Origin of the sequence: Kitasatospora sp. NPDC127060 (genome assembly GCF_042724935.1) — a bacterium.
GTDB lineage: Bacteria > Actinomycetota > Actinomycetes > Streptomycetales > Streptomycetaceae > Kitasatospora.
The window spans coordinates 18,338-60,983 of the sequence record NZ_JBHXEG010000056.1 but is presented as its reverse complement, the minus strand read 5'-3'; the positions used below and the strand labels follow the sequence as shown (position 1 = coordinate 60,983).

Below are 42,646 nucleotides of genomic sequence, written 5' to 3'. Positions count from 1 at the left end.
CCGCAACACTCTTTTTGCACCGGTTTGGTGGCTGTTTTTTTTTTATAAGACCCCGCCGGGCGGGGGGCGACGTCCACCGCGCCCACCGCCTGGCCCCCCCGGGCGCGCGGGCCCCCCCCCCCGGGCGCGCCGTTCACCGAGCGCTCCAGGAGCTCCAGCCCCGGCGCCCGCTCGGCGATGGCCAGCAGGTACCGGGCGATCCGCGCGCCGCCCTCGACCGGGTGCAGCACCGCACTCGCCAGGCCGCCGCCGTCGGCGGTCATCACGGCGGCCGGGTCCAGCACGGTGACCAGGGCCTCGATGTCCTTGCGCTGCCAGGCCTGTCTGACCCGCCGTACGGTGTCGGCCCGGTCGGCGGTCCGCGCGGGGGTGGTGGCGGTGCCGACCCGGCGGCGGGCGGAGGAGGCCAGCTGCTTGCAGGCCGCCGGGGTGCGGCCGAGGACGGCGGCGATCTCGGCGAAGGGGTAGCGGAAGACGTCGTGCAGGACGAAGGCCACCCGCTCGGCGGGAGTCATCGACTCCAGGACGACCAGGAAGGCCATCGCCACCGACTCGTCCAGCACCACCTGGTCGGCGAGATCCTCGGCACCGGATCCGTCCGGCAGCGGTTCGGGCAGCCAGGCCCCGACGTACCGCTCCCGCCGGGCCCGGGCCGAACCGAGCTGGTCCAGGCAGATCCGGCCGGTGACGGTCGTCAGCCAGGCGCCGGGGGCCAGGATCTCCCGCCGCTTGCCCGGCGGGAGGGCGTACCAGCGGGCGTAGGCCTCCTGCACGGCGTCCTCGGACTCGGTCAGCGAGCCGAGCAGGCGGTAGGCGACGTTGATCAGTTGGCGCCGCTCGCCGGCCATGCCGTCGGCGCCCACCCCCGCTGCCCCCATGCCTTCGCCTTACCTTTCGTGGGCCCGTGTCGTCGGGCTGGTGAGACCCTACCGATCCACTGCCCCCGGGCGGAAAAGAGGACCGTGACCATGGCCACCACCCAGGCGACGACGGCGCCGCGCACCTTCCCGTACCTGCGGGCCGCGATCGCCCTGCAGACTCTGACCATCCTCCTCCAGGCCGTCTCCGCCGGACTGCTGCTGGCCGCCTCCTACGGGGAGACGCTGCACGGCGTCGGCGCCCGGGTGATGTACGGGGCGTCGATGCTGTACCTGCTGGCGGCGGTGCTGGCGTGGAAGCCGGGCGGCGGGCCGGTGCGGCCGGTGTGGGAGTCGTCCGGCTTCCTGGCCCTCGCCTCGGCGCAGGTCGTGCTCGGCATCGCGCACGTGCCGGCCGTCCACCTCCCGCTGGGGGTGCTGATGTTCGGCCTGAGCCTGCTGGCGCTGGCCCGGCGCTGAGGGCCGCTCCGGAGGGCTTCCGGGGCCGCCCTCGCGGCCCGGAGCCCCGGGGTCACCTGGGTAGGCGGGACCAGTCGCCGGGCTGGCCCGGGTCGAGTTGGCGCAGGCTGTTGAGGACCTTCGGGTCCTGGGCGTCCAGCCAGTCGGCGACCTGGCGGAATGACACGCAGCGGACGCCGTCGCGGTGGCATACGTCCTTCACCACGTCCGCGACGGCGTCCATGTAGATGCCGCCGTTCCAGTCCTCGAAGTGGTTCCCGATGAACAGCGGGGCGCGGCTGCCGTTGTAGACCCGGTTGAAGCCGGCGAGATAGCTGTCCCGGGCCTCCTTCTCCCACTCGTCGTACTTCTTCGGATCGCCCTTGGTGGAATTGCCGGACTGGCCCGCGAGGAAGTTGAAGTCCATCGACAGGCCCTGGGTCGACTTGGCCGGGAAGGGCAGCATCTGGAGCGGAAAGTTCCAGATGCCGTCCTTCTTCGTCGGCCAGACCTGGAACTCCCCCGGGGAGCTGGCGTCGTAGCGGAACCCGGCCGCCTTCTCCGCCTGGAGGAGGTTCTTCTGCCCCTCCAGACACGGCGCCCGCCCGCCGACCAGCTCCTTGGTGTAGTCGAAGGGCAGCGGCGGGAGGTTCTGGTAGCCGGTGTTGGTCTTCCAGTTGGTGACGAAGGAGACCGACTGGTCCAGCTCGCTCTTCCACTCCTCGGTGCTCCACTCACCGCCGCCCTTCGCCCCGCAGAAGTGGCCGTTGAAGTGGGTGCCGATCTCGTTGCCGTCCAGCCAGGCCAGCCGCAACTGCTCCAGGGTGTCCTTGATGTGGGCGTCGGTCGCGTAGTCGATGGACGCGGCGCCCGGGTCGTGCTGGGGCGGGTGGTAGAGGCTCCGCTTCGACTTGGGGAGGGTGTAGAGGCCGGTCAGGAAGTACGTCATCCGGGCGTTGTTGTCCGCGCCCAGCTTGCGGAACCGGGAGAACAGGTGGTCGTCGCCCTCCAGGGCGCCGTCCCAGGAGAAGACCACGAACTGCGGTGGCTGCTCACCCGGTTTGAGCTTCTCCGGCTCGGGCTGCTTGGGCTGCGGGCCGGTGTAGGAGGTCGAACCGTCACCGATCACCTTGACCTGGCCGTCCCAGGTCGGCGTCGCGCTCGGCTCGGGCACGGGGGCTGCGGCGGCGGGTTCGGGCTCCGGTGTCGTCGGGTCGGGGGCGGCGGCGTTCGGTCTGCCCTCCGAGAACGAGTCCCCCGTGGTCAGCGTGAGGGACGCGACGACCCCCATGGCCAACAGGACGGCTGCGCCTCGAGCAGTCCGCACGTAATCCCCTTCGCTCAGCCGACGGTTCGATCATTCGATCAACAGGGCACTCATGTGATCGATGACGTGAAGGGTGGGAAAGGTTGCTCGGATCGCCGAAGAGATTTTCGAGCGGAGCGGCCCCGGTTCCGCGGACAGATCGAGTCTCCCGTGAATCGGGGGCCGGTGTCGCCGCTACCGCCGGGACGGCCGACCTACCGCCCGACGCCCGTGATCACGCGAACCCGTGCCCGTACTGCTTCCTCCCCCACCCCTCGGACGCCTGCCCGTCGGTCCAAGCTGCTTTGCGCTCGGCGCAGGACCTCTGCGGGGTCGACTTCCTGCGCGTGCGCTTGTCCCTCGTCAGGACGGGTAGATGATCGAGCCGAGCGGCGGGCAGGGGATCAGCATGGTGCCGATGCCCGGGCGTTCGACGAAGGCCCGGGCATCGGCGGCCTGTTCGCGCCGGGTGTCCAGATCGTCGGCGTGCCAGGCGTCGTGCCTGGCACGGGTGTAGTCCCACGACTCGTCGATGAGGCTGAGGCTGACGTTGCCGGCGCTGCGCTGGAAGTCCGACTTCACGGCGGCCCGTCGCAGTGCGGTCTGTGTGGCGGCGAGGTCGAGGCGGGTGATCAGCACGCCGGGGGTGTTCGGCTCGCGGGTCGGCATCGGGGCCTGCGGGAGCAGTGAGACCCCGGTGTCGAGGCGGCCGATGTTGTCGACGGTCGCCTGCTGGGCCTCCCTCCCGATGATCTGTATCTCCCGGTGCAGCCAGAGGAACTCGTCGAGGTCCGCCGGGGTGACCCGCATCCGCTGGTACAGGGCCCGGAACCGGGGGTCGTGGTGCAGCGGGCGCACGAGCGGCATGTGGAACGCCACGCAGTCGTTGAACCCGTTCGCCACGGCGGCGTCGAAGTGGAGGAGGCCCTGATCCACCTGCCCCTGTGCGATGGCCAGACCGCCGAGGCCCGAGTGCCCCGACGCGACGAGCCACCTGCCGTCGGGGCCGAGCGCCGAGGCGCGCACGACGATGTCGTGGAGGCCGGCGACGACGTCGACGCCCCGCGGGGTGAGGCCATGGGTCATGACCTCTACCTGAAGATCGTGCACGCGGGCGGTCAGTGACGTGACGGTGTCGGCCATGGATCTCCTCGGTGGTGGTGAGGGTGGCGGCTGCTCAGGCTCGGGTCAGCCAGCCTTCTTCAAGGCCGTCAAGGACGAACCCGTTGTCGAAGCGCACCCGGTAGGTCGTCCGAGCGCCCGCTCCGGCGTTGACCGCTCCCACCCGGGCGACGTTCTGGCGGAGGTCATCGACCAGGCTCGCCGCGAACGCGTCGAACCGGTGGCCGAGAATTTTCTGATCGAAGCTCGCGAGGTAGTCCTGGCCCGCGCGGCCGGCTTCCGTGGTCGACCCCATGACCGTTCCCGCCAGACCCTCGGCGAGGAACAGCGGACCGGGGACGCCGCCCCTGGTGGCGGTGTCACCTGCGGTGACCTGCGCATCCCTGGTCAACGTGACCCTCGTGCCGGCCTCGTACGGCATGGATGCCCCCTGTCCTTCGATCTTGGACTCGCAAGCGTAGTCGAATTGCCTTGGGGAGAAACGGTGTTCGACGAAGCTCGGGAGCTTCACCATCGCCGGCACGTGAACCTGCTGGGCCGCCACTCCTTCCAGCTGCCCGAGATACCTGGGGGCCTACGGCCGCTGCGCGACCCGGAACGCGTGGAGCTCGCTTGGCGACGCCGGGCCAAGCGCACGGTGGCGCTTTGTGCCCGACATGGTGCTCAGCGTGCGCCGGTGGCGGAGGCGCTCGTGGCGGTGCCGGGGCTGGTCGGCCCGCTTTGGGGGCCGAACGGCTCAGGCGCGGCAGCGGTCCGCGGCGGATCGTGGAAAGCGGTGAGACGGGCGGGGGGACCGCGGCGGGGTCCGCGGGGCCCGGCGCGACCCGGGCATTCCCCAGCGAAAGGGCGCTCGCGCCGGACGCACCCTCAGAGGATCAAGGAACGGAGCGGACTGATGGGCCAGGCAGCGATCGCCGTCTCCGGGCTGAGCAAGCGCTACGGTTCGCTGCTCGCGCTGGACGACGTCGATTTCGAAGTCCCCCAGGCCACGGTGTTCGGGCTGCTCGGGCCGAACGGCGCGGGCAAGACCACCGTGATCCGCATCCTGACCACGATCCTCCACCCGACCGCGGGGCGGGCCGAGGTACTGGGGCACGACGTGGGGCGCGAGGCACGGATGGTCCGCCGCCTGATCGGGCTGGCCGGACAGTACGCCGCCGTCGACCCCAACCTCACTGGCATCGAGAACCTGCGCCTGATCGCACGCCTGACCCACCTGCCCAGGCCCCTGGGCCGCCGCCGGGCCGACGACCTGCTGGAACGCTTCGACCTCGCCGACGCGGCCGACCGGCCGGTGCGCACCTACTCCGGCGGCATGCGCCGTCGCCTGGACGTGGCCGCCGCCCTCGTCGCCCGCCCGCCGGTGCTGTTCCTGGACGAACCCACCACCGGACTCGACCCCGGCAGCCGCAACGCCCTGTGGGACCTGATCAGGGAACTCGTCGCCGACGGCACCACCGTCCTGCTCACCACCCAGTACCTGGAGGAGGCCGACCGCCTGGCGTCCCGCGTCGCCGTCATCAGCGAGGGACGCGTCATCGCCGACGACACCCCCGCCGCCCTCAAGGAAAGCCTCGGCGACACCGTCGTCGAACTCGGCATGGGCGACCCTGCCCGCGCGGAACGCGCCGCAGACCTTCTCGCGCCGAGGCTGACCCGGCCACCCGAACGCGAGGGCTCCCTGCTGCGCCTGACCTCCCGCGACGGCTCGGACCTCGTGCTGGGCACCCTGCACAGCCTGGACGCGGTGAACCTCACCCCGCGCACGCTCTCGGTGCGCGAGCCCAGCCTGGACGACGTCTTCCTCTCCCTGACCGGACACCGGACACCGGACGGCGAGACCCCCGAGTCCCGCGAAACCCCTGGAGGCACCCCGTGACCGCCACCGCGCGTCCGCTGCGGTTCCCGACAGTGCGCGACAGCGTGATCGATCGCCTGTCCGAACCGGTCCAGGACGCACTCGCGGTTGCCGGACGGAACCTGATCGCCCTGCGCCGTGTGCCGCGGCTGCTGGTGTTCTCCACGATCCAGCCGCTGGTCTTCGTCCTGATGTTCCGCTACGTGTTCGGCGGGGTGATCGGAAGCAGCCTCGGCAACGTGCCCTACGTCGACTTCCTCATGCCTGGCATCTTCGTGCAGACCGCCGTGTTCGGGGCCATGAACACTGCTATCGGCCTGGCCACCGACATGCGCACCGGGCTGATGGAGCGGTTCCGCTCGCTGCCGATGGCCCGGTCCGCGGTGCTGTCCGGCCGCACGCTGGCAGACCTCATCCGGAACGTGTTCGTGGTGGCGATGATGACGGCGGTCGGCTTCGCCGTCGGATTCCGCATTCACACCAACGTGCCGGCGTTCCTGGCCGGGACGCTGCTGGTCCTGGCTTTCGGCTTCGCGATGTCCTGGATCTTCGCCGTCGTCGGGCTGGCCGTCGGCGATCCGGAGACCGCCCAGGCCGCGGCCTTCCCCGTGCTCGCGCCGCTGGTCTTCGCCTCCGCCGTGTTCGTCCCGGTGCACACCATGCCGGGCTGGCTGCAGGCTTTCGCGGCCAACCAGCCGGTGTCGCTGAACGCTGAGGCCGTCCGCGCGCTCGTCCTGGGCGGACCCACCGCCTCGTACGTGTTCCAGGCCCTGGCCTGGGACGCCGGCATCGTGGCCGTCTTCGCCCCCCTGGGCGTATGGCTCTACCGGCGGGCGGTCTGATCCGCAGAGCCGGCGGGGGAGGCCCTCCGCCGGTCCGGCGGAGGTGCCGCGCCGAGCGGTTCGCCGGGCCGGGCGCGGGACCTGCGGCGGTTGGGCCGCCTCCTGCGGAGCGGCCGAGGAGCGGCCGAGGAGCGGCCGGGCGCGAGGGTGCCGCAGGCGTGGCGAAGCCCCGCCGGAGCCCAAGGGCGCCCGGCGGGGCTTCATGCCGCGTGGGGGCGGCGGGTTTCGGGGCCGTCGGGCGCCGGTGGGGCGCCGGTCGGGCGTCAGGCCCGGGTATCGGGCCCGGGGCGGGTCAGGAGCGGGCGGCGTCGATCTTGCCCTGGAGGGCGGTGAGCAGGTCCTTGAGGATGCCGATGGTGCCCTCGTCGGTCAGCGTGCCCTCCTCGTCGAAGCGCTCGTGCGAGCGGAAGGCGACGAGCTCGGGCTTGACCACGACGTCGCTGTCGGTCCAGACGAAGACCTGGCGCAGCGCCAGCTGGGCGCGGACGGAGCCGAAGTTGGTGGGCGCGGCGCCCATGATCGCGGTGGGCTTGCGGTGCAGCGGCAGGCCCTCGGTCTTGCTCCAGTCGGTGCTCAGCCAGTCCAGGGCGTTCTTGAGCACGCCGGGGATCGAGTAGTTGAACTCCGGGGTGGCGATCAGCAGGCCGTCCGCCTCCAGCACCTTGCGGCGCAGCTCCTCGACGACGGCGGGGCGCACGCCCGGGTGGTCGAGGTCGTAGTCGTAGGGCGGGATCCCGCGCAGGCCGTCGTAGATCTCGATCTCCATGCCGGCCGGGTCGAGCGTCCGGGCGGCGCGCAGCAGCGCGGTGTTGTGCGAGTCGGCGCGCAGCGAGCCGGAGATGGCGAAGACCTTGGACGCGCTCATGACGGTGCTCCTTGCGGTGTGGGTGTGGGTGTGGTGTGGGTGTGGGTGTGGCCGGTCGGCGCGCCCGGTGCGGTGCCGGGTGCCGGGCCGGCGGTCGTTCCGACGCCGAGAAATCTAAACCGTTCAGTTCAATGCGTCAACCAGACGGTTTAGTCTTGACTCTGAACTGATTCGTGTAGTTCAGTTCTCGGCATGACGCCGACTCAGCTCGCCGCGGCCCAGGCCGCCCCCGTCCGCCCGACCGCTCCCGTCCGATCGACCGCCACCGTCATCGATCCCGTGCACACCTTCGAGGGCGCCGGCTTCCCCGTCCGCCGCCCGTTCCCGGTGGCCGAGCTCCCGATGCTCGACCCGTTCCTGATGGTCGACCAGACCGGCCCGCTGCTGCTCGCCCCCGGCGAGGCCAAGGGCGCCCCCGCCCACCCGCACCGCGGGTTCGAGGCGGTCTCCTACCTCATCGAGGGCTCGATGGACTGGGCCGACTCGACCGGCCGGCGCGGCACCAGCGTCGCCGGCGAGGTCGAGTGGCTCACCGCCGGCGCCGGCATCGTCCACTCCAACGAGCCGACCGCCGAACTGCTCGGCCACGGTGGCCGCCAGCACATGCTCCAGATCTGGGTGAACCTGCCGGCCCGGCTGAAGGACCTCCCGGCCCGCAGCCAGAACCAGGGCCCCGACACCATCCCGGTGGTGCACACCGAGGACGGCAGCCGGATCAAGGTGATCGCGGGCCGCAGCCACGGCGTCGCCGGACCCTTCGAGACGCACCTGCCGGTCCTGCTCGCGCACGCCGTCCTGCCCGTCGGCGGGCGGGCCGAGTTCACCGTGCCGGCCGGTCACAACGCCGCCGTCTACGTGCTCTCCGGCGCCGTCGAACTGCCCGACGCGCCGCTGGCGGACGGCCAACTCGCGGTGCTGGCGCACGACGGCGAGCGGATCGCCGTCGCCGCGCCGGACGGTCCGGCCGAGGTGCTGATCCTGGCCGGCGAGCCGATCGGCGAGCCGGTGGCCCGCGGCGGCCCGTTCGTGATGAACACCGAGGCCGAGCTCCGGCAGGCCCAACTCGACTTCTCGAACGGAAAGTTCGGGAGCATCCCGGCATGAGCTCGGGAGTGCTGGACACGGCGGCGGGGGCGGGTGCGTTCCCGCCGGAGCCGGCGGAGGGCGGCACCGGCCGGGGCGTACAGGGGTCGCTCCGGACCGGTCTGCTCCTCGCCTCGGTCGCCGCCCCGGGGGCGGCCGGACTCTCCAGCCCGAGCCTCGTCCTGCCACTCATGGCGCGGGAGCTGCACACCGGCCCCGGCCCCGCCGCCTGGCTGATGAGCGGCTACGGGCTCGGCATGATGCTCGGTACCCCGCTACTCACCGCCACGGCCGGGCGGCGCGGCCCCCGGGCGCTGCTGCTCGCCTCCGCGGGGGCGCTGCTGCTCGGGGTACTGGTCACGCTCGCCGCCGGAGCGGACCTCGGCCCGCTGATCGCCGGGCGCGCTCTGCAGGCGGTCGGTGCGGCCGGGTTCAACGTGGCCGCCTTCCAGCTGGCCGCGCGCCAACCGGACGGACGCGCCTCCGGGGTCGTCGCGATCGGCAGCGCGGCGGGCGGCACCGCCGGGCTGTTCATCGGCGCGGCGGTGGCGGCCGGGCTGGGCTGGCGGGCCTGCCTGGTGCTGCCGGTGCTGACCCTGGCGGTACTGCCGGCCGTACTGCGGGGGTGCGCCGGACCGGGCACGGTCCCGGTCGTGGGCCCGGCGGCCGGGGCCGGACCGGAGCCGGCACGGGGCGTGCGGGCGGCGAGCCGCTCCTTCCTCGGCCTGGACGCCCTGGCGGTGACGCGCTTCCGGGCCGTCGCGGCGGTGATGCTGGTCCTGGCGACCGTCAACTTCGGCCTGGTCTACGGCGCACCGCGACGGGCCGCCGCGCTGACCGGCTGGAGCGCCGTCCAGACCGGCGCCGTCGGCTCGCTCGCCGCCCTGACCGGTGCGCTGCTCTCCTGGTCGCTGGTGCGCGCCGCGCCCCGGCTGGGCCTGCGGCGGACCACCGGCCTGCTGCTCGGCGTCTCGTTCGCCGGACTCGCGCTCGCCGCGTTCGGCCCCTGGGCGCCGGTGGTGCTCCTGGGCACCGGAGCCAGCGCCTGTGTCACCGCGGGCGGCCAAGGCGTCCTGACCGGTGCCGCCGCCGAGGCCGTGGCGCCGCAGCGGCGGCCGGAGGCGATCGGGCTGTTCAACCTGGTCTTCCTGCTCGGTGCTGCACTGGGCCCGCAACTGGCGGCATCCGGCGAGCGGATCGCCGCGGCGGGTCCGTACCTCGCCTCGCTGGTGCACTGACCGGGCGCCGGACGCGCCGATCGGGCCCGGCACCGGGCCTGTCACCGGGCCTGTCACCGCGCGCTCCACCGTACGCCGCACGCACAACCGAACCGTTCAGTTTCCTATACTGGCCCGTATCGTCTCCCCCCGAGCACCCGAGGAGAACCCCGATGGCCGCCGACAGCCCCCAGCCGACCGACGAGTTCGGCATCCCGATCATCCCGGGGCCCACCGACGCCGCCCAGCGACGCCGGCAGGCGATCATCGACGCCGCACTCGCCGAGTTCCTCAAGGAGGGCTACTCGGCCGCCTCGATGGACGCCATCACCGCCCGCTCCGGCGTCTCCAAGGCGACCATCTACAAGCACTTCGGCAGCAAGGAACGGCTCTTCCTCGCGGTGATCGGCGGCATACTGCCCACCACCTACGAGGACCTCAAGCCGTGGAACTCCACCATCGCCGAGGCCGACGACCTGCGCTCCGCGCTCATCACCCTCACCCTCGACTGGACCCGCATCCTGCTGCGCCCCGACATCATGTCGCTGCGCCGCCTGGTGATCGGCGAGATCGACCGCTTCCCCCAGCTGGGCCAGCTCTGGTACCGGGTCAGCTACGACATGAACAACGGCCCGCTGATCGCGGCCTTCGCCGAACTGGACCGCCGCGGCGTGCTCGCCGTGGACGACCCGGCGCTGGCCGTGCAGCAGCTGGTCGCCTGCACGGTGGGCGTGCCGCAGCTGGTGCGGACGTTCAGCCCGGAGGCCGAACTCGACGAGGCCGGGATGCACCGGATGATCAGTTCCGGGGTCGACCTGTTCCTGGCGCGGTACGCACGCGAGCGGTGACCACGGCGGCGGACCCGGCGTCCGGGTCCGCCGTCACGGCCGGCCCCACGGCCGCCGGGACGCCGGCCACCGGTTCCACGGCTGCCGCATCGCCCGCCGTCGGTGCCCCGCCCGGCCCGCGCCGGAGCCGCCGCACCCCGGCTACCAGCAGCAGCACCGCCGTCCACGCGCCGGTGCAGAGCACCTGGCTGCGGCTGCCCGGGTCCACCAGCATGAACACCAGCACCCCGGCCACCGCCGCCAGCGCCAGGTACCCCAGGTACGGGAAGCCGCGCATCGGGGCCGTCCTCGGCCCTCCGCGCCCGCGCCCGTGCCCGTGCAGTCGCAGGTGGGACGCGGCGATCAGGATCCAGACCACCAGGATCGCCGTCCCGATCGAGTTCAGCAGGAACGGGAAGACGGTCTGCGGCCACAGCAGGCTGAGCACCACCGACGCGAAGCCGAACGCGGCCGAGGCGAGCACGGCGCGGCCGGTCCCGACGGCGTCCTGCCCGCCCCGGCGCCGGGTCAGCAGGCGTGGTGCGTCGCCGCGGGCGGCGAGGGCGTGCAGCATCCGCGAGGAGCCGTAGATGTTGGCGTTCATCGCCGACAGCAGAGCCACCAGCACGACCGCGTCCATCAGCTGCGCCGCGCCCGGTACCCCGATCCGGCCGATCGCCGCCGCGTACGGGCCGTCGGCGACCGCCGGGTCGTCCCACGGCACCACGGTGACGATCACCGCCATCGAGCCGATGTAGAACAGTGCCACCCGCCAGAGCACCGTGCGCACCGCCCGGCGCACTGCGGCCACCGGGTCCTCGCACTCGGCTGCGGCGATGGTCACCGTCTCCAGCCCGCCGTACGCGAACACCGCCGCGAGGGTGCCCACCGCGACCCCGTGCCAGCCGTGCGGCAGCAGCCCGCCGTGCCCGGCCAGGTTCTCCACCGCCGGAGTCCGGCCGGTGAACACGGCAGCTGCGCCCAGTAGGACGAACACGCAGATCGAGGCCGCCTTCACCCCGGCGAACCAGAACTCCAGCTCACCGAAGTGCCGCACGCCCGCCAGGTTCGTCCCGGTGAACAGCGCCATGAACACCGCCACCCACGCCCAGGCCGGCACCTGCGGCAGCCATCCCGCCATGATCCGCGACGCCCCGATCGCCTCCGCGGCCACGCTCACCACCAGCAGCGCCCAGTACATCCAGCCGGCCAGCAGTCCGGCCCACGGCCCCCAGGCACGGGCTGCGTGCGCGGAGAACGACCCGGAGCCGGGACGGGCGGCCGACATCTCGCCGAGCATCCGCATGACCAGCACGGTCAGCGCCCCGGCCACCACGTACGACACCACGATGCCGGGCCCCGCCGCGGCGATCCCGACACCGGAGCCGACGAACAGCCCGGCCCCGATCGCACCACCCAGCGCGATCATGGCGATATGGCGCTGTCTCAGCCCACGACCGACCGACCGGTCCTCGGACATCATGACTCCCCCCGTTGTGATCCAACCGGAGGAGATCCTGGCCCCGACCCCCCGTCGTGATCAAGCCCCCCGGCCGACCCGTTGTGGTGCGGTGGCGATGACGGTGCGGCGGATGTCGACGGTGCGGGCGGGGTCGGCGGCCGGAGCGGGCGTCCCGTCGCCGGTCTCCGTACCCAAGAGAGCCCGAAGCCGGTTCGGCGCCGCCAGGTACGGGTGACGGTGGCGGTCTCGCGGTGCACGAGTGCGCCGGCCGCGACAGGGCACGCCGCCGAACGGAGCACATCGCTCGATCGTGGACGATCCATTTGCTTCCATGCCAGGGCTCGCGCTCCGACAATCCCCGGGAGAAGAACATGCTGCCATCCGCACGACGCCTGCTCGTGGCGGGGACCTTCCTGCTCGCGATCGGCACACCAACCACCGCCATCGCCGCCCCGTCTCCCGCCCACCGCGGTGCGGACCACCGGCTCCGTCCACAGACCCTCACCGACCTGCAGACCTCCATGCGTGGCGAAGCTTTCGCGCACGCCTCCTACACCTTCTACGCCGACCAGGCGGACCGGGAGCACCTGCCCGGCGCCGCGGACCTCTACCGCCGGACCGCCGAGGTGGAACTGAACGAGCACTTCCGCGAGGAGGCGCTGCTCGCCGGTGCGATCGGCGACGAGGCCGCGAACCTCACGATCTCCGCCGCCGGAGAGGCCAACGAGGCGACCTCGATGTACCCACGGTTCGCCCAGGAAGCCGAGCAGGACGGCGACCACAACGCGGCCGTCCTCTTCGCGGAGATCGCCAACGACGAGGCCGCCCACGGTGAGGCGTTCAACGCCGCGCTCCACGTCGTGCGGACGGGGCAGGGGCAGATCCCGCCCCCGCCCCAGGTCGACCCGGTGTCGGTGCCCGCCGGTCCGGCGCAGGTGCGCTCGGCCCGCACCCTGGCCAACCTCGACACCGCGATGCACGGCGAGGCGTTGGCCTTCGCCCGGTACACGATGTTCGCCGAGCAGGCCGCGCAGTCCGGCGACGAGCAGATCGCCGACCTGTTCCGGGGCACCGCCGCAGTCGAGTTGCACGAGCACTTCGCGGGTGAGGCCGTCCTGGTCGGCCTGATCAACGGCACTCGGGCCAACCTGACCAAGAGCATCGCCGGCGAGAGTTACGAGGCGACCGTCATGTACCCGACCTTCGCCGACCGCGCCGAGAGCGCGGGAGACACCGAAGCGGCGGAACTCTTCTGCGACGACGCGCGCGACGAAGCCGGCCATGCCCGGGCGTTCCAGCGGGCTCTCGACCGACTCGGCTGACCGCAACCTGCAGGCGGCACGTGGTGCTGAGTCCGGCGTCCGCGCCGGTACTTCGTCGGCAGCAGGGCCGGTGCCGTCCGGGCCGCTTCGATGTGATCGGCGGCGCTATTGCTGCCCGCGTTCCCCGGCCGCGGCAGCGTGGCGGCCCCTGCCCCCACGGCGGTTGCGCTCCAACCCCCGCGTCATCGAACGCACGGTGTCCAACCGGGCAGCCAAACGCACCGAGCACCTCAACCCGCCCCGATCCGACCTCCCCACCGTCTCCCTGGTCGGGCCGACCAAAACCGGCCCGACCAGGTGAAACAGCACCTGAATCACCGGTATTGCGACTAGGGGAGTCGCTCCAGTTCGCGCTTCACCCGGCAGCGCCTGTTGGCGATGCCGTAGGGAACGATGAGCTCGACCTTCCCTCCCGGTTCGCCTGACTGCAGGACCATGTTCCGGTCGGCGAGGGACTTCATGAGGTCCTGGTCCTGGTCGAAGCCGAGCAGTGCTTTCACCAGGCGCGCCGATGCCAACGGCGAGGCGAACCCGAGCGCGTGGTAGTCGATGCCGGTCAGGTCGTACGCGCGCATGTCGGGTGTGGCTATCTCCAGCAGCACGCCTCCCTTGTTCAGGTAGCCGCGAGCATGGTCTTGTGACGTCGCCAGGTACATCCCCCTCCAGCCGTCCTCCGCGCGGGGGTCGCCGATCGAGAAGTCCTGTGCCGCTCCTTCGCCCCATCCCTCCCAGCGGGAGACGAGGACCGACTTGTAGTGGACCGCGGCCACGGGGACGGTCGCCGGGGTGCCGATCTGTTCGAGGAGCGCGTCGGTGATCTCGGTCTGGATCTCGTAGTCGGCGGACGTCGGCTTGGATATCGGCTGTCCGGTCGCCTTGTGGACCAGGATTCCTTCCGGCGTGCACAGCACGTCGGTCGTGGTGAGCACGCTTCCCTTGTGCCACAGCGCGAAACTCGAGCCGGACGCGTCGTAGTACTCCAGGTCGCCACTGAACACCGCGAGGCTGGCGCCGTCGGCCGTTTTGACTTCGGTCCCCGCGGCCGAGGTCGTGAAGACGTCCCCGTCGGCGTTGACGAAGGGCTCCAGGTTTCCTTCTCCCTCGGCGCGCTGCACAAAGGATCCGGTTCCTCCCGTGGCCTCCGAGGTCCGCTCCGCGTCGGTGGCCGGGTGCGGCCGCACCAGCGGCGCTCGCATGACCGCGGTCGCGTTGGCCTCCGCGGCGCGCTCGAAGCTGTCGGACGGGTCGGACACCTTCAGTCCGGATCCGTTGTCGGTGCCTGGGACAGGTCCTTGACGCTGCTGGATGACGTGGGTGAGTTCATGGGCGAGGGTGTGCTTGTCCGCACCACCGGCACCGATGACGACGTGGTTGCCCGAGGTGTACGCGCGAGCGCCGATCTCGGCGGCGGACGCCTTGGCGGCGCCGTCGTTGTGGATGCGGACGTCGGAGAAGTCGGCCCCGAGGCGCGTCTCCATCTCGGTACGCGTCGACTGGTCCATGGGCTTGCCGCTGGTACGCAGGATGTCGGGGACGGTGGCCCGCTGCACCGTGGGCCGCCCGGCCTGCTGGTGCCCACGGTCGGAGCCGTGCCGGTGCTGTCCCTGGGCCCCGGAGTCTCCGGCCCTGCGGAGCATCTGGACCACGGCCGCGTTACCGGCGGTGCTCTGCAGGGCAAGGACGCCCCGGGGCGGCGTCCCCCCGGTCGGCGCGGGCTTGCGCGTCGGGGGGCGCCGGGCCTCCGCGGCGGATGTCTTCGCTTGGTCGTGGCTGTGCACGAACTCTCCTCCTGCGCGTGACAGTTTTCTCCTCTGTATACGTGTACGTGGCAGCCCGGGCCAGGTACGCGAGGGCAGAGGCGAGGGAAACCGAAGGCAGCCGGACGGGCGGATCGCCGGGTACAGGTCAGGCGTTTCGGGGAGGGGCCGGTGGCGGGGTGCCCGTGGTGGCGGCCCGGTAGAGGGTGCGGACGGCGGAGGTGAAGGGGGCGCTGTAGGAGACCTGCGGGGTGTTGCCGCCGGTGTGGTAGCCGCCGATGAGGCCGATCACGGCCCAGCCGCCGAACCACGGGACGAGCATCGGGCCGCCGGAGGTGCCGCCGGTGAAGCCGTCACAGGCGATGCGTTCGAAGGTGCCCGGGTCGGCGGGGTCGTCGCTGGGCCAAGTGGTCGTCCAGCTGAGGCACTCCACCGGCTTCTGGGCGCCGCCCGGGTAGCCGATCATCCGGACCGGGGCGTGGACGTACCCCGTGTCGGTGAGGAGCCGGACGGCGCCGACGGCGTCTTCGAGGCGTTGGCCGTCCTGGTTGGGCTCGGTCACGGCGAAGCCGAAGTCGTAGGCGGCGCCCGCGTGTTCGCCCCGGTCGTAGTACTCCTGGGCGAGGTAGACGCCGTTCTCCTCGACCGGGAAGACGCCGAACGGCTTGAGCCCGTCGTGGTACTGGGGAACGAAGCCCAGGTGCCGCTCGGGGGAGGTGCCGGCGTAGCCCTTGAGGCAGTGGCCCGCGCTCAGCACCAGGTCGTGGTCAGGACTGTGGACGACGGAGGCGCTGCAGGTGCGCCCGGTGCCGGTGGCGTCGGTCCAGAAGAAGGCGCCGGCCTGGGGGATCCCGTCGAAGCTCCGGCTCGGGGGGATGTACTCGTCGGGGCGCGGGCCGTCGGCCGTGGGTTGGGCGGCCTTGGTGTCCAGGGGGACGGCGGCGGCCATGCGGGCGGGGGTCCAGAAGGCGCTGAGCTGTGCGGCGGTGGCCGAATGGTCGGTGGTGGCGGAGGCGGCCGGGGCGAGTCCGGCGGCGGAGAGGAGGACGGCGGCGGTGGCCGTGGCGAACCTGGACGCCATGGGTGGTCCCTTCCGGTCGGGTGAGACGGTCGTCGATGTGGGCCCCGCACAGTGTGGAGTGCCCACCTCGGAGCCCGGCTCACCCTGGGGGCCGGTCAGCTGATGGCGCGTCGGAAGGCTTCGGCGTCCTCGGGGCTGAAGAAGCGCCGGATGCGGGCGGAGGAGCCGGGAGCGCGGAGGTACTCGTGCCGGTCGAGGTTCCAGAGGCCCCAGGAGTCGAGCTGGAGGAAGTGGGGGCTGGAGGCGTCGATCAGGCGAACCTCGAACGGGGACGGGGAGTTGGTGCGGACCCAGGCCTGCGCCTGGGCGTACGAGTAGAAGCGGAGCGGCTCGTCGGCCGGGGGGAGGGCCTTGACGAGATCGGTGGTCTCGCGGTCGCGGACGACCCAGGCCTGGTAGTAGGTGCCGCGCGGGGCGTCGGCCGGGACGATGGCGTAGCGGTCGGTCATCGGCGGGTCGCCACCTGGATGAAGCCGGCGGCCTTCTCGACGCGCTCGGCGAACTCGTTGAACTCGCCCTCGATGGGGGAGATGGTCGCCTTGCTGGGGACGAGGATCGCGCCGGCCTGACGGTCGAGGATCTGGCGCAGCGCGGCCTGGAGCATCGGGCGGTGCTCGGGCCCCCGGACGTCGACCTCGTCGTCCACGACGATGAGGGAGATGTCCCAGTTGAAGGTGCGGGCGTAGGCCTCGCACTGGCCCAACTCGCGCTCGGGGAAGGCGGAATCGGGCTTGGCCAGGTAGATGACCACCTGGAGGCGGTGCAAGGTCTGGGGAGCGGTGGGGCAGCTCAAGGTTCGTTCCTCTCTGTAGCGGGACGGCTACCAAGTGTGCCCACTCTCCGCTAAGCTTGGGATTCGTTCAACTTGTCTGCGCCTCAGGTGGAATTGGACGTGAGCCGTGAATCGCAAGGAACTTGACCCGACGGCATCCCCGCGCCAGTCCTTCGGCGCGCTGCTCCGCAGTTCGCGCGAGGCGCTGGGGCGGACCCAGCAGGATCTGGCCGAAGCGATGGGGTACTCGGACAGCTACATCTCGGCCGTGGAAACAGGCCGCAAATCCACCAGCCGAGACTTCGTCAGGGCGGCTGACATGGCCCTGGGGGCGGGCCAGACACTTGAGTTGATGTGGGTTGGGATGCGGCGGAAGGGCTTCCTGGAGGGCTTCCCCGAGCATGCTGCGCAGGAGGCTCGTGCATCCGAGGTGAGGGTCTACGAACCGAACCTCATCCCTGGACTCTTTCAAACCAAGGCCTATGCTTCAGCGATCGAAGCGGCAGCAGTGCAGCGCGGCAGCAGTACGCCGGACCAGGCTGATGAACGAGTGAAGTTCCTCTTGGCCCGTCAGCGGTTGCACCGTCGGGCGGATCCGCCGGTCATCCATGCGGTGATAGACGAGAGCGGTATCCGCCGCCCGGTGGGTGGCGTCGAGACGATGCGCGCGCAGCTCGATCACTTGGTGGACCTCGCGTCCAGGTCGCATGTGATCTTCCAGGTCGCGCCGTTCAGCTTGGCTGAACATGCTCCGTTCGTTTCGTTCGTCACGTTGTTGACCTTTGCCGACCGTTCTGTGATCGGCTATACGGAAGCTGCGGATCACGGCTACGTAGTGCGGGAAGAGAGCACGGTCAGGGCATGGGAAAGGGCCTACGATCGGTTGCAGGTGGAAGCGCTGACCAGAGCCGCGACCCTCGACCTGATTCGCAAGGCCCGAAAGGAACTTTGACTCATGACCCGCCCAGACCTGTCTCGCGCTTCCTGGTTCAAGTCGTCGTACTCCGGTAACGGCGGCTCCTGCGTGGAAGTCTCGCCTGACATCGTCGGCGTTGTCCCCGTCCGTGACTCCAAGGATCCCGAGGGGCCCGTGCTCGTCTTCCGGGGCGCGGCTTGGGCGTCCTTCATTGCCGCGACCGTCTCGGGCGAGTTCGGCGACGTCTGACCTCCTCATTCCCCCTCCCGCGAGCCCCCGGACCGGCCGGTCCAGGGGCTCGCGGCATTGACAGGGCCCCTCCTCCGTTGAATGCTAAGCAAGCGCTTAGTCAATGATCCGCTTTCCCCGAGGAGCCGCTCGATGGCCGAGACCCCCGCTGACCCGCCCGGACTGGATCTGGCCCGGCTCCGCTCCCACCTGGACGCGGAGCTCCCCGGCCTCCTCCACGGGCCGCTGCGGGCCGACCTCATCGAGGGGGGCCGCTCGAACCTCACGTACGTCCTCTCGGACGGCCGCTCCCGCTGGGTCCTCCGCCGCCCGCCGCTCGGGCACGTCCTGGCCACCGCGCACGACATGGGCCGCGAGCACCGGGTCATGTCGGCCCTCCGGAACACCGAGGTCCCCGTCCCCGACATGCTCCTCATCGACCACGGCACCGACGTCCTCGGCGCCCCCTGGTACCTCATGGAGCACGTCGACGGCGTCGCCCACCGCTCCCGCAAGGCCCTCGTCGCCCTCGGCGAGGACCGGGTCACCGCCCTCGGCCGCCAGCTCGTCGAGACCCTCGCCGCCCTCCACAAGATCGACCCCGCCACCGTCGGCCTGGCCGACTTCGGCCGCCCCGACGGCTACCTGGAGCGCCAGCTGCGCCGCTGGTCCACCCAGTTGGAGAACTCCCGCAGCCGCGATCTCCCGGACCTCGACCGGCTGCACGCCCTGCTCGCCGAGCGCCTCCCCATCTCGCCCGCCCCCGCCCTCGTCCACGGCGACTACCGGCTCGACAACGTCCTCGTCGATGGCACCGACGCCATCACCGCCGTCCTCGACTGGGAGATGTCCACCCTCGGTGACCCGCTCACCGACATCGGCCTCCTCGTGATGTACACCGAACTCGCCGGTGTGGGCGGCGGCATCATCCCGTCCGCGATGGCCGCCCCCGGCTTCCCCAAGGCCGACGAGATCGTCTCGTACTACGCCCAACTGACCGGCCGCCAGGCCGCCGACCTGGACTGGTACGTGGCCTTCGCCTCGTTCAAGCTGGCCGCCGTCGCCGAGGGCATCCACTTCCGCTTCCAGCAGGGCCGCACCCTGGGCGCCGGTTTCGAGCGCGCCGGTGAGATGGCCCCGATCCTCGCCCGGCACGGCCTGAGCACCCTCAAGGAGGGCTAAGAACCATGGACTTCGCGTACGACGCCCGGACGAACGAGCTCCGCGAGCAGCTGCTCGCCTTCATGGCCGAGCACGTCCACCCCGCCGAGACCACCCTCGCCCAGCAGCTCGCCGACCCGGCCCGCGAGCCGTGGAGCGTCCCGCCGGTGGTCGCCGACCTCCAGGCGGAGGCCCGCAAGCAGGGCCTCTGGAATCTGTTCATTCCCGGGGAGCACGGCGCCGGCCTCACCAACCTCCAGTACGCCCCGCTCGCCGAGATCACCGGCCGCAGCATCCAGTTGGCCCCGCCCGCCCTGAACTGCGCCGCCCCCGACACCGGGAACATGGAACTCCTCGCCCAGTTCGGCAGCGCCGAGCAGAAGGAGCGCTGGCTGCGCCCCCTGCTCGACGCCGAGATCCGCTCGGCGTTCGCGATGACCGAGCCCGAGGTGGCCTCCTCGGACGCGACCAACATCGCCACCCGGATCGAGCGGGACGGCGACCAGTACCTGATCAACGGCCGCAAGTGGTACATCACCGGGGCGATGAACCCGGACTGCAAGCTGTTCATCGTGATGGGCAAGACCGACCCGGACGCCGCCCCGCACCGCCAGCAGAGCATGGTGATCGTGCCGCGCGACACCCCGGGCGTCACCGTCAAGCGCGGTATGACGGTCTTCGGCTACGACGACGCCGACCACGGCGGTCACGCCGAGGTGCTGTTCGAGGACGTCCGCGTCCCGGTCGAGAACCTGATCGGTGAGGAAGGCGGCGGCTTCGCCATCGCCCAGGCCCGGCTGGGGCCCGGCCGGATCCACCACTGCATGCGGGCGATCGGTCTCGCCGAGCGGGCGCTGGAGCTGATGTGCCGCCGGGCGAACGAGCGGGTGGCCTTCGGCCGTCCGCTGGCCGAGCAGGGCGTGGTGCAGGACTGGATCGCCGAATCCCGGGTCCGCATCGAGCAGTTGAGGCTGCTGGTGCTCAAGACGGCCTGGCTGATGGACACCGTCGGCAACCGGGGTGCGCACACCGAGATCCAGGCCATCAAGATCGCCACGCCGCGCACGGTGGAGTGGATCCTCGACAAGGCCGTCCAGGCGCACGGCGCGGCCGGGGTCAGCCAGGACACCCCGCTCGCCCAACTGTGGGCCGGCAACCGCACCTTGCGGCTCGCCGACGGGCCGGACGAGGTGCACAAGCGCTCGCTGGCGCGGCGGGAGCTCAAGCAGTACCGCTGACCCTCCGGGTCGCCGTGTGCCGGGGCGCGCCGGAGGTCTCGCCGACCGTGTGAGACATCCCTCTCCCGCGGCGGGGCTGGCAGCTCCCCGAGGGCCCGGCACCGTAGGGGTGTGATACCCGGGTACTCAGGGGGAGTTGGCTCCCGGGTATGACGGCCCGGCCCCCGCTCCGCCCGTAGCGTCTCCTCCGTGACCGATCAGGACGAGGAGACAGCGATGAGCAGGCGGGGACGGGCCGTGGCGGCGGTACTGCTGGCGGCGACGGCGACGTTGGGCGTGGTCGGCGCACCGGGGGCGCTGGCGGCGCCGGCCGACGGCGGCGGGCAGCGGCAGGCCAGGGCCTGGCTGCCGCAGCCCACCGGGCCGTACCCGATCGGCACGACGTCCCTCCAGCTCACGGACGACGCCCGGGACGACCCCTGGAAGCCCGGGCAGCACCGCAGGCTGATGATCAGCCTCTGGTACCCGACCACCCGGCCCCCCACCGGCGACGACCGCGCGCCGTACATGCTCCCCGCCGCCGCCGACCACTTCGGCAGCGCCGGGAGCGTCGGCCAGAGCAACAACGGCTTCGAACCCGGCCGCACCGACTGGGCGGGCATCCGCACCCACGCCCGCGCCGACGCGCCCGCCCTGCCGGGCGGCAAGCGGCCCGTCGTGCTGTACGAGGCGGGCTTCGGCGACCCGCGCACCTGGGGCACCGGCCTGGTGGAGGACCTCGCCTCGCGCGGCTACGTCGTCGTCACCGTCGACCACACCTACGAGGCCTCCGAGGTCGCCTTCCCCGACGGGGACCTCGCCACCTCCGTCTTCCCCGCGCTGATGACCCAGCCCGGCCTCGACATCGGCGCCCTCCTGCGCAAGATGCTGCAGAGCCGGGTCGACGACACCCGCTTCGTCCTGGACCAGCTCTCCGGGCTGCGCCGCGACCGGCAGCTGCCGACCGGCCTCGCCGCCTCCCTCGACCTCGACCGGATCGGCATGGTCGGCCACTCCGGGGGCGGCTCCGCGGCCCTCCAGACCATGCACGACGACCCGCGCCTCAAGGTCGGCGTCAACCTCGACGGCCAGCTGCACTTCCCCGGCCCGGACGGCCGGACCGGCGTCTTCCTGCCCACCGTCGCCCAGGACGGCCTGACCCGGCCCTTCCTGCTCATGGGCACCCAGAACCCCGACTCCGGCAGCTACCACCAGCAGCCCGGCTGGGACGCCCTGTGGCAGCACAGCACCGGCTGGCACGCCGACGTGACCCTCACCGGCTCCCGGCACGGCTCCTACACCGACGCCCAGTCCCTGCTGCCCCAACTCGCCCGGCAGGGCGCGATCAGCGGGACGCAGCTGACCGACGACGTCGGCGACGTCCGCCCGGACCGCGCGGTGTCGGCCACCCGCTCGTACGTCGCGTCGTTCTTCGACCGCTGGCTGCGCGGCCACGACGACCACCTGCTGGACGGGCCCTCGGCGCGCTTCCCGGAGATGACCTACGAGCGGTAGCGGCGGGATCAGGGCGTGCGGGCCCGGAGGTGGGCCCGCTCGCCCTGGTGGCCGAAGAGGACGAGGAGTTCGACCGTCCGCTCGCCGTCCGGGCCGAGCCAGTGCGGCACGTGGGTGTCGAACTCGGCGGCCTCGCCCGCCCGGAGGACCAGGCTCTGGTCGCCCAGCAGCAGCCGCAGCCGGCCGGAGAGCACAAAGACCCACTCGAAGCCCTCATGGGTCATCAACTCCGGCTCGGTGCCGGGCCGGGGCGGGATCAGCAGCTTGTGGGCCTGGACGCCGCCGGGGTGGCTGAGCGGCACGTACGTCATGCCGTCCCGGACCACCGGGCGCAGGTGGATGCGAGGGTCCCCGGTGCGCGGCGCGCCGACCAGGTCGTCCAGGGGGACGGCGTGCACCTCGGCGAGCGGCAGCAGCAGCTCCAGGGTGGGCTTGCGGGTGCCGCCCTCCAGCCGGGAGAGGGTGCTCTCGTTGATGCCGGTCCGTTCGGCGAGGTCCGCCAGGGTCATCCCGCGCCGGCGGCGCAGCTCGCGCAGCCGGGGGCCGACGGCGGCCAGGACGTCCTTCTTCGCGTGGTCCACGCCGCTCAGGTTGCCGAAACGGCACGGGGCGTTGCAAGCCCGGCAGGGCGCGCGGCACCGTCGGTGGCAGCCGGGCCGGCGCGCGATGCCGGCCGCGAACCACGTCGCCTGACGAAAGGCCCCCGATGCACACCGACAGCGACCCCGCGACCTTCTGGGAGACCCACTACGCCGGCCTGGACGCCGAGTGGGGCACCCGGCCCAACGCCGTCCTGGCGGAGCTGGTCACCGCCCTCGCGCCCGAGCCCGGCACGGCGCTGGACCTCGGCTGCGGGCACGGCGGCGACGCGCTCTGGCTGGCCGGCCTCGGCTGGGACGTCACCGCCGTCGACATCGCCGCCACCGCGCTGGACCGGGTCGCCGACCGGGCCCGGGCCGAGGGGGTGGCCGCGCTGGTCCACCCCGCCCGCCACGACCTGGCGCGGAGCTTCCCCGAGGGCGCCTTCGACCTGGTCGGCGCGAGCTACTTCCACACGCCCGTCGAGCTCCCCCGGGCCGCCGTACTGCGCCGCGCCGCGGCGGCGGTGGCGCCGGGCGGGCTGCTGATCGTCGTGGACCACGCCTCGGTGGCCCCCTGGTCCTGGCAGGCCGGGCAGGACGTGCGCTTCCCCGCCCCCGAGGAGGCCCTCGCCGAGCTGCGGCTCGGCGCCGGCTGGCACACCGAGCGCTGCCACGCGCCGCAGCGCACCGCCACCGGCCCCCAGGGGCGGAGCGCGACCGTCACCGACAACGTCATCGCGGTGCGGCGGTCGGGCTGAGGCACGCGGTCGTGCCCGCCGGCCTCCGGGCGGGCGTCCGCTCAGCGGATCTCGGAGCCCGGGTTGGCCTCGTCCCACTGCTGTCGGGAGGTCACGATCGCGTCGTGGTGGGAGTAGGACCAGTCGACCATCGCCCGCACCAGGTGGGTGAGGCTGTGCCCGAGGGGCGTCAGCTCGTACTCCACCTGGGGCGGGACGGTCGGGTGGACGGTGCGGGAGACCAGGCCGTCGCGCTCCAGCCGGCGCACCGTCAGGGTCAGCATCCGCTGCGAGATGCCCGGCAGGGCGCGTTGCAGCTCGCGGAACCGCCGTACGCCCTGGGCGAGTTCGACCACGGCCAGCACGGACCACTTGTCGCCGAGCCGGTTCAGCAGGTCGCGGATCCCGCAGTCCACGTCGTCCTCGCACCAGACGACCGGGCGGGGGGCGGTGGTTACCGCGGTGTGCGCTACTGACATGGAAGTGCCTCCTTACGCCGGACGCCCAGGCTACCGAGGATGGAGCCGTCCCCAGAGACCGCACGTCCCAAGGAGAACCATGCTGCTCGTCACCGGTGTCAACGGAGGCCTCGGCACCCTCGTACTGGAGAGGCTCGGCGCCCGGGAGGGCGTCGTCGCCGGGAGCCGGACGCCGGAGCGGGTGGCGGCCGAAGTACCCGTCCGGCTGGTGGACTTCGACCGGCCGGAGACCCTGGCCGAGGCCTTCGCGGGGGTGCGGACCCTGCTGCTGATCTCGGCCGGCGCCGCCGAGGACGACGTGGTGATCGCCCGGCACGGCGCCGCGATCGAGTCGGCCGAGCGGGCGGGCGTCGAGCACGTCGTCTACACCAGCCTGTCCGGCGACGGCGACCACCTGCCGTACGCGCTGGCGCACCGGTGGACGGAGCGGCGGCTGCGCGCGTCCGGCACGCTGCGCTGGACGGTGCTGCGCAACGGCCTCTACGCGGAACTGCTGGCCGCGATCGCCGCGCCCGGCCCGGACGGGGTGATCACCGCACCGCTGGGGGCCGGCCGCTTGGCCGCGGTGGCCCGGGCGGACCTCGCCGAGGCGGCGGTGAACGTGGCCCTGGCGCCGGCCGGGCACGCGGGGCGGACGTACGAGCTGGTGGGGGAGGAGGCGGTGGGCGGCGCGGAGCTGGCCGAGGCGCTCGGTGCCGAGTACCGCCCGGGCCGGCTCGCGCAGGCCCGGGCGGTACTGGCGGCTTCGGACGCCTCCGACTTCCAGGTGCCGATGCTGGTGGGCACCTACTCGGCGATCGCGCACGGCTTCCTGGCCGGGCCCGGCGGGCCGGGCGACCTGGCGGCGCTGCTGGGCCGCCGGCCGCGCCCGGCCCTGGAGGTCATCACGGGGCGGTAGCCCCACGCCTGAACCCAGGCGCCCATGAACTCAGTCGCCCAGGACGGCGATCCGCCCGGTGCTGCGCCCGTCGGCGACCAGCTGGACGGCCGCCGCGGCCTCGGCCATCGGCACCCGGGCGCTGACCAGCGGACGGACCACGCCCTGGTCGGCGAGCTCGGTCAGCTGGTCGTGGGCGGCGCGGACCGCCCGCGGGTCGTGGGTGTTGTAGAGGCCCCAGTGCAGGCCGAGGATCGCGTAGTTCTTCACCAGGGCGTGGTTGAGCGCCGGTGCCGGGATCTTCCCGGCGGCGAAGCCCACCACCACGATCCGGCCCTCGAAGGCCACGCACTTGGTGGAGCCGGTGTAGGCGTCGCCGCCGACCGGGTCGAAGACCACGTCCGCGCCGCGCCCGCCGGTGAACTCCTTGACGGCGGCGACGAAGTCCGCACCGGTGCGGTCCACCACCAGGTCGGCGCCGAGCGCCCGGGCCGCGTCGGCCTTCGCGGGCCCGCCGACCACGGCGACCACCCGGGCCCCGGCGGCCCGGCCGAGCTGGACGGCCGCGCTGCCGACCCCGCCGGCCGCCGCGTGCACCAGCAGGGTCTCCCCGGCCCGCAGCCGGGCCCGGCGGTGCAGGGCGAACCAGGCGGTCTGGTAGCCGATGTGCAGCGCCGCCGCCTCGGCGTCGTCCAGCGCCTCGGGCGCCGGGAACGCCGCCGCGGCGTCCAGCAGCGCGTACTCGGCGAAGGCGCCGTGCGGTAGCACCGGGTTGCCGATCAGCCGCTCACCCCGCCGGGCGCCCTCGGCGACCTCGCCGCACAGCTCCACGCCCGGGGTGAACGGCAGCGGCGGACGGACCTGGTACTGCCCGCGCACCATCAGCGCGTCCGGGAAGTTCACCGCCGCCGCCCGGACCCGGACCAGCAGCTGCCCCGGGCCCGGCACCGGCCGGGCGACCTCCTCGGCCAGCCGCAGCACGGCGGCCGGCTCGCCCAGCTCGTGCACCTGCCAGGCCCTCACAGCGCCCCGCCCTGCTCCAGGCCCTGCTGGAGCCGGTTCATCCCGGAGATCCAGCGGTCCGGCTCGGTGGCCCGGGTGCGGTAGAACTCGGCGGTCTCCGGGTGCGGCAGGATCAGGAATCGGTCCTCGCGCAGCGCGTCCAGCGTCGCCTCGGCGACGGCCTCCGGATCCAGCGCGGTCGGCGCGAGCAGCACCTCGCCGACGGCGCCGGTGGAGGCCAGCATGTCGGTGCGCACCCCCTGGGGGCAGAGCGCGTGCACCCGTACGCCGCGGTGGCGGTAGGTGGCGGAGAGCCACTCGGCGAAGGCGAGCGCGCCGTGCTTGCTGACCGCGTACGGCGCCGATCCGAGCATGGTGAGCAGCCCGGCGGCGGAGACGGTGGCCAGGAAGCGGCCCTGGCCGCGCTCCAGCCAGCGGGGCAGCAGCAGCTCGGCGGCCCGGACGTGGGCCATCACGTTGACCTCCCAGGCGCTCGCCCAGGCCGCGGCCGGTGCGTCGGCGCCGCCGATCGGGGCGACGCCGGCGTTGGCGCACCACAGGTCGATCTCGCCGAGTTCCGCGCGGGAGCGGTCGACCAGGGCGGCCAGACCGGCGGCGGAGGCGGCGTCGCCGGGCAGGGCGGTGCCGGCGCAGTCCGCGGCGACCGCGTGGGCGGCCCCGGCGTCCAGGTCGTTGACCACCACCCGGGCACCGGCCGCGGCGAAGGCCCGGGCCAGCGCCGCGCCGATGCCCCGGCCGGCGCCGGTGACCACCACGCCCTGGCCCTTCAGGTCGGCCGTCACATGCCACCGCCGAGCGTGACCCCGCCGTCCACCACCAGGGTCTGGCCGGTGATCCAGCCGGCCTCGGGGGAGAGCAGGAATGCCACCGCGCCCGCGACGTCCTCGGGGACGCCGAGCCGGCCCAGCGGATAGGCCTTGGCGACCTTCTCCTCCCGGCCCTCGTACAGCGCCTCGGCGAACCTGGTCTTCACCACGGCCGGGGCGACGGCGTTGACCCGGATGCCCTGCGGGCCCAGCTCGGCGCCCAGTTCGGTGGTGAGCCGGATCAGCGCGGCCTTGCTGACGCCGTACATGCCGATCCCGAGCGAGGCGCGGATGCCGGCGATCGAGGCGACGTTGACGATCGAGCCGCCGTGCTCACCCATCCAGGCGGCGTGCGCCCGGCGGGTCCAGGCCAGCGGGCCGAGCACGTTGACGGCGAAGATCTTGGCGGCGGCGGCCTCGTCGGTCTCCAGGACCGGCCCGTACACCGGGTTGATGCCGGTGTTGTTGACCAGGTGGTCGAGCCGTCCGAAGGCCTCCAGGGTGCGGGTGACCGCCTCCTCCTGGTGGGCCGGGTCGTCGGCCTTGCCCGCGACGGCGATCGCGTTGTCCGGGCCGCCCAGGTCGCGGACGGCCTCGGCGAGCGGCTCGGGGTTGCGGGCGGTGAGGCAGACCTTGGCGCCTCGGTCGACGAGTTCCCGGGCGATGCCGAGGCCGATGCCGCGGCTCGATCCGGTCACGACGGCCACCCGGCCCTTGAAGGAGTGCACCACGGAGGGTCCTGCCTTTCCGGTCTGCCCTGCTCTGGATTGCTGACGGTCTGGGGTGCGCTGATCGATCCGGGTTCGCAGATCAATCCGGGGTTGCTGACTAAGCGCTTGCTCAGCATGGTGTCGGTGGGGGAGCCTGTCAACAGTCCGACCGGCCCCCCGCCCCGCCCCCGCCGCCGGACGGCCGACGGGAAAGCCTGTACGAGTTCTCTGCGAGGATGACGCCATGACCAGCACGCCCATCGCCGACCTCTGGCCGACCCTGCCCGGCGCCGACACCCGCCCCGAGGCGGCGTACCGGCTGCTCCAGGCGGCCGTCGAGTCGTTCGCGGAGCGCGGCTTCCACGCCACCACCACCCGGGACATCGCCACCGCGGCCGGGATGAGCCCCGCCGCGCTGTACATCCACTACCAGTCCAAGGCCGCCCTGCTCGCCGAGATCAGCCGGGCCGGGCACGCCGCCACCCTCACCCTGGTGCGGGAGGCGGCGGCCGGGGACGGCGGCCCGGCGGAGCGGATGCGGCGACTGGTCGAGCAGTTCACCGCTTGGCACGCCCGGGCCCGGACCGTCGGCCGGGTGGTCAACTACGAACTGCACGCCCTGCCCGAGGACGACTACGCACTGGTCGCCGCGCTGCGCCTGGACATCGAGCGCGAGGTCAGCACCCTGATCGAGGCGGGCGCGGCGGCCGGGGAGTTCCAGGTCTCCGAGGTGCGCACGGCGGCCCGCGCGGTCACCTCGCTGGGCATCGACGTCTCCCGCTGGTACACCGAGCGCTCCTCCGAGACCCCGGAGGAACTCGGCCGCCGCTACGGCGAGTTGGTGCTGCGGATGCTCGGCGCCAGGATCTGACCGAACCGAACCGAACCGAACCGAACCGAACCGAACCGACCCGACCGAACCGACCCGACCGAGCCGAACCGACCCGACCGACCCGACTCGCCACCGTCGGCTGCCGCCGAGGTCACCCCAGCAGCAGCCGCAGGGCGAGCCCGCCGACCAGGGCGGCCGAGCCGAGGGCGGTCCACAGCCGGCCGCGGGCACCGGTCAGGGAGCGGCCCAGCAGGGCGCCGCCGGAGGCGAGCAGCAGCTGCCAGCTCCCGGAGGCAACGAAGACGGCGAGGGTGAACACCGCCCGGGCGAGCGGGCCCGAGGCGCCGCCGGCCCGGCCGTCGCCGGTGTAGCCGCCGTCGCCGCCCAGGATCAGGGCGGCGAAGTAGAGCACGGTGAGCGGGTTGAGCAGGGTGATCCCCAGCAGGGTCAGGAAGGCGCGCACCGGGCCGGGCGGGGTCGGCGCCGTCAGGGTGCCCGGGGTGTCCGGGGAGCGTCGGGCGCGCAGGGCGGTGACGGCGGTGCGGACGGCCAGGGCGAACAGCACCACGGCCGAGGCGATCCGCAGCGGACCGGCCACCGGCGCCAGCAGCGGCGCGAGGCCGCCGCCACCGAGGGCCGCGAGCAGCGCGTACAGCCCGTCCGCGGTGGCCACGCCGAGGGCGGCGCAGGCCCCCGTGCGCAGTGAGCTCCGCGCGGTGAGCGCCACCAGGTAGGCCCCGACGGCCCCCACCGGGACGGCCACGCCGTACCCGGCGAGCAGCCCCGCGAGCAGCGCGGCCCTCATCCGCGGGAGCGGTCGCGCCTCCGGGTGCGGCCGGGCTGCTGCTGGACGGCGGCCGGGCGGGCGGCGGCGGTCAGGGGCAGCGGGCGGGCGGAGGCGTAGGTCATGGGCCGATGGTGGCGGCCGGGCCGCAGGGGTGCAAGGGGTTTCTTCCGGAGTGGAAGGTAGCGTGGGGGCGTTCCGGTGGACGGTGGTTCGAGGAGGAGACGATGGGCAGTCAGAACACCCGGGTCAACGAGCTGTTGGCCGAGGCCTGGTCGTCCTGGGCGGAACGCGGCGCGGCCCTGAGCGCGGCGGACTGGGACCGGCCCACCCGGCTGACCGAGTGGACGGTGCGGGACCTCTATGCCCACGTGGCGCCGGTGCCGGAGCAGTTCGCCGGGTTGCGCGCCATCGTGGTCGACGGCCCGGCCGGGCTGACCGGCGGGGCGGACATCCTGCGGACGTTCAACCAGCCGGGCGGGCTCGCCCACACCGCCGCCGGCCAGGTCGCCGAGCTGGCCAAGGAGGCCGCGAAGGCGACCGAACCGGCCGCGCTGATCGCCCGGTTCGGCACCGAGGGGCCGGCCGCCCTGGCCGGCATCGCGGACCTCGCGCCCGACACGGTGGTGACGCACCCGCTGCTCGGGCCCGTGACGGTGGGGGCGCTCGGCGAGGTCGCGCTGATGGAGGCGACCGTCCACCTGCTCGACCTGATCGCGGCGGTCGGCGGCCCGGCCCCGGCCGAGGGAGCGCTGCACTTCACCCGTGCGCTGCTGGCCGAGGCCACCGACCCGGTGACCTTCATCGAAGCGGCGGCGGGCCGCAGTTCGACGCCGGTGCTGCCGATCATCCGCTGAGCCGGACGGCGGCGCCAGCCGCGCGAGCACCGTACGCGCTGGTCGGCCGTATGATCTGGTCCGGAAGAACGGCAGGCTGGGGGGACGTCGATGAGCTCGTTGTGGGACCTGTGGTGGCTGGCGCCCGCCGTCCTGTACGGGGGCGGGAACATCGTCAACCGGGTGCGCCGGGACATCAAGGACCGCCACGAGCGCAAGCTCGAACTGCTCGACGCCCAGCACCAGCGGCGCCTCGCCCTGGAGGAAGCCCACCGGCCGCCCGAGCCGGTCTGCGGCTGCACCCACCACCTGGCCAAGCACGACCGGCAGGGCCGCTGCCACGAGGTGGTCGAGACGCCCACCGCCTGGGACGCCGACCGCCGCCCGGTGAGCTTCGAGCCCGGGCAGTGCAACTGCCAGCAGTACGTGGGGCCGGAGCCGCTGGGCACGGTGTTCGCGCCGGAGCTGACCGACCGGCCGTAGGGCGGGTCCGACACTTCCCTCCGGGCGCGCGACGCGGACTGTCAGACACGCCCTGAGCGGCTCCCCGGCCCGCGGGGAGCCGCCGGCGAACCGCTTTGCCGGATCACCGGATCACCGGATCAGCTGAGCGCGAGGGCGCTCAGCCGGTCGTCGCCGGCGAGCTCGGCGCCAGGGCCGGGGATCGCCTCATCGGCGCCGCGACGGCACCCGTCCTCGAGGCCGCCCGGGCGAGACCCGTGCAGAACCGTGCTGTACGCGCATCGGTCGTCCCCCTGCGCGGCTATTCACCAGTAACCATTTGCCGATTACAGTGACTTGGCGTGCGAGCCCGGAAGCGAGTGAACGTCCGGGTCGTCGCGCGCCACTGCCCGTAGGAGAGGAGGTGACCACGATGCAGATCACCAAGACCGTGATGAGCAGCGGGGCTTCGAACTCGACTCCGCGGATCGACGCGCCGCCGGCGTACCGGATCGACGCCCCGCCGGCCTACCGGATCGATGCTCCGCCGTCCCGGGTCGATTCGTCCGCCGACCGGGAGAACTGAGCCGAAGCCAGGACAGACTGTTCGACGGTCGGGGCCCCACCCACTGCGGGGTCCCGACCTGACCCGACGCGGGAGCGGAGTGTGAGGCTGAGCCTGGTGTCGATGCCGTGGCAGCTGCTGGAGCTGCCCTCGCTGGCGATCGGCATCCTGCGCCGCCGCGTGGCACTGACCCGGCCGGAAGCCGAGGTCTCCGAGGTGCACGCGGCGATGGACTGGGCCGCGTTCCTGCTCGCCGAGAGCGGTGGGGACCTCACCCCGCACGACTACACCCACGTCGCGGAGACCGGCCTGCACCACGGGCTGGGGGACTGGGTGTTCGCCGGGGTGCTCTACGACGACGACCACTGGCGCGAGTTCGAGCTCGACCACTACGCCAAGGCCAGTGGCGTCGACATCGAGGTGGTGCGCAGGATGCGCCCCTTCGCGCGCCCCTTCGTCGAGCAGGTCGTCGACGAGATCCTGAGCGCGGACCCGGACGTCGTGGGGTTCACCACCACGTTCATGCAGAACGTGCCGAGCCTCGCGGTCGCCCGGCTGCTCAAGCGGCGGCGACCCGACGTGCGGACCGTCATGGGCGGAGCGAACTGCGACGGACCGATGGGCGCGGCACTGCACCGCAACCACCGCTTCGTCGACTTCGCCGTCCGGGGCGAGGGCGAACTGGCCTTCCCGGCGCTGCTGGGCCAGGTCGCCGCGGCCACCCGGCCGCTCGACGTTCCAGGGTTGTGCTGGTGGGACGGCGACCGGCCGGTGGCGAACCCCGAGAGCGCCGCGCAGGTCCCGCCCGGCCTGATCCCCGCCCCCGACTACACCGACTGGCAGCGCGCCCTGGAGGCATCGCCGACGCGCACCTTCGTGGAGCCCAAGCTCGCAGTCGAGGGAGCGCGCGGCTGCTGGTGGGGGGAGAAGCACCACTGCACCTTCTGCGGGCTCAACGGCTCGGCCATCGCCTTCCGCAGCAAGGACGCCGACGCCGTGTGGCAGGAGGTGTCCGACCTGGTCGAGCGCCACCGCATCCTGGACCTGGTGATGGTGGACAACATCATGGACATGGGCTACTTCGGTGACCTGCTGCCGCGGATGGCCGCCAGTGGCTGGGACCTGCGCGTGCACTACGAGGTCAAGTCCAATCTCCGCCCCGACCAGCTCGACCTGCTCGCGGCAGCCGGGGTGGTGCACATCCAGCCGGGCATCGAGAGCCTCAACGCCCGGGTGCTCGACCTCATGGACAAGGGTGTCGGCGGTGCCCGGAACGTGCGCCTGCTACGCGACTGCCACGAGCGCGGCCTGACGGTGAGTTGGAACTACCTCTACGGCTTCCCCGGGGAGCGCGACGCGGACTACCGGGCCGTGATCGACCAGATGCCCGCGCTGGTGCACCTCCAGCCGCCGGGCGGCACGATACGCATAGCGCTGGAACGATTCAGCCCGAATTTCGAACGCCCGGAGCTGGGGTTCGCCGAGCGGACCCCGTCCCGCGTGTACGACCACATCTACGATCTGCCTCCGGAGGAACTGGCGGACCTGGTCTACCTGTTCGACACACCGCCGCAGGGGATCCGGGGCGAGGCCGAGGCACGGCTCCACCGAGCGGTCGAGGCGTGGCAGGCCGCGCACGCCGCCTCGTCCCTGGTGGTGGTGGCCGACGCCGACGGCGAGCTGCGGATCGCCGACCGCAGGCACGGCTGGTCGGCGCGCGACCACCTACTGCGCGGTCTGGACGCTGCCGTGTACCGGCTCACCGAGCGGGTCCGTACCCCGCGGTCCGTGCACCGGGCGCTCGCCGAGCGGGGATGGCGGGCGTCGGAGGAGGAGGTGGCCGCGGCGCTGGTGCGCCTGGCGGGACTCGGGCTCGTCTATCGCGACGGGGAGGACGCCGTGGCACTGGCGGTGCGGGACCTCCCGGCGCGCGTCGTCCCGGAGTCGTGGGAGGGAAACGCGTGACGGCGGTGTTCGGTGACCGGGCGGCAGAGCTGTTGCGGAGACACGACCCCGGCCACGGCGCCACGGTGGAGCGCGGTGCCATCCTCGTGCACGACGAGGTCGACCTCGGTGGGGACCCAGGTGCCACCCTGGCGTTCCTGGCGTTCCTGCGGGTCTGCCTGGAGGAGGGCGTGGCGGTCCGGTGGACGGCCACCGGCGGCAGCGAGCTCGATACCGCGCCGCTGCGCCACCTCTGGCCGCCGAGCAGGATCGCCGGGCTCACGGCCGACCGCCGGCGAGCCTGGGAGGAGGCGTTCCGGTACGGGCTGTGCTACTTCAGGCGGGGGCCGGGGTTCATCACGGTCAAGGACGCCCGGGCGGAGCGTGACGTCCATCTGATGCTCGACCACCCGGATTTGATCGCCACGTTCCTGGCCGGACGCACGCCGCTGCCGGTCGATCTCCTCACCGAGACGCAGCGGGAGGCGGCCGGTCTGCTGTCGGCGGAGGACCTGATGTACGGCCTCGGTGACTCGCTACTGACCCTGCCCACGCACATGCGCCGCTGGCCCGTTCCGTTCAGCGCGGTGTGAGCGGGCCTGTCGCGGCGGCGGTTCGCGCTGGGCCCTGCAGTGGTGCGGCTGATCGGTGAGGGCCACCTGGTCGGCTTCCGGCCTCGACCGGCCGCGCTCCGGGCCGGATCGATCGGCCCGCCGTGTGCTGTGGCAGCATGCCCCGGAAGTCGACGTCTTCCGACGTCCGCCGAGGTCTGCCGAGGAGGAACCACCATGTCCGAGACCACCACCGGGCCCGCCACCGGGCCCGCTGCCGAGCCCAGCGGGGAGCCCGACTTCCGCACCGCGACCCTCGCCGACGTCCCGGCCCTGGTCGCGCTGGTCGAGTCCGCCTACCGGGGCGAGACCAGCAAGGCCGGCTGGACCAGCGAGGCGGACCTGCTGGGCGGGCAGCGGACCGACGCCGAGGCCGTGGCGGAGGCCGTCGGTCACGCCGACGGCCTGGTGCTGCTGGCCGAGCGGGACGGCGAACTGCTCGCCTGCTGCCAGCTGGAACGGCGCGGCGACCGCGCCTACTTCGGGATGTTCTCGGTCCGGCCGGGCCTGCAGGGCGGCGGGATCGGCCGGGCGGTGCTGGCCCGGGCGGAGCGGCTGGCGGGCGAGGAGTGGGGCGTCGGCGTGATGGAGATGACGGTGATCGAGCAGCGCTCGGAGCTGATCGCCTGGTACGAGCGGCGTGGCTTCCGCCGGACCGGCGAGTACAGCCCCTTCCCGTACGGGGACGAGCGGTTCGGCATCCCGCGCCGGCCGGATCTCCGTTTCGAGCGGCTGATCAAGGAGCTGAAGGCGGTCTGAGGGAGGTGCCTGGAGGGCCGGTGAACTGATCGTTTGACGGTCCGGCGTCAGTCTGACGCGACCTCAAGTCGCTGAGCTGGGGCGATGCGGAGATGTCATACCTCGTTCATGATTGGTCCAGACCAATGTGAGAGGCTGTGGTCGAACGGCAAAGTTCCGTCCGATGCCCAGGGGGGCCTTCTCCGCATGCCCGTACTCCATGGCACCGCCATGCCCGCACCCGCCACCGGTCCGCGCCGGATACCCGCGGACCCCGACCTCCGACTCCCCAGCCCGCCCGACGACCAGGAGCTCTACTGGTACTTCGGCCCGCAGCGCCGCTGGGTGCTGCTCTGCGCCACCCTCTCCTACGCGGGAGCCACCGCCACTCTCGGCCTGTTCGCGCTGAGCAAGCCGCTGCTCTGGCCGTTCCTGGTGCTCACCGTGCTCAACGCCGTCACCTGGCTGCTCTCGCTCACCGACGGCCAGCGCGCCCGCCGCTTCACCCGTGACTCGCACGACCTGCTGCTGCGCGCCTGGAACCCCGCCCGCCACCCGAGCGTGGACCTGCTGCTGCCCACCGCCGGCGAACCACTGGCCGTCCTGGACAACGCCTACCGGCACACCGCCGCCGTCCAGTGGCCCGGCGAGCTCACCGTCCTGGTCCTCGACGACGCCGACCGCCCCGAGGTGCGCGAACTCGCCCGCTCCTACGGCTTCCAGTACCGCGCCCGCCCCGACCGCGGCCGGTTCAAGAAGGCCGGCAACCTCAACCACGGCCTGGCCGAGGGCGACGGCGAGATCGTCGCCGTGCTCGACGCCGACTTCTGCCCCCGCCCCGACTTCCTGCACCACCTGGTGCCCTACCTCGACAACCCCGGGGTCGGCATCGTGCAGAGCCCGCAGTGCTTCGACACCGACGCCGACATGTCCTGGCTCGAACGCGCCGCGGGAGCGACCCAGGAGATCTTCTACCGCTGGATCCAGCCCTCCCGGGACGCCCAGGACGGCACCGTCTGCTGCGGCACCAACGCGCTCTACCGACGCGCCGCCCTGCAACGGATCGGCGGCTTCGCCGAGATCGACCACAGCGAGGACCTCTACACCGGCCTCGCCCTCGCCCGCGCCGGCTGGAGCACCCGCTACGTCCCCGCGCTGGTCGCCAAGGGCATGTCGCCCACCGGCCTGCCCGCCTTCATCAGCCAGCAGTACCGCTGGTGCCTCGGCTCCCTGGCCCTCGTCCGTGACCCGGACTTCCGCCGGGGACCGCTCCCGCGGTCGGCCCGGCTCTGCTTCTGGAACGGCATCCTCGGCTACCTCACCAGCGCGGTGAACGTGTTCGCCGTGCCGCTGCCCGCGCTGATCATGCTGTTCTTCGCCCCCGAGCAGATCCAGCCCTGGCAGGTGCTGCCCTTCCTGCCGCCGATCTGGGTCGCCCTCGTCCTGCTGCCCGCGATGTCCCGCACCCGCTGGCGCTTCGAGGTCACCCGGGTCCAACTCCTGGGCGGGCTCTGCCACGTGATCGCCATCGCCCACGCGCTGCGCCGCCGCTCCGCCGACTGGGTGCCCACCGGCGCCGTCTCCGGCGGGACGTCCCTGGCCCGAAGCGTCGCCCGGCTCGGGGTCGGCTGGCTCGGCTTCGTCGTCCTGGCCGGCGGGGTGGGACTGGTGCGCGCCGCGCTGGAGTACGGCTGGCGGCCCTTCTGGGCGCTCACCGCGCTGCTCGGGCTCACCGCGTACAGCATGATCCCGCTGATCAGGGCCCTGTGGCCGCTGCTCGGCGGGGCCGGTGGCAAGGGCGGCGAGGTCGCCGCGCCGGTGCGGCGCCGCTCCGACCTCGGCTTCGGGCAGGCGGAGGCCGTCGCCCTCACCGCCGTGCTGCTGCTGTGCGGGGTGCTCGCCTCCGGCTGGGCCGATCCGCTGATCTTCTGAAGCCCGACCTTCCGGAACGGGCCCCTGGCACCGGCCTTCCAAGAGCCGGCACTCCAGAACCCGACCCACTGTCCAACGCTGCGTTTCCTTGCGCGTCGCCCCACCGGCGCGGACCCCGCCGCCCGGCCGCCCCATCGGCCCGGCCGGCCCGACCACCGCTGCCAGCCCAGCAAGGAGCACCGCCGTGTCAACGGCCGTACCACCGACGTCTTCCACGTCCCCTTCCGCCGAACTGCTGCCCGGAGCCGTCCGGTTGGACCGGCAGGCCGTCGCCGCCGGAACCGACCGGACCTCCGCCTCCGGCACCGCCGAGGTGGCGCCGACCGGCGAACCCCGCCGGCGCACCGCCTTCCGCCCCGACATCGAGGGGCTTCGCGGCATCGCCGTGCTCTCCGTACTCGCCTTCCACGCCGCCGTCCCCGGCCCCGCCGGCGGCTTCGTCGGGGTCGACGTCTTCTTCGTCATCTCCGGCTTCCTGATCACCGGGTTGCTCACCGGCCGCCCGATCGGCCTGTGGGACTTCGCCGCCCGCCGGGCCCGGCGCATCCTGCCCGCCGCCGCCACCGTGCTGGTCGCCACCGCGGCCGCCGGCGGCGCCCTGCTCGACCCGCTGCGCGGCACCGACCTCGCCCGCGACCTCATCGCCGCCGCCGGCCAGTTCGCCAACTGGCGCTTCGTCGGCCAACAGACCGACTACCTGGCCGCCGAACGCGACCCCAGCCCGCTCCAGCACTTCTGGTCCCTCGGCGTGGAGAACCAGTTCTACCTGCTCTGGGGCGTCCTGCTGCTCGGCCTCGCCCGCTACCTGCACGGCCGCCGCCGCACCCTGGCGATCACCCTCGCCACCCTCGCCATCGGCGGCACCTCCCTGGCCCTCTGCCTGCGCTGGACGGCCACCTCCGCGCCGCTCGCCTACTTCTCCACCGGCAGCCGGCTCTGGGAGTTCGCGGCCGGCGCCTGCGCCGCCCTGCTCGGCAGCGCCCTCGCCGCCCGCACCCCCGGGCGCGCCCTGACCGGGGCGCTGCGCCTGCTCGGCTGGGCGGGCCTGGCGGCCGTCCTCGCGGCGGTCCTGCTGTTCGACCGCAACACGCCCTTCCCCGGCGCGGCCGCCCTGCTGCCCGTCCTCGGCACCGCCGCCCTGCTGCTCGCCGCCCCCGCCGACCGCGCGGTCCGCGGACTGCTCGCCACCCGCCCGCTGCGCGCCGCCGGCCGCCTCTCGTACGCCTGGTACCTGTGGCACTGGCCGGTGCTCACCATCGCCCAGGCCCGGTACGGCCAGCTGCCCTGGACGGTGCTGCTCGCCCTGACCGCCGCCAGCGCCCTGCCCGCCTGGCTCACCCTGCGCCTGGTCGAGCAGCCGCTGCGGTACGGCAGCAGCCCGGCGCCCCGGCGCGGCCTCGCCGTCGGCGCCAGCGCCCTGGTCATCCCGCTGATCGCCGCCCTCACCCTGGGCGGCGGCACCGTCCGCGCGCTCGGCGGCACCGCGGACACCCCGGCCGCCGCACCCGCCGGAGCCGTGGACGGACCCGCCCTGCTCGCCCCCGGCACCCGGGTGCTCGGCCTCACCCCCTCGCTCGCCCGCGCCCGGGAGGACTTCCCGCCCGGCAAGGGCTGCGAGATCCCGCTCAACGCCGACGCCAGCCCGCGCTGCCTGTTCGGCAACCAGGACAGTCCCGACCGGATCGTGCTGCTCGGCGACTCGCACGCCGGACAGTGGATCTCCGCCGGGCTCGAACTGGCCGAACAGCGGCACTGGGCGCTGGAGGTGCTGGTCAAGCCGGGCTGCCCGCTGGCCACCCTGACCGTGCGCAACGACGTCCTCGGCCGCACCTACGACGAATGCGACCGCTGGCGCGAGAACACCCTCACCCGGCTCACCTCCGGGCCCAAGCCCCGGTTGGTCCTGATGGCGGGACTCAACCGCTACGGCAGCCAGGAGGAGCGCACCGCCGGCTGGACCCGCACCCTGGACCGGCTGACCGCGATCGGCGCCCCGCTCGCCTACCTCGGCGACACCCCGATGCCGGGCAAGGACATCCCCACCTGCCTGGCCGCCTCCGACGGCCGCTCCGACGCCTGCTTCTTCCCCCGTGAGACCGCCTTCGAGCCCGACCCGCTGCTCGACGGTGGCCTCGCGGCCCGCTACGGCGTCCGGACCCTCGACCTCGGGCCGGTGCTCTGCCCGGGCAGCGGGCCGGACTGCCCGGCCGTCCTGGAGGGCGTGGTGCTCTACCGGGACACCGGGCACATCACGGACACCCTGGCCCGGGTGCTGGCGCCCCGGCTGGACAAGGGGCTGCTGGGAACGTCGTGAGGCCGGTGCGGGGCCGGTGCGGGGCCGGTGCGACGCCGGTGCGTGGGGGGGTGCTGGTTCCGCCGTGGGGCCGGTGCGGGGCCGGTGCGGGGCCGCTCCCGGCGCGCGGCGGCCCCTGGCGCGGGTCAGCCGTACACGCCGCGGCAGATCCGGGCCTGCTCCGAACCGGCCGGCCAGCGGCCGACCCGCTCGGCCTGGTCGCAGATCGTGCCCGGGCCGAGCGACGGGATCCCCGGCGCGCCCGGGCCCGCGCTCGGGGTCGGGTGTCCGCTCGCACCCGGGTGCGATCCGCGACCAGGCCTGGGGTGCGCCCCGGTCGAGGCGTGCTGGGCTTCGGCCTGCTCCGCCCCGCCGGAGGTCGCCGCTCCGGAGGCCGCCCCGCCGGAGGCCGCGGCCGGAGTACCGCCGACCGGCAGGGTGCCCCACGGCGCGGGCGACGGTCCCGGGGAGGGCGAGGGCGTGCCGCCCGGCGGGACGACCGGCAGCAGGTCCGAGGGGGACGCCGTCGGTGAGGCCCCCGGCACCGCCACCACCCGGAGGTCATCGCCCGAACCCGGCCCGCACATCACCAGCACCGCGGCCAGCAGCACCAGCGTCCCGCCCGCCGTCGCCGCCCAGACCTTCCGCGAACGGCGCGGCGGTCCCTGGTCCGGCCCCTGGCCCGGCCCCGCCGGCGGCCCCGGCGGAGGCGGCCCGGCCTGCGCCGGAACGGGGACCGGAGGGGGCTGCCAGGCGTTCGACGGCCATTGCCACTGCTCTCCGGTGGGCTGCCCAGTCATGTGATCGTCCTTCCAGCGCCGCCCCCGCCGTACCTTTCCGTGCTCAACGAGCGCGCCGACGCCGGGACATGACCCGGAAGAGGGGTCTGAGCGGGCGCTGATTGCCGTCGCGCCACATGCTGGGGGTCATGGATACCACCAGCACGTCCGCACACCCGGTCGAGATCGCCGAGTTCCGGACCGACAGCCGCTACCGCCTCGTCCACTTCGAGGGCCACGGCTGGGAGCCGCTCGCCCCGGAGGAGTTCGAACCCCGCATCCAGCAGCTCTTCCCCGGCCTCGACCCGCGCGACCCCGCCAAGGTGCACTGGGCGGACCGCCCCTGGGAATGGCCGGCCTGGCACCCCGGCGAGGCTTGAACCCCGCCCTTCGGATCCCGACGCAGCCCGAATGCTGAGACGGGCCCGCGGTCACCGATCGCCGGGCCCGCCGTTCGCTACGCTTTCCGGGTGAGCGTGGATCACTTCTGGCGTCGCCTGCCGGGTCAGGCCGTGGACGCCTGTTCAGCCGAGGAACTCGGCGAACTGGTGCCCCGGAGCCGCGACGTCGACTACGACCGGCTGGTCGAAGCCGGACTCGCCCTCGGCGTGCGGCAGACCGCCGTCCTGATGGAACTCGCGCTCACCGAGAACGGCCTGCACCCCGACCCGGCCGCCCGGCTGCCCGTCTACGCAGGCGCCCACCGCGAGAGCGGAGACGAGATGCTGGTGCTGCGCCCCGAACAGGTCGCCGCCGCCTTCACCTTCCTGCGGGACTCCGCGCTCGGCGAACTCGTCCGCCAGCAGCACACGGTGCTCGCCCGCAGGGTCGCCCAACTCGACTCCGCGGCGCCCTGGTCGGAGTCCTGGGCCAGCCGGGTCGTCAACGACCTGCGAGACCTGCGGGACTTCTTCGCGGGCGCGGCCGCCGCCGGTGACGCGGTGGTCGTCCGGGAGGCGGCGTGAGTTTCCTGAGTCAACCCCTATGCCGCCAGGGCCGGCTCGGAAGCCGTTTCGGTCTTGCTGTTGGCCTGGTGGGTGACGGGGTCGTAGCAGGTGCCATCGCGTCGGCAGGCCCAGGTCACCCGCAGCCAAGCCCGGGCGAGAATGCGAACGGCATGCGGGTGTCGCTTCTTGCGGGCCCGGGCGTCGTTGTAGATCTTCGCGGCCCAGTCGCTGCCGTGCCGGCTGTTGTCGGCGAACGTCGTGATCGCGATGCGTGCCCGGCGGTTGGTGGCGACGCGGAAGGTCACGGCGCGGGACTTGCCGGAGGCCCGGGTGACCGGGACGACGCCGGCCTCGGCGATGAACTGCTCGCAGGACTCGGCACGTTCGAGGATCGGCCCGAGTTCGCCGATGATCTGCCCGAGGTTGATCTTGCCGATGCGGGGCATGGCGGCCAGCAGCGGCGCGTAGGGATGCGTCTCGACAGCGTCGGCGATCGCCCGGTCGAGCTCGCGGATCGTGGCGCGTATGCCCCGCACGAGCTGGACCTGGACGCGGACAAGGGTCGCCACGGTGGCCTCGCCGAGGCGGGTGGCGGCGGTCGGGGCGGAGCGCATGCGCTCGATCAGGTCCTTGCCGGAGCGGCGGCCCGAGTAGCCGCGCCGCTTGCACCACGCCTCCAGCTTCGCCGGGGTGAGCTTGGCGGCGGCCTGCGGGGTCGGGTAGCGGTCGAGGAACTCCAGCGCGATGTCGCTGTCGCGTTCGGCGAAGACGGCCTTGCCGCCCGGCCACAGCTGATCGAGCTGGGCGTCGAGTTGGTTGACGGCGGCGACCTTCGCCTCGATGTGGTCGGCACGCTGGCGGGTGAGGGCCTGCAGTTCCAGGGTCCTGGGATCGGTCGGGACCAGGCGCCGCAGCTGGTGGCCGTCGGTGCGCAGGTAGTCCGCGAGTTTGTGGCTGTCGCCGGCGTCCGTCTTGGCCTTGGAGGCGCCCCAGCGCGGGCGCATCGCGTGGAAGGCGTTCGGGTGCACCGGCACCACCGGGTGGCCGGCGGCCAGCAGCCGGTCCACCACCAGGCCGCGAGTGGTCTCGATCGCCACCGGCAGATCGGCCGGATCGCCGTGCCGGCGAAGGCGCGCCAGCGTCGCCTCGATGCCCTGCTCGGTGTGTGCCAGTTCCCAACGGTCCACGCGGGTACCGGAGTTGTCCATGACGGTGACGTCGTGGGTCTCGGTCGCCCAGTCCCATCCGATGAACACGAAGGTCGTACTCCTGTGACGTCGACGGAGCACCTGCCCGGTGGTGAGGTCGTCTGCCGGGAGCTCATTAATCGGCCCTCCGCGGGGCGTGTCCCTGATGCCGATCAGACGGCCTCGGCCCGGCGGGGCTGGCATAACTCACGCTGGCCGTCGAACGGCTCGCGCCCTTGGCCATGCACCCACCGGGACCGAGAGGTCACAGCCCTACCCAAGAGGGCTGCAGAAGGGATGGTCCTCTAATGAGCGCCCCGGCGGGCACGGCCGGGTACGGCGAGGCAGCGGCACAACTCGCCGTCCAGTACGAGAGCGTGGACTTCACCGAGGTCCACCGCGCACTGCTGCACCTCTACCCGGCCCCGCCCGCCGCCGTCCTGGACATCGGCGCCGGCACCGGCCGCGACGCGGCCGCCCTCGCGGCGCTCGGCCACCGGGTGGTGGCGGCCGAGCCGACACCCCAACTGCGCGCCCTCGGCGAAGGGCTGCATGCCGACTCCGGCGTACGGTGGGTCGCCGACGCGCTGCCCGCCCTGCCCGGCCTGAGCGCGGAGGGCGAACGCTTCGACCTCGTCCTGATCACCGCGGTGTGGATGCACCTCGCCCCCGCCGAGCGCCCGCCCGCGATGGCCGCCGTGGCCCGGCTGCTGGCCCCCGGCGGTCGGCTCGCCCTCACCCTGCGGCACGGGCCGGTCCCGCCCGGTCGCCGGATGTTCGACCTCCCGGCCGAGCCCACCGTCACCCTGGCCGAGACCCACGGCCTGCGGCTGCTCCACCGCGGCGAACGCCCCGACCTGCACGGACGCCAGGACGTGAGCTGGACCGAACTGGTCCTGGAACGCCCGCGGTAGGGCCGGTCCGACCGCTTTGACAGCACCGCCGGGCAGAGGGACGATCCGGATCACGAGCCCGTCGGGCCGCCCGTCCGCGGTCGTCGGCGGTCGTCGGCGTCCGCCGGGGAGGGCTCGGATGACTGCACGAGGGGGAGTGGTGTCGATGGCGAACGGTGCGCCAGGGGAGCCGGCGGTCGGACACCGGGCGATCGGGAACCTGATCGCGCGCTACGCCGAGCTGGTGGACGACGGCGACTTCGCTGGGCTGGGCGAGCTGCTCGCCGACGCCGTCTTCACCGGAAGCGGCGGGCCGGTGCGCGGGCGCGAGGCGATCGAGCGGATGTTCCGGGACGCGGTGATCGTCTACGCGGACGGCACGCCGCGCACCCAGCACGTGGTCAGCAACCTCGCCGTCGAGGTGGACGAGCAGGCGGGGACGGCGGCCGCGCGCTCGTACGTCACCGTGCTGCAGGCCCTGCCCGAGCTGCCGCTGCAGCCCATCGCCGCCGGGCGCTACCAGGACCGCTTCGAACGCGTCGACGGCCGTTGGCGGTTCGCCGAACGGCGGGTCAGGATCACCCTGGTCGGCGATGTGAGCCGCCATCTGCACCAGGCCGCCGCCCAGCGGTAGCCGGTAGCCGGTAGCCGGTAGCCGGTAGCCGGTAGCCGCCCGCCGGTAGCCGGTAGCCGGTAGCCGGTCGCCGCTTGTCGCCCGCCGGTCGCGGGGGCCGGAGGGGGGGGGCGCCCAGCGGGGGCGCGCCCCACCGCGCGACCGAGAAGG

45 protein-coding genes are annotated in these 42,646 nt (G+C 73.2%); 27 read left to right on the top strand and 18 right to left on the bottom strand.

Annotated elements, in window-relative coordinates; all coding sequences use genetic code 11:
- Positions 1-878: sigma-70 family RNA polymerase sigma factor (locus ACFWIS_RS27190; protein ID WP_380524020.1), on the bottom strand; the 878-nt coding region annotated here is incomplete at its 3' end.
- A 90-nt stretch (positions 879-968) separates the two neighbouring features.
- Between ACFWIS_RS27190 and ACFWIS_RS27185 the strand changes: the two genes are divergently transcribed.
- A complete protein-coding gene (locus tag ACFWIS_RS27185) occupies positions 969-1,337 on the top strand; it encodes a hypothetical protein (protein WP_380524017.1) in 369 nt (122 codons plus the stop codon).
- Between the two features lie 52 nt (positions 1,338-1,389).
- Here ACFWIS_RS27185 and ACFWIS_RS27180 read toward each other — a convergent pair whose 3' ends face one another.
- The 3 genes from ACFWIS_RS27180 to ACFWIS_RS27170 form a co-directional block, all read right to left on the bottom strand.
- Positions 1,390-2,607, bottom strand: a complete 1,218-nt coding sequence (locus ACFWIS_RS27180; RefSeq protein ID WP_380457472.1) for a hypothetical protein — start codon at positions 2,605-2,607, stop codon at positions 1,390-1,392.
- Between the two features lie 378 nt (positions 2,608-2,985).
- Positions 2,986-3,765 carry a hypothetical protein gene (locus tag ACFWIS_RS27175; protein ID WP_380457362.1) on the bottom strand — a complete coding sequence of 260 codons (780 nt, stop codon included), beginning with the start codon at positions 3,763-3,765 and terminating at the stop codon, positions 2,986-2,988.
- Positions 3,766-3,799: 34 nt separating this feature from the next.
- The gene (locus ACFWIS_RS27170) at positions 3,800-4,288 is read right to left on the bottom strand and encodes a hypothetical protein (RefSeq protein WP_380457364.1); all 489 of its coding nucleotides are present in this window, start codon (positions 4,286-4,288) and stop codon (positions 3,800-3,802) included.
- A 351-nt stretch (positions 4,289-4,639) separates the two neighbouring features.
- Here ACFWIS_RS27170 and ACFWIS_RS27165 point away from each other — a divergent pair, with 351 nt between their 5' ends.
- Entirely contained in the window at positions 4,640-5,623 is a 984-nt protein-coding gene (locus ACFWIS_RS27165) for an ATP-binding cassette domain-containing protein (protein WP_380457366.1), read from the top strand.
- The gene (locus ACFWIS_RS27160) at positions 5,620-6,444 is read left to right on the top strand and encodes an ABC transporter permease (RefSeq protein ID WP_380457368.1); all 825 of its coding nucleotides are present in this window, start codon (positions 5,620-5,622) and stop codon (positions 6,442-6,444) included. The genes ACFWIS_RS27165 and ACFWIS_RS27160 overlap by 4 nt, the downstream gene beginning before the upstream one ends.
- Before the next feature lie 292 nt (positions 6,445-6,736).
- On the opposite strand, the gene ACFWIS_RS27155 is transcribed toward ACFWIS_RS27160, so the two are convergent.
- Positions 6,737-7,309, bottom strand: a complete 573-nt coding sequence (locus ACFWIS_RS27155) for an NADPH-dependent FMN reductase (protein WP_380457370.1) — start codon at positions 7,307-7,309, stop codon at positions 6,737-6,739.
- 192 nt (positions 7,310-7,501) lie between these two features.
- Here ACFWIS_RS27155 and ACFWIS_RS27150 point away from each other — a divergent pair, with 192 nt between their 5' ends.
- The 3 genes from ACFWIS_RS27150 (at position 7,502) to ACFWIS_RS27140 (ending at position 10,457) form a co-directional block, all read left to right on the top strand.
- Entirely contained in the window at positions 7,502-8,413 is a 912-nt protein-coding gene (locus ACFWIS_RS27150; RefSeq protein ID WP_380457372.1) for a pirin family protein, read from the top strand.
- Complete coding sequence (locus ACFWIS_RS27145; RefSeq protein WP_380457374.1) at positions 8,410-9,630, top strand: MFS transporter; 1,221 nt, start codon at positions 8,410-8,412, stop codon at positions 9,628-9,630. Before ACFWIS_RS27150 ends, ACFWIS_RS27145 begins: the two co-directional genes overlap by 4 nt.
- A 152-nt stretch (positions 9,631-9,782) precedes the next feature.
- Complete coding sequence (locus tag ACFWIS_RS27140; protein WP_380457376.1) at positions 9,783-10,457, top strand: TetR/AcrR family transcriptional regulator; 675 nt, start codon at positions 9,783-9,785, stop codon at positions 10,455-10,457.
- Here the strand turns inward: ACFWIS_RS27140 and ACFWIS_RS27135 are convergent.
- Positions 10,408-11,865 carry an amino acid permease gene (locus tag ACFWIS_RS27135; protein ID WP_380457377.1) on the bottom strand — a complete coding sequence of 486 codons (1,458 nt, stop codon included), beginning with the start codon at positions 11,863-11,865 and terminating at the stop codon, positions 10,408-10,410. The two genes, ACFWIS_RS27140 and ACFWIS_RS27135, sit on opposite strands and share 50 nt — an antisense overlap.
- Before the next feature lie 404 nt (positions 11,866-12,269).
- On the opposite strand from ACFWIS_RS27135, the gene ACFWIS_RS27130 reads away from it, so the two are divergent.
- Entirely contained in the window at positions 12,270-13,220 is a 951-nt protein-coding gene (locus ACFWIS_RS27130; protein ID WP_380457379.1) for a ferritin family protein, read from the top strand.
- 329 nt (positions 13,221-13,549) lie between these two features.
- Here the strand turns inward: ACFWIS_RS27130 and ACFWIS_RS27125 are convergent, their stop codons facing one another.
- From ACFWIS_RS27125 to ACFWIS_RS27110, 4 genes are all read right to left on the bottom strand, one after another.
- Positions 13,550-14,722, bottom strand: a complete 1,173-nt coding sequence (locus ACFWIS_RS27125) for a DUF4157 domain-containing protein (protein WP_380524015.1) — start codon at positions 14,720-14,722, stop codon at positions 13,550-13,552.
- A gap of 403 nt (positions 14,723-15,125) precedes the next feature.
- Entirely contained in the window at positions 15,126-16,058 is a 933-nt protein-coding gene (locus ACFWIS_RS27120) for a trypsin-like serine peptidase (protein WP_380457382.1), read from the bottom strand.
- Between the two features lie 95 nt (positions 16,059-16,153).
- Positions 16,154-16,507, bottom strand: coding sequence for a hypothetical protein (locus tag ACFWIS_RS27115; protein WP_380457385.1), 354 nt, complete (start codon positions 16,505-16,507; stop codon positions 16,154-16,156).
- On the bottom strand, positions 16,504-16,851 hold the full coding sequence (locus tag ACFWIS_RS27110) for a hypothetical protein (RefSeq protein ID WP_380457388.1): 348 nt from the start codon (positions 16,849-16,851) through the stop codon (positions 16,504-16,506). The genes ACFWIS_RS27115 and ACFWIS_RS27110 overlap by 4 nt, the downstream gene beginning before the upstream one ends.
- Before the next feature lie 106 nt (positions 16,852-16,957).
- On the opposite strand from ACFWIS_RS27110, the gene ACFWIS_RS27105 reads away from it, so the two are divergent.
- From ACFWIS_RS27105 to ACFWIS_RS27085, 5 genes are all read left to right on the top strand, one after another.
- A complete protein-coding gene (locus ACFWIS_RS27105) occupies positions 16,958-17,782 on the top strand; it encodes a helix-turn-helix domain-containing protein (RefSeq protein ID WP_380457390.1) in 825 nt (274 codons plus the stop codon).
- 3 nt (positions 17,783-17,785) lie between these two features.
- A complete protein-coding gene (locus ACFWIS_RS27100) occupies positions 17,786-17,995 on the top strand; it encodes a DUF397 domain-containing protein (protein ID WP_380457391.1) in 210 nt (69 codons plus the stop codon).
- Positions 17,996-18,127: 132 nt separating this feature from the next.
- Complete coding sequence (locus ACFWIS_RS27095; protein ID WP_380457393.1) at positions 18,128-19,156, top strand: phosphotransferase family protein; 1,029 nt, start codon at positions 18,128-18,130, stop codon at positions 19,154-19,156.
- A 5-nt stretch (positions 19,157-19,161) separates the two neighbouring features.
- Positions 19,162-20,373 (top strand): acyl-CoA dehydrogenase family protein, encoded by a 1,212-nt coding sequence (locus ACFWIS_RS27090; protein ID WP_380457395.1) that lies wholly within the window; start codon positions 19,162-19,164, stop codon positions 20,371-20,373.
- A gap of 189 nt (positions 20,374-20,562) precedes the next feature.
- Positions 20,563-21,867 carry an alpha/beta hydrolase family protein gene (locus ACFWIS_RS27085; RefSeq protein WP_380457398.1) on the top strand — a complete coding sequence of 435 codons (1,305 nt, stop codon included), beginning with the start codon at positions 20,563-20,565 and terminating at the stop codon, positions 21,865-21,867.
- A gap of 8 nt (positions 21,868-21,875) precedes the next feature.
- Here the strand turns inward: ACFWIS_RS27085 and ACFWIS_RS27080 are convergent, their stop codons facing one another.
- Complete coding sequence (locus ACFWIS_RS27080) at positions 21,876-22,448, bottom strand: helix-turn-helix domain-containing protein (RefSeq protein ID WP_380457400.1); 573 nt, start codon at positions 22,446-22,448, stop codon at positions 21,876-21,878.
- A 125-nt stretch (positions 22,449-22,573) separates the two neighbouring features.
- Here ACFWIS_RS27080 and ACFWIS_RS27075 point away from each other — a divergent pair, with 125 nt between their 5' ends.
- Positions 22,574-23,206: a class I SAM-dependent methyltransferase gene (locus ACFWIS_RS27075; protein ID WP_380457402.1), complete on the top strand. Its 633-nt coding sequence runs from the start codon at positions 22,574-22,576 to the stop codon at positions 23,204-23,206.
- A gap of 41 nt (positions 23,207-23,247) precedes the next feature.
- Here the strand turns inward: ACFWIS_RS27075 and ACFWIS_RS27070 are convergent, their stop codons facing one another.
- Positions 23,248-23,664, bottom strand: a complete 417-nt coding sequence (locus ACFWIS_RS27070) for a winged helix-turn-helix transcriptional regulator (RefSeq protein ID WP_380457404.1) — start codon at positions 23,662-23,664, stop codon at positions 23,248-23,250.
- A 79-nt stretch (positions 23,665-23,743) separates the two neighbouring features.
- On the opposite strand from ACFWIS_RS27070, the gene ACFWIS_RS27065 reads away from it, so the two are divergent.
- A complete protein-coding gene (locus ACFWIS_RS27065; protein ID WP_380457406.1) occupies positions 23,744-24,562 on the top strand; it encodes an NAD(P)H-binding protein in 819 nt (272 codons plus the stop codon).
- Positions 24,563-24,592: 30 nt separating this feature from the next.
- On the opposite strand, the gene ACFWIS_RS27060 is transcribed toward ACFWIS_RS27065, so the two are convergent.
- The 3 genes from ACFWIS_RS27060 to ACFWIS_RS27050 are packed head-to-tail and all read right to left on the bottom strand — an operon-like array spanning position 24,593 to position 27,101.
- On the bottom strand, positions 24,593-25,564 hold the full coding sequence (locus ACFWIS_RS27060; RefSeq protein WP_380457407.1) for an NADPH:quinone oxidoreductase family protein: 972 nt from the start codon (positions 25,562-25,564) through the stop codon (positions 24,593-24,595).
- On the bottom strand, positions 25,561-26,346 hold the full coding sequence (locus ACFWIS_RS27055; RefSeq protein ID WP_380457409.1) for an SDR family NAD(P)-dependent oxidoreductase: 786 nt from the start codon (positions 26,344-26,346) through the stop codon (positions 25,561-25,563). The genes ACFWIS_RS27060 and ACFWIS_RS27055 overlap by 4 nt, the downstream gene beginning before the upstream one ends.
- Entirely contained in the window at positions 26,343-27,101 is a 759-nt protein-coding gene (locus tag ACFWIS_RS27050) for an SDR family oxidoreductase (protein WP_380457411.1), read from the bottom strand. Before ACFWIS_RS27050 ends, ACFWIS_RS27055 begins: the two co-directional genes overlap by 4 nt.
- Before the next feature lie 223 nt (positions 27,102-27,324).
- Between ACFWIS_RS27050 and ACFWIS_RS27045 the strand changes: the two genes are divergently transcribed.
- On the top strand, positions 27,325-27,951 hold the full coding sequence (locus tag ACFWIS_RS27045; protein ID WP_380457413.1) for a TetR/AcrR family transcriptional regulator: 627 nt from the start codon (positions 27,325-27,327) through the stop codon (positions 27,949-27,951).
- A 112-nt stretch (positions 27,952-28,063) separates the two neighbouring features.
- Here ACFWIS_RS27045 and ACFWIS_RS27040 read toward each other — a convergent pair whose 3' ends face one another.
- The gene (locus tag ACFWIS_RS27040) at positions 28,064-28,717 is read right to left on the bottom strand and encodes a LysE family transporter (RefSeq protein WP_380457416.1); all 654 of its coding nucleotides are present in this window, start codon (positions 28,715-28,717) and stop codon (positions 28,064-28,066) included.
- Between the two features lie 206 nt (positions 28,718-28,923).
- On the opposite strand from ACFWIS_RS27040, the gene ACFWIS_RS27035 reads away from it, so the two are divergent.
- The 8 genes from ACFWIS_RS27035 to ACFWIS_RS27000 all read left to right on the top strand — a co-directional run bounded on the left by ACFWIS_RS27035 (position 28,924) and on the right by ACFWIS_RS27000 (position 38,077).
- The gene (locus tag ACFWIS_RS27035) at positions 28,924-29,553 is read left to right on the top strand and encodes a maleylpyruvate isomerase N-terminal domain-containing protein (RefSeq protein ID WP_380457419.1); all 630 of its coding nucleotides are present in this window, start codon (positions 28,924-28,926) and stop codon (positions 29,551-29,553) included.
- Positions 29,554-29,643: 90 nt separating this feature from the next.
- Complete coding sequence (locus ACFWIS_RS27030; RefSeq protein WP_380457421.1) at positions 29,644-30,015, top strand: hypothetical protein; 372 nt, start codon at positions 29,644-29,646, stop codon at positions 30,013-30,015.
- A 382-nt stretch (positions 30,016-30,397) separates the two neighbouring features.
- A complete protein-coding gene (locus ACFWIS_RS27025; RefSeq protein ID WP_380457423.1) occupies positions 30,398-30,559 on the top strand; it encodes a hypothetical protein in 162 nt (53 codons plus the stop codon).
- 81 nt (positions 30,560-30,640) lie between these two features.
- Entirely contained in the window at positions 30,641-32,503 is a 1,863-nt protein-coding gene (locus ACFWIS_RS27020; protein ID WP_380457425.1) for a RiPP maturation radical SAM C-methyltransferase, read from the top strand.
- Positions 32,500-33,075 carry a DUF5825 family protein gene (locus ACFWIS_RS27015; protein ID WP_380457427.1) on the top strand — a complete coding sequence of 192 codons (576 nt, stop codon included), beginning with the start codon at positions 32,500-32,502 and terminating at the stop codon, positions 33,073-33,075. The genes ACFWIS_RS27020 and ACFWIS_RS27015 overlap by 4 nt, the downstream gene beginning before the upstream one ends.
- 195 nt (positions 33,076-33,270) lie before the next feature.
- The gene (locus ACFWIS_RS27010; RefSeq protein WP_380457429.1) at positions 33,271-33,852 is read left to right on the top strand and encodes a GNAT family N-acetyltransferase; all 582 of its coding nucleotides are present in this window, start codon (positions 33,271-33,273) and stop codon (positions 33,850-33,852) included.
- A gap of 186 nt (positions 33,853-34,038) precedes the next feature.
- On the top strand, positions 34,039-35,763 hold the full coding sequence (locus ACFWIS_RS27005; protein WP_380457431.1) for a glycosyltransferase family 2 protein: 1,725 nt from the start codon (positions 34,039-34,041) through the stop codon (positions 35,761-35,763).
- Between the two features lie 184 nt (positions 35,764-35,947).
- Positions 35,948-38,077 (top strand): acyltransferase family protein, encoded by a 2,130-nt coding sequence (locus ACFWIS_RS27000; protein ID WP_380457434.1) that lies wholly within the window; start codon positions 35,948-35,950, stop codon positions 38,075-38,077.
- A 125-nt stretch (positions 38,078-38,202) separates the two neighbouring features.
- Here ACFWIS_RS27000 and ACFWIS_RS26995 read toward each other — a convergent pair whose 3' ends face one another.
- Positions 38,203-38,856, bottom strand: coding sequence for a hypothetical protein (locus ACFWIS_RS26995; RefSeq protein WP_380457436.1), 654 nt, complete (start codon positions 38,854-38,856; stop codon positions 38,203-38,205).
- 128 nt (positions 38,857-38,984) lie between these two features.
- On the opposite strand from ACFWIS_RS26995, the gene ACFWIS_RS26990 reads away from it, so the two are divergent.
- Both ACFWIS_RS26990 and ACFWIS_RS26985 read left to right on the top strand, forming a co-directional pair.
- Positions 38,985-39,215 (top strand): hypothetical protein, encoded by a 231-nt coding sequence (locus ACFWIS_RS26990; RefSeq protein ID WP_380457438.1) that lies wholly within the window; start codon positions 38,985-38,987, stop codon positions 39,213-39,215.
- A gap of 90 nt (positions 39,216-39,305) precedes the next feature.
- Positions 39,306-39,800: a hypothetical protein gene (locus ACFWIS_RS26985; protein ID WP_380457440.1), complete on the top strand. Its 495-nt coding sequence runs from the start codon at positions 39,306-39,308 to the stop codon at positions 39,798-39,800.
- A 17-nt stretch (positions 39,801-39,817) separates the two neighbouring features.
- Here ACFWIS_RS26985 and ACFWIS_RS26980 read toward each other — a convergent pair whose 3' ends face one another.
- The gene (locus ACFWIS_RS26980) at positions 39,818-41,038 is read right to left on the bottom strand and encodes an IS110 family transposase (protein WP_380457442.1); all 1,221 of its coding nucleotides are present in this window, start codon (positions 41,036-41,038) and stop codon (positions 39,818-39,820) included.
- A 239-nt stretch (positions 41,039-41,277) separates the two neighbouring features.
- Between ACFWIS_RS26980 and ACFWIS_RS26975 the strand changes: the two genes are divergently transcribed.
- Together ACFWIS_RS26975 and ACFWIS_RS26970 are read left to right on the top strand one after the other, a co-directional pair.
- Positions 41,278-41,883, top strand: a complete 606-nt coding sequence (locus ACFWIS_RS26975; RefSeq protein WP_380457444.1) for a class I SAM-dependent methyltransferase — start codon at positions 41,278-41,280, stop codon at positions 41,881-41,883.
- 118 nt (positions 41,884-42,001) lie between these two features.
- Positions 42,002-42,496 (top strand): nuclear transport factor 2 family protein, encoded by a 495-nt coding sequence (locus ACFWIS_RS26970; protein WP_380457446.1) that lies wholly within the window; start codon positions 42,002-42,004, stop codon positions 42,494-42,496.
- The last annotated feature ends 150 nt before the right edge of the window (positions 42,497-42,646 follow it).

Bases quoted from the DNA above. Each gene is read 5' to 3' on its own strand.
- ACFWIS_RS27150 (WP_380457372.1), top strand. From the start codon at position 7,502: ATGACGCCGACTCAGCTCGCCGCGGCCCAGGCCGCCCCCGTCCGCCCG.
- ACFWIS_RS27120 (WP_380457382.1), bottom strand. From the start codon at position 16,058: ATGGCGTCCAGGTTCGCCACGGCCACCGCCGCCGTCCTCCTCTCCGCC.
- ACFWIS_RS27100 (WP_380457391.1), top strand. From the start codon at position 17,786: ATGACCCGCCCAGACCTGTCTCGCGCTTCCTGGTTCAAGTCGTCGTAC.
- ACFWIS_RS27045 (WP_380457413.1), top strand. From the start codon at position 27,325: ATGACCAGCACGCCCATCGCCGACCTCTGGCCGACCCTGCCCGGCGCC.
- ACFWIS_RS27135 (WP_380457377.1), bottom strand. From the start codon at position 11,865: ATGATCGCGCTGGGTGGTGCGATCGGGGCCGGGCTGTTCGTCGGCTCC.
- ACFWIS_RS27090 (WP_380457395.1), top strand. From the start codon at position 19,162: ATGGACTTCGCGTACGACGCCCGGACGAACGAGCTCCGCGAGCAGCTG.
- ACFWIS_RS27010 (WP_380457429.1), top strand. From the start codon at position 33,271: ATGTCCGAGACCACCACCGGGCCCGCCACCGGGCCCGCTGCCGAGCCC.
- ACFWIS_RS26995 (WP_380457436.1), bottom strand. From the start codon at position 38,856: ATGACTGGGCAGCCCACCGGAGAGCAGTGGCAATGGCCGTCGAACGCC.
- ACFWIS_RS27005 (WP_380457431.1), top strand. From the start codon at position 34,039: ATGCCCGTACTCCATGGCACCGCCATGCCCGCACCCGCCACCGGTCCG.
- ACFWIS_RS27180 (WP_380457472.1), bottom strand. From the start codon at position 2,607: ATGGGGGTCGTCGCGTCCCTCACGCTGACCACGGGGGACTCGTTCTCG.
- ACFWIS_RS27125 (WP_380524015.1), bottom strand. From the start codon at position 14,722: ATGGACCAGTCGACGCGTACCGAGATGGAGACGCGCCTCGGGGCCGAC.
- ACFWIS_RS26975 (WP_380457444.1), top strand. From the start codon at position 41,278: ATGAGCGCCCCGGCGGGCACGGCCGGGTACGGCGAGGCAGCGGCACAA.
- ACFWIS_RS27065 (WP_380457406.1), top strand. From the start codon at position 23,744: ATGCTGCTCGTCACCGGTGTCAACGGAGGCCTCGGCACCCTCGTACTG.
- ACFWIS_RS27035 (WP_380457419.1), top strand. From the start codon at position 28,924: ATGGGCAGTCAGAACACCCGGGTCAACGAGCTGTTGGCCGAGGCCTGG.
- ACFWIS_RS27095 (WP_380457393.1), top strand. From the start codon at position 18,128: ATGGCCGAGACCCCCGCTGACCCGCCCGGACTGGATCTGGCCCGGCTC.
- ACFWIS_RS27175 (WP_380457362.1), bottom strand. From the start codon at position 3,765: ATGGCCGACACCGTCACGTCACTGACCGCCCGCGTGCACGATCTTCAG.
- ACFWIS_RS27040 (WP_380457416.1), bottom strand. From the start codon at position 28,717: ATGAGGGCCGCGCTGCTCGCGGGGCTGCTCGCCGGGTACGGCGTGGCC.
- ACFWIS_RS27140 (WP_380457376.1), top strand. From the start codon at position 9,783: ATGGCCGCCGACAGCCCCCAGCCGACCGACGAGTTCGGCATCCCGATC.
- ACFWIS_RS27070 (WP_380457404.1), bottom strand. From the start codon at position 23,664: ATGTCAGTAGCGCACACCGCGGTAACCACCGCCCCCCGCCCGGTCGTC.
- ACFWIS_RS27145 (WP_380457374.1), top strand. From the start codon at position 8,410: ATGAGCTCGGGAGTGCTGGACACGGCGGCGGGGGCGGGTGCGTTCCCG.
- ACFWIS_RS27155 (WP_380457370.1), bottom strand. From the start codon at position 7,309: ATGAGCGCGTCCAAGGTCTTCGCCATCTCCGGCTCGCTGCGCGCCGAC.
- ACFWIS_RS26990 (WP_380457438.1), top strand. From the start codon at position 38,985: ATGGATACCACCAGCACGTCCGCACACCCGGTCGAGATCGCCGAGTTC.
- ACFWIS_RS27130 (WP_380457379.1), top strand. From the start codon at position 12,270: ATGCTGCCATCCGCACGACGCCTGCTCGTGGCGGGGACCTTCCTGCTC.
- ACFWIS_RS27165 (WP_380457366.1), top strand. From the start codon at position 4,640: ATGGGCCAGGCAGCGATCGCCGTCTCCGGGCTGAGCAAGCGCTACGGT.
- ACFWIS_RS27075 (WP_380457402.1), top strand. From the start codon at position 22,574: ATGCACACCGACAGCGACCCCGCGACCTTCTGGGAGACCCACTACGCC.
- ACFWIS_RS27185 (WP_380524017.1), top strand. From the start codon at position 969: ATGGCCACCACCCAGGCGACGACGGCGCCGCGCACCTTCCCGTACCTG.
- ACFWIS_RS27115 (WP_380457385.1), bottom strand. From the start codon at position 16,507: ATGACCGACCGCTACGCCATCGTCCCGGCCGACGCCCCGCGCGGCACC.
- ACFWIS_RS27030 (WP_380457421.1), top strand. From the start codon at position 29,644: ATGAGCTCGTTGTGGGACCTGTGGTGGCTGGCGCCCGCCGTCCTGTAC.
- ACFWIS_RS26970 (WP_380457446.1), top strand. From the start codon at position 42,002: ATGACTGCACGAGGGGGAGTGGTGTCGATGGCGAACGGTGCGCCAGGG.